Annotated in this window: 47 protein-coding genes (2 of these 47 running past the window's edge); 18 read left to right on the top strand and 29 right to left on the bottom strand. The window is 66.8% G+C overall.

All coding sequences use genetic code 11. The annotated features are described in order from the left end of the window. Positions 1-705, top strand: the 3' portion of a protein-coding gene (locus H7F35_RS17710) for a Bug family tripartite tricarboxylate transporter substrate binding protein (protein ID WP_187107924.1). Its footprint begins 300 nt before the window's first position; 705 of the gene's 1,005 nt are visible here — the last part of the coding sequence; its start codon lies beyond the left edge, outside the window; its stop codon occupies positions 703-705. A gap of 149 nt (positions 706-854) precedes the next feature. Here H7F35_RS17710 and phnX read toward each other — a convergent pair whose 3' ends face one another. From phnX to H7F35_RS17685, 5 genes are all read right to left on the bottom strand, one after another. Beyond that, on the bottom strand, positions 855-1,682 hold the full coding sequence (phnX, locus tag H7F35_RS17705; RefSeq protein ID WP_187107923.1) for a phosphonoacetaldehyde hydrolase: 828 nt from the start codon (positions 1,680-1,682) through the stop codon (positions 855-857). 49 nt (positions 1,683-1,731) lie between these two features. Next, the gene (locus tag H7F35_RS17700) at positions 1,732-2,862 is read right to left on the bottom strand and encodes a TIGR03364 family FAD-dependent oxidoreductase (protein ID WP_187107922.1); all 1,131 of its coding nucleotides are present in this window, start codon (positions 2,860-2,862) and stop codon (positions 1,732-1,734) included. Next, positions 2,862-4,577 (bottom strand): putative 2-aminoethylphosphonate ABC transporter permease subunit, encoded by a 1,716-nt coding sequence (locus tag H7F35_RS17695; protein ID WP_187107921.1) that lies wholly within the window; start codon positions 4,575-4,577, stop codon positions 2,862-2,864. Before H7F35_RS17695 ends, H7F35_RS17700 begins: the two co-directional genes overlap by 1 nt. Before the next feature lie 354 nt (positions 4,578-4,931). After that, positions 4,932-6,014 (bottom strand): ABC transporter ATP-binding protein, encoded by a 1,083-nt coding sequence (locus tag H7F35_RS17690; protein WP_187107920.1) that lies wholly within the window; start codon positions 6,012-6,014, stop codon positions 4,932-4,934. Positions 6,015-6,039: 25 nt separating this feature from the next. Beyond that, positions 6,040-7,074: a putative 2-aminoethylphosphonate ABC transporter substrate-binding protein gene (locus tag H7F35_RS17685; RefSeq protein ID WP_187107919.1), complete on the bottom strand. Its 1,035-nt coding sequence runs from the start codon at positions 7,072-7,074 to the stop codon at positions 6,040-6,042. 288 nt (positions 7,075-7,362) lie between these two features. Between H7F35_RS17685 and H7F35_RS17680 the strand changes: the two genes are divergently transcribed. Beyond that, the gene (locus tag H7F35_RS17680) at positions 7,363-7,923 is read left to right on the top strand and encodes a phosphonate degradation HD-domain oxygenase (protein ID WP_187107918.1); all 561 of its coding nucleotides are present in this window, start codon (positions 7,363-7,365) and stop codon (positions 7,921-7,923) included. A 108-nt stretch (positions 7,924-8,031) separates the two neighbouring features. Beyond that, on the top strand, positions 8,032-9,834 hold the full coding sequence (locus tag H7F35_RS17675; RefSeq protein WP_187107917.1) for an ABC transporter ATP-binding protein/permease: 1,803 nt from the start codon (positions 8,032-8,034) through the stop codon (positions 9,832-9,834). Here the strand turns inward: H7F35_RS17675 and queC are convergent. Beyond that, a complete protein-coding gene (gene queC, locus H7F35_RS17670; protein WP_187107916.1) occupies positions 9,816-10,520 on the bottom strand; it encodes a 7-cyano-7-deazaguanine synthase QueC in 705 nt (234 codons plus the stop codon). The genes H7F35_RS17675 and queC overlap by 19 nt on opposite strands. Positions 10,521-10,600: 80 nt before the next feature. Between queC and H7F35_RS17665 the strand changes: the two genes are divergently transcribed. The 5 genes from H7F35_RS17665 (at position 10,601) to H7F35_RS17645 (ending at position 16,239) form a co-directional block, all read left to right on the top strand. Then, a complete protein-coding gene (locus H7F35_RS17665) occupies positions 10,601-11,011 on the top strand; it encodes a DUF2177 family protein (protein WP_187107915.1) in 411 nt (136 codons plus the stop codon). A 115-nt stretch (positions 11,012-11,126) separates the two neighbouring features. Continuing rightward, entirely contained in the window at positions 11,127-12,260 is a 1,134-nt protein-coding gene (locus tag H7F35_RS17660) for an acyltransferase family protein (RefSeq protein ID WP_187107914.1), read from the top strand. A 171-nt stretch (positions 12,261-12,431) separates the two neighbouring features. Continuing rightward, positions 12,432-13,901 carry an alkaline phosphatase gene (locus H7F35_RS17655; protein ID WP_187107913.1) on the top strand — a complete coding sequence of 490 codons (1,470 nt, stop codon included), beginning with the start codon at positions 12,432-12,434 and terminating at the stop codon, positions 13,899-13,901. A gap of 32 nt (positions 13,902-13,933) precedes the next feature. Beyond that, a complete protein-coding gene (locus H7F35_RS17650) occupies positions 13,934-15,532 on the top strand; it encodes an alkaline phosphatase (protein ID WP_187107912.1) in 1,599 nt (532 codons plus the stop codon). Next, complete coding sequence (locus H7F35_RS17645) at positions 15,529-16,239, top strand: hypothetical protein (RefSeq protein WP_261803261.1); 711 nt, start codon at positions 15,529-15,531, stop codon at positions 16,237-16,239. The genes H7F35_RS17650 and H7F35_RS17645 overlap by 4 nt, the downstream gene beginning before the upstream one ends. A 19-nt stretch (positions 16,240-16,258) precedes the next feature. On the opposite strand, the gene H7F35_RS17640 is transcribed toward H7F35_RS17645, so the two are convergent. Next, positions 16,259-16,744, bottom strand: a complete 486-nt coding sequence (locus H7F35_RS17640; RefSeq protein WP_187107911.1) for a DUF1854 domain-containing protein — start codon at positions 16,742-16,744, stop codon at positions 16,259-16,261. Continuing rightward, positions 16,741-19,032 carry an ABC transporter ATP-binding protein gene (locus H7F35_RS17635; RefSeq protein ID WP_187107910.1) on the bottom strand — a complete coding sequence of 764 codons (2,292 nt, stop codon included), beginning with the start codon at positions 19,030-19,032 and terminating at the stop codon, positions 16,741-16,743. The genes H7F35_RS17640 and H7F35_RS17635 overlap by 4 nt, the downstream gene beginning before the upstream one ends. A 139-nt stretch (positions 19,033-19,171) precedes the next feature. Between H7F35_RS17635 and cphA (H7F35_RS17630) the strand changes: the two genes are divergently transcribed. The 5 genes from cphA (H7F35_RS17630) to H7F35_RS17610 all read left to right on the top strand — a co-directional run bounded on the left by cphA (H7F35_RS17630) (position 19,172) and on the right by H7F35_RS17610 (position 25,576). Further along, entirely contained in the window at positions 19,172-21,424 is a 2,253-nt protein-coding gene (gene cphA, locus H7F35_RS17630) for a cyanophycin synthetase (RefSeq protein ID WP_261803260.1), read from the top strand. 68 nt (positions 21,425-21,492) lie between these two features. Then, positions 21,493-24,060 carry a cyanophycin synthetase gene (cphA, locus tag H7F35_RS17625; RefSeq protein WP_187107908.1) on the top strand — a complete coding sequence of 856 codons (2,568 nt, stop codon included), beginning with the start codon at positions 21,493-21,495 and terminating at the stop codon, positions 24,058-24,060. Positions 24,061-24,215: 155 nt separating this feature from the next. Beyond that, positions 24,216-24,629 (top strand): hypothetical protein, encoded by a 414-nt coding sequence (locus H7F35_RS17620; RefSeq protein ID WP_187107907.1) that lies wholly within the window; start codon positions 24,216-24,218, stop codon positions 24,627-24,629. Positions 24,630-24,697: 68 nt separating this feature from the next. Next, entirely contained in the window at positions 24,698-25,129 is a 432-nt protein-coding gene (locus tag H7F35_RS17615) for a hypothetical protein (protein ID WP_187107906.1), read from the top strand. Positions 25,130-25,303: 174 nt separating this feature from the next. Beyond that, positions 25,304-25,576 carry a hypothetical protein gene (locus H7F35_RS17610; RefSeq protein ID WP_187107905.1) on the top strand — a complete coding sequence of 91 codons (273 nt, stop codon included), beginning with the start codon at positions 25,304-25,306 and terminating at the stop codon, positions 25,574-25,576. A gap of 21 nt (positions 25,577-25,597) precedes the next feature. Here H7F35_RS17610 and H7F35_RS17605 read toward each other — a convergent pair whose 3' ends face one another. The 10 genes from H7F35_RS17605 to H7F35_RS17560 all read right to left on the bottom strand — a co-directional run bounded on the left by H7F35_RS17605 (position 25,598) and on the right by H7F35_RS17560 (position 38,641). Continuing rightward, complete coding sequence (locus tag H7F35_RS17605; RefSeq protein ID WP_187107904.1) at positions 25,598-26,515, bottom strand: dihydrodipicolinate synthase family protein; 918 nt, start codon at positions 26,513-26,515, stop codon at positions 25,598-25,600. Positions 26,516-26,527: 12 nt separating this feature from the next. Next, positions 26,528-28,276, bottom strand: a complete 1,749-nt coding sequence (locus H7F35_RS17600; protein WP_187107903.1) for an IlvD/Edd family dehydratase — start codon at positions 28,274-28,276, stop codon at positions 26,528-26,530. A 30-nt stretch (positions 28,277-28,306) separates the two neighbouring features. Further along, on the bottom strand, positions 28,307-29,335 hold the full coding sequence (gene yjfF / locus H7F35_RS17595; RefSeq protein ID WP_187107902.1) for a galactofuranose ABC transporter, permease protein YjfF: 1,029 nt from the start codon (positions 29,333-29,335) through the stop codon (positions 28,307-28,309). Further along, a complete protein-coding gene (locus H7F35_RS17590) occupies positions 29,332-30,360 on the bottom strand; it encodes an ABC transporter permease (RefSeq protein ID WP_410010720.1) in 1,029 nt (342 codons plus the stop codon). The genes yjfF and H7F35_RS17590 overlap by 4 nt, the downstream gene beginning before the upstream one ends. Before the next feature lie 409 nt (positions 30,361-30,769). Further along, entirely contained in the window at positions 30,770-32,299 is a 1,530-nt protein-coding gene (locus H7F35_RS17585; RefSeq protein ID WP_187107900.1) for a sugar ABC transporter ATP-binding protein, read from the bottom strand. 12 nt (positions 32,300-32,311) lie between these two features. Beyond that, entirely contained in the window at positions 32,312-33,523 is a 1,212-nt protein-coding gene (gene mmsB / locus H7F35_RS17580) for a multiple monosaccharide ABC transporter permease (protein WP_187107899.1), read from the bottom strand. After that, positions 33,510-35,036, bottom strand: a complete 1,527-nt coding sequence (mmsA, locus tag H7F35_RS17575; protein ID WP_187114318.1) for a multiple monosaccharide ABC transporter ATP-binding protein — start codon at positions 35,034-35,036, stop codon at positions 33,510-33,512. Before mmsA ends, mmsB begins: the two co-directional genes overlap by 14 nt. A gap of 29 nt (positions 35,037-35,065) precedes the next feature. Beyond that, positions 35,066-36,136, bottom strand: coding sequence for a multiple monosaccharide ABC transporter substrate-binding protein (gene chvE / locus H7F35_RS17570; protein WP_187107898.1), 1,071 nt, complete (start codon positions 36,134-36,136; stop codon positions 35,066-35,068). 12 nt (positions 36,137-36,148) lie between these two features. Then, a complete protein-coding gene (locus H7F35_RS17565) occupies positions 36,149-37,114 on the bottom strand; it encodes an ABC transporter substrate-binding protein (RefSeq protein WP_261803259.1) in 966 nt (321 codons plus the stop codon). 72 nt (positions 37,115-37,186) lie between these two features. Beyond that, a complete protein-coding gene (locus H7F35_RS17560; RefSeq protein ID WP_187107897.1) occupies positions 37,187-38,641 on the bottom strand; it encodes an aldehyde dehydrogenase family protein in 1,455 nt (484 codons plus the stop codon). A gap of 145 nt (positions 38,642-38,786) precedes the next feature. On the opposite strand from H7F35_RS17560, the gene H7F35_RS17555 reads away from it, so the two are divergent. Then, positions 38,787-39,746 carry a LysR family transcriptional regulator gene (locus H7F35_RS17555; protein ID WP_187107896.1) on the top strand — a complete coding sequence of 320 codons (960 nt, stop codon included), beginning with the start codon at positions 38,787-38,789 and terminating at the stop codon, positions 39,744-39,746. Positions 39,747-39,765: 19 nt separating this feature from the next. On the opposite strand, the gene H7F35_RS17550 is transcribed toward H7F35_RS17555, so the two are convergent. Next, complete coding sequence (locus tag H7F35_RS17550; protein ID WP_187107895.1) at positions 39,766-40,575, bottom strand: SDR family NAD(P)-dependent oxidoreductase; 810 nt, start codon at positions 40,573-40,575, stop codon at positions 39,766-39,768. 100 nt (positions 40,576-40,675) lie between these two features. Here H7F35_RS17550 and H7F35_RS17545 point away from each other — a divergent pair, with 100 nt between their 5' ends. Next, positions 40,676-41,620 carry an SMP-30/gluconolactonase/LRE family protein gene (locus H7F35_RS17545; RefSeq protein WP_187107894.1) on the top strand — a complete coding sequence of 315 codons (945 nt, stop codon included), beginning with the start codon at positions 40,676-40,678 and terminating at the stop codon, positions 41,618-41,620. 21 nt (positions 41,621-41,641) lie between these two features. Here the strand turns inward: H7F35_RS17545 and H7F35_RS17540 are convergent, their stop codons facing one another. The 6 genes from H7F35_RS17540 to H7F35_RS17515 all read right to left on the bottom strand — a co-directional run bounded on the left by H7F35_RS17540 (position 41,642) and on the right by H7F35_RS17515 (position 51,804). After that, positions 41,642-42,718: an aldose epimerase family protein gene (locus H7F35_RS17540; protein ID WP_187107893.1), complete on the bottom strand. Its 1,077-nt coding sequence runs from the start codon at positions 42,716-42,718 to the stop codon at positions 41,642-41,644. Further along, complete coding sequence (locus H7F35_RS17535; RefSeq protein WP_187114071.1) at positions 42,715-43,671, bottom strand: alpha/beta hydrolase family protein; 957 nt, start codon at positions 43,669-43,671, stop codon at positions 42,715-42,717. The genes H7F35_RS17540 and H7F35_RS17535 overlap by 4 nt, the downstream gene beginning before the upstream one ends. Beyond that, the gene (locus H7F35_RS17530) at positions 43,668-48,449 is read right to left on the bottom strand and encodes a CapA family protein (RefSeq protein WP_187114070.1); all 4,782 of its coding nucleotides are present in this window, start codon (positions 48,447-48,449) and stop codon (positions 43,668-43,670) included. Before H7F35_RS17530 ends, H7F35_RS17535 begins: the two co-directional genes overlap by 4 nt. Positions 48,450-48,515: 66 nt before the next feature. Beyond that, the gene (locus H7F35_RS17525) at positions 48,516-49,556 is read right to left on the bottom strand and encodes an OmpA family protein (protein WP_187114069.1); all 1,041 of its coding nucleotides are present in this window, start codon (positions 49,554-49,556) and stop codon (positions 48,516-48,518) included. 165 nt (positions 49,557-49,721) lie between these two features. Further along, a complete protein-coding gene (locus H7F35_RS17520) occupies positions 49,722-50,546 on the bottom strand; it encodes a nickel permease (RefSeq protein ID WP_187114068.1) in 825 nt (274 codons plus the stop codon). Between the two features lie 379 nt (positions 50,547-50,925). After that, on the bottom strand, positions 50,926-51,804 hold the full coding sequence (locus H7F35_RS17515; protein ID WP_187114067.1) for a LysR family transcriptional regulator: 879 nt from the start codon (positions 51,802-51,804) through the stop codon (positions 50,926-50,928). 133 nt (positions 51,805-51,937) lie between these two features. On the opposite strand from H7F35_RS17515, the gene H7F35_RS17510 reads away from it, so the two are divergent. Beyond that, complete coding sequence (locus tag H7F35_RS17510) at positions 51,938-52,918, top strand: DMT family transporter (RefSeq protein WP_187114066.1); 981 nt, start codon at positions 51,938-51,940, stop codon at positions 52,916-52,918. Further along, positions 52,915-54,039 (top strand): NADH:flavin oxidoreductase/NADH oxidase, encoded by a 1,125-nt coding sequence (locus tag H7F35_RS17505; RefSeq protein ID WP_187114065.1) that lies wholly within the window; start codon positions 52,915-52,917, stop codon positions 54,037-54,039. Before H7F35_RS17510 ends, H7F35_RS17505 begins: the two co-directional genes overlap by 4 nt. A gap of 51 nt (positions 54,040-54,090) precedes the next feature. Here H7F35_RS17505 and H7F35_RS17500 read toward each other — a convergent pair whose 3' ends face one another. The 4 genes from H7F35_RS17500 to H7F35_RS17485 form a co-directional block, all read right to left on the bottom strand. Further along, on the bottom strand, positions 54,091-54,573 hold the full coding sequence (locus tag H7F35_RS17500; protein ID WP_187114064.1) for a DUF2147 domain-containing protein: 483 nt from the start codon (positions 54,571-54,573) through the stop codon (positions 54,091-54,093). Between the two features lie 204 nt (positions 54,574-54,777). Further along, positions 54,778-55,332, bottom strand: coding sequence for a GNAT family N-acetyltransferase (locus tag H7F35_RS17495; RefSeq protein WP_187114063.1), 555 nt, complete (start codon positions 55,330-55,332; stop codon positions 54,778-54,780). Between the two features lie 2 nt (positions 55,333-55,334). Further along, on the bottom strand, positions 55,335-55,934 hold the full coding sequence (locus H7F35_RS17490; RefSeq protein ID WP_187114062.1) for a helix-turn-helix domain-containing protein: 600 nt from the start codon (positions 55,932-55,934) through the stop codon (positions 55,335-55,337). 60 nt (positions 55,935-55,994) lie between these two features. After that, a complete protein-coding gene (locus tag H7F35_RS17485) occupies positions 55,995-57,095 on the bottom strand; it encodes a hypothetical protein (protein WP_187114061.1) in 1,101 nt (366 codons plus the stop codon). 180 nt (positions 57,096-57,275) lie between these two features. Between H7F35_RS17485 and putA the strand changes: the two genes are divergently transcribed. Next, a protein-coding gene (gene putA / locus H7F35_RS17480) for a trifunctional transcriptional regulator/proline dehydrogenase/L-glutamate gamma-semialdehyde dehydrogenase (RefSeq protein ID WP_187114060.1) crosses the window boundary here: on the top strand, positions 57,276-57,671 show its beginning. 3,345 nt of this gene lie beyond the right edge of the window; 396 of the gene's 3,741 nt are visible here — the first part of the coding sequence; it begins with the start codon at positions 57,276-57,278; its stop codon lies beyond the right edge, outside the window.

Raw genomic sequence — 57,671 nt, 5'->3', positions numbered from 1 at the left:
ACCTGGCTGTCGGCCGGCAACGGCGCCATCGCCAACGCGCTGCTGCGCCCGAAGATGCCTTATGCAGAAACCGACCTGGTGCCCGTAGTGGGCACGAGCAGCGCGCCCTCGGTGCTGGTCACCAATGCGGGCGTGCCCGCCAGGAACCTGAAGGAGCTGCAGGCCTGGGCTCGCACCAAGGGCCGCCTGAACTTCGGCACCGCGGGCAGCGGCAGCACGGGGCACTTCGTGGCCGAGATGGTCGAGGCCGCCCTGGGCGTGCCCGTGACGCTGGTGCACTACAAGAGCGGTTCGCAGACGGTGAACGCCATCGTCGGCGGCGAAGTGGACCTGGCCTCGGAGGCGCCCATCGGCGTCTCGGCGTTCGTGCAGTCGGGCAAGCTGCACGCGCTGGCGCTCACGGCGCGCGAACGCACGGGGCCGATGAAGCAGGTGCCGACCACAGTGGAACAGGGCTTTCCCACGATCCTGATGCAGCACTGGGGCGGCATCTTCGCGCCCAAGGGTACGCCGGCCGCGATCCTGGACCGCATCGCCGAGGTGACGATCAATGCCTACAAGGAAGACGCTGACCTGATCGCGCAGACCGAGCGCGGCGGCGCGCAGCCGATGCTGCTGGGACGCGCGGCATTCGAGAAATTCCTGGGGGACGAACGCACGCGCATGGCGCAGATCGTCACCGCGTCGCACATGACGCTGGAGTGAGCCTGGACCGACCGCGCGGTGTCAACGCACCGGCGCGGCGGCGAACAGGAGAGCGAAGGCTGTGCTTCTCATGAAACGGATGCCAGGCGCGCTGCCCCGTGCGTCAAGTCGGACGCGGTGCCGAGCCGCTATCGGAGGTATCTGCGGTATCAGGCGATGGCCGGGCGCTCGCCGCGCTGCAGCCGGCGCTCGATGTCTTCGAGCACCTGCGGCAGTTCGGCCACGCTGTCGATCACGTAGTGGGCGCCGGCGGCCTCGAGCTGCGCGGTCGCGGTCTCGCGGTACGACTGCTGCTGGACCTCGTCGAGCGCCGTCCATTCGGCCAGCGTGAGGCCCACCGAATTGCCGCTGATCGCCAGGCCCACGGCCCAGGTGCCGGCGTTCAGGCCTTCCTGCAGCCCCACACCGGTGTCGTCGACCTTGACCACCGTGTAGGGCGGCCACACGCCGAGATCGGCGAAGCAGCGGTACATCATGAGCGGCGATGGGCGACCCTCGGCGAGATCGCCGCCGCACACGAGGTTGTCGGGCGCATAGCCGCCGGCTGCGGCGATGGGCACGACCACGTCCATGATCGGGCGGTTGTAGCCGGTGGTCGAGCCGATCTTCAGGCCGCGCTGGCGTGCCGCGTTCACCGCGTCGACCGCGCCGGGAATGAAGTCGGCATGGTCGCGCGCGCTGGCCGCGTTCATCGGCGTGAACACTTCGTAGAGCGTGTCGACGTCGGCATCGTTGAACGCGTGGCCATGCCTGGCTTCCCACTGCGCGGCGATGCGCGGCAGCGAGCCCAGCGCCTTGATGTGGTCCCACTTGGCCATGCCCATCGGGCCGCGCGCTTCGGCGATGGTGATGTCCACCCCGAACTGCTCGAACAGCTTCACGAAGGCACCCATGGGTGCGCAGGAACCGAAGTCGAGGATGGTGCCGGCCCAGTCGAAGACGACGGCCTGGAGCTGCGAATGGTTGTGGGCGTTCATGGCTGAAAGGATGGAAAGGATCGGTCGGAAAGCAAGCGCGATGCGCGCATCACCAGGCGTTGAAGACGTCGTGCGCAATGCCGAAGCCGGTGCTCGCCCCGCTGCCACTGGTGACCAGCACCACGCGCGTGGCGTCGTCGGGCGCGTCGATCACGCAGGGCGTGGTCTTGGACGACGGATAGATGCCGGTCCAGCGTTCGGTGATCAGCGCGGTCTCGAGGTTGAGCGTGCTGCGCAGGTGCCGCAGGATGAGCTGGTCGACCTCTTCCATCGCAAAGGGTTCGGGCGCATCGCCGTAGTGGTGCGAATCGCCCACCACCAGCGAGCCGTCGGCGCTCTGCACCGCGATCAGGTGAATGCCGTGTGCGAGCGATGCGGCCTCCTCCTGCTGCAGGCGCTCGCGCAGTGCGGCGGCCTCGGGCAGCGTGCTGTAGCCCTCGTAGCGCACGAGGCTCAGATCCATCATCACGGAGCCCGGCAGACGGAAACCCGCTTCGGGCTTCACGCGCAGCATCTGCAGGCGACACAGCGTGAGCTTGTGCGCGGCGATGTGATCGGCAAACAGGCCATGCAAGTCGGTGTTGGTACAGACCACCACGCGCTCGCCGCGAAGAACGCCGCGCGAGGTACGCACGCGCGGCGTTTCCACCTCGTGCACGGTCTCGCCGAAACGGAACACCACGCCATGCACCTCGGCCAGCCACCTGGCGAGCAGGCCGATGGCGGTGCGCGATTCCACGCGCAGCTCGTGCGGGCTGAACAGCACCGAGCGCGCATCGGCCAGGCTCAATGCCGGCGCCTTGGCCTGCGCGTCGGTGGCTTCGAGCAGCTCGCAGGCCTCGCCCATCGGCGTGCGCATGAAGGCTTCGAGCACCGCATGCGCCTCCGGACGGTAGGCCGCAAGCCAGAGATTGCGGTGCACGATGTCGATGCCGGCCTGCGGTGCCACGGCCTGCCACACATCGCGCGAATGCATCGCCCGGCGCCATGTGTCGCCGGGCGCCTGGCCGGTGATGGTGATGAAGCCGAAGTTGCGGATCGACGCACCGATACAGGCTGCATCGCGCTCGACCACACAGACCTTGAGGCCGCGCTGCGCAGCGGTGTAGGCATGGGCCAGGCCGACGATGCCGGCGCCGACCACGATCAGGTCGAAGTGGTCTTGATGGCTGCCGGCCATCAGCGGTTTCTCCAGGCCTGGGTGCGCTTGAGCGTCCAGTGGCCGGCCAGTGCGAACACGCCGCGGCCGATGGCGGCCGTGAGCATGATCAGCGAGGCCATGGCCGCAGCAGGCGCCACGTCGCCGGCATCGTCCATGTTGAGCACGGCGATGGCCGCCAGCGAGGTCTGTGGCGAATAGAGGAACACGACGGCCGACACGGTCGTCATCGCGTTGACGAAGAAATAGCCGCCCACGTTGAGCACGGTCGGCAGCGCCACCGGCAGGTGCACGCGCCACAGCGTGCGCCAGAAGGGCACGCCCATCGACTCCGACACCAGCTCGTACTCGCGGTCGAGCTGGCGCAGCGCGGTGAGCGATGTCAGGTGTGCCACCGAGAAGAAGTGCGCGACGGTGCAGACCACGAGGATGGTCATGCTGCCGTAGATGGCGCGCAGCGGGTTCGACGGCGAGATGAAGAAGAAGATGTAGCCCACGCCCAGCACCAGCCCCGGCACCGCGAGCGGCAGGTTGGCCAGCAGGTTGAGCAGTTCGCGCAGCAGGCCGAAGTGGCGCGGCTTCTCGACAAGGTAGGCCGAGACGAAGGTGATGAGCGCGCCCGCCACGGCAGCGCACACGGCCAGCCGCAGCGAGTTGAAGTAACTGCCCCAGCCACCGCCGTCCATGTTGCTGAAGTCGTAGTTCTTGAACGACGGCGCGAGCTGGTAGGGCCAGTAGGTGGCGAGCGATGCGAACACGGCCATGCCGATCATCACGAGGATGGCAAAAGCCGTGAGCGCGCAGAACACGAGCAGCGCGCGGTCGCGCACCTTCACCGGTTCGGGCCGGTACGGCGTGGCGCGTGCCGACAGCGCCGCTGCCTGCTTGTTGCGCACGCGACGCTCGATCAGGAAGGACAGCACCGCCGGAATCAGCAGCACGAGGCCGACCACCGCACCCATCTGAAAGTTCTGCTGTCCGACCACCTGCTTGTAGATGTCGGTCGCCAGCACGCCGGTCTGGCCGCCTACCACCTTCGGCACGCCGAAGTCGGTGATGACCAGCACGAACACCACCATCGCAGCCACGATCAGGCCGTAGCGCGAGGACGGCAGCGTGACGGTGCGTAAGATGCGCCAACGCGAGGCGCCGAGCGTTTGCGCGGCTTCGTAGAGGCGGCCGTCGGAAGTGGCCATGGCGGTGGTGAGGATCAGCAGCGCATGCGGCAGCGTCCAGAACACCGAACCGAGCACGATGCCCAGCGGGCCGTAGATCGACACATCACCCAGCAGCCCCTTGAACAGGCCCTGGTTGCCGAAGAGATAGACAAGGCTGATGGCCGGCAGCAGCGAAGGCGCCAACAGCGGCACCAACGCCACCGCACGCAGCAGGCCCTTGGCCGGCATGCACGAGAGCGTGAGCCCGTAGGCATACACATAGGCGATGGCCGTGCAGATGGCGGCACTGATTGCCGCGAGCCCCAGGCTGTTGAAGGCCGACTGCACCAGCGCGGGGCTGTCGAGGTAGCGCGAGAAATTCGCAAGGCCGACGAAGGCGCCGGCGCGATCGAAGAAGCTCTGGCCGACCAGTGCACCGACGGGCAGCGCGACGATCACGACCAGCAGCAGCACGACCAGCAACACGGCGGCGCCGGTCAGCCAGCGCTCGCGGTCGAAGGCGCTGCTGCGTGCCATCGTCACTGGCACGATGGCGATGGCGTCGGGGGAACTGCTCATATTTGTTTTTTCAACGCGCTATTGCGTGGCTTGCGCGATGCATGAAGCGGGGGTGGAGACATTCGGGGCGCGTGCGAATGACACCGGGTACTCCCCTGTGCGAATGTCCCCGCTTCGCTCCTCCTTTATTTCGTTTGCGGGGAGCACCCGGTGTCATTCGCACCTGGACACGCTGCTGGTGATCCTGCGATCAACAACCGCTCGGTCCAACGCTCACGTCGATACGGTGCTCTTTTTCGCGAAATAAAGGAGGAGCGAAGCGGGGGACATTCGCGAAAAAGAGCACCGTGTCGGCGTGAGCGACGCGCTGAACAACAGCGCACGACACGACAAACAGAAAACCAAGCACCCATCTCAATGCGCCAACACAGACAGCGCATTCAACGGCAACTGGATATGAACCATGCTGCTGGGCACCAAAGGCTCGCCGCCACCGCCACGTGCATCGGCAGGCAGCTCAGCCTCGATCTCGATGCCCAACGGCTCGCAGGCGAGCCGCGCCGAGGTGCGGTTGCCGAAGAACTCCGTGTCGAGCAAACGAGCCGCAAAACTGTTGGCGCCAAGCTCGGAGCCGAAACGCTTCACCACCACATGCTCCGGCCGGATGCCCACAGTGGCCTGCGAACCGACGCTCAGGTTTCCCGGCGAGCAGAACAGCTCGGTGTCACGCACACGCACCTTGCCATCGGCCAGCACTGTCGCGGGCAGCATGTTCATGCGCCCGACAAAGCCAGCCACGAAACGCGTGCGCGGCTGGCGGTACAGCTCGTCGGGCGTGCCGGCCTGCTCGATGCGGCCGTTGTGCATCAACACCACGCGGTCGGCCATCGAGAGCGCTTCTTCCTGGTCGTGCGTGACCATGATGGTGACGATGCCCAGGCGCTTTTGCAGTGCGCGGATTTCGCTGCGCAAACTGGCGCGCACCTGTGCGTCGAGGGCCGAAAGCGGCTCGTCGAGCAGCAACATGCGCGGATTGGGCGCGAGCGCGCGCGCCAACGCGATGCGCTGTTGCTGTCCGCCCGACAACTGCACGGGGTACTTGTCGGCATGCGCGGCAAGGCCGACCAGGTCGAGCATCTCGCGCGAACGCTTGGCCATTTCGCGGGCCAGTGCGCCCGTGGGGTGCAGGCCGTAGGCGATGTTCTGCGCCGCCGTCAGGTTGGGAAACAGCGCATACGACTGGAACACCACGCCGAAGCCACGCGCCGCGGGCGGCAGGCCCGCGATGTCCTGGCCGCCGAGCAGGATCTGGCCGCTGTCGGCACGCTCGATGCCGCAGACGATGCGCAGCAGCGTGGTCTTGCCGCAGCCCGAAGGGCCGAGCAGGCACACGAACTCGCCGGGCTCGATGTCGAGGTCGATGCCGTCGAGCACGCGCGTGGCGCCAAAGGACTTGCCGATGCCGCGAAGGGAAAGAAAGCTGCTGCTGCTCGTCATGACCGGATATCGCTTTGCCTGGAGATCAGAGGGGCTTCTTTTCCGACTTCGATTCGTAGCGCTTGGACCACTCCGTCAGGATGCGGTCGCGGTTGGCGGCAGCCCAGGTGAAGTCGTTCTTGGCGAGCAGCTTTTCGACATCGCCCGGCACGAACTCGAGCTTTTCCTGGATGCCCGGCAGCGCGAGCACGGCGAAGTTCTTCGCGTACAGCTCGTTGGCCTGCTTGGTGACGGCCCAGTCGGCAAGCGCCTTGGCGGCTTCCTGCTTCTTGCTGGTCTTGATGATGCCGGTGGCTTCCATGTCCCAGCCCAGGCCTTCCTTGGGCAGCACGATGTCGATGGGCGCGCCGTCACGCTTGGTCTTGTTGGCGCGGTATTCAAAAGACATGCCGAGCGCGAACTCGCCGGCGCCCGCCTGGCGGCAGGGCTTGCTGCCCGACTGGCTGTAGATGCCGATGTTCTGGTGCAGCGCGTCCATGTACTTCCACGCCTTGTCTTCACCCATCATCTGGATCCAGCCCGACACCATCAGGTAGCCGGTGCCCGAGGCCGCAGGGTTGGGCATCGTGATCTGGCCTTTGTAGACCGGGTTGGTCAGGTCGGCCCAGCTCGTGGGCTTGGGCAGGCTCTTCTTCGTAGCTTCGGTGGTGTTGAAGCAGATGGCCGACGACCACACGTCCATACCGACCCACTTGGGCGGGTTGGCCGGATCACGCATGGTGGGCTTGATGGCGTCCAGGCCCTTGGGCGCGTAAGGCTGGAGCATGCCTTCCTTGTCGAGCAGCATCAGCGAGGTGGCGGCCAGGCCCCACACCACGTCGGCCTGCGGGTTGGCCTTCTCGGCCAGCAGCTTGGCGGTGACGATGCCGGTCGAGTCACGCACGAACTTCAGCTCGATGCTGGGGTTTTCCTTTTCGAACGCGGCCTTGTAGGCCTGCACCTGGTCGGCTTCGAGCGCGGTGTAGACCAGCAGCTCGGTGCGGCCCTGGGCCGATGCGGCAAAGGCCAGCGAGAACAGGACGGCCGGCACGAAGGCGCGGCGGAGTTGACGATGCAGCATGGTGGAGGTTCCCCGGGTGGAAAGAAGAAAGCGCGCAATGCGGGACACACGGGCAGGCAAGCGAAAGTACGCAAGCCCTGCGTGATGACGAATGCGGCGATGCTGGCAGCGGCATGTGACAGGGATTTGTCAGACGCCTCAAAAAACCCCAAACACCCAAAATTACGCCTGAGGCTGGCGATTTCGCGGTGGTTCCGTGGCGGATTTGTCATCCGCTTGTCACCGCCTCCCGGCAGACTCCGCGCGCTGTCACCCGTGCTTTCGCCTCGCTCGCTCCGTTTCACTCTCATGACACTCGACCTCGCCGAGATCGCCCGCCTGTTCGCGGAACGGGGCGGGGTTGCATACGCGGGCGAGCCGGTGTCGCAAACGGAGCACGCGCTGCAATGCGCCTGGCTCGCCGAGCAGGCCGGCGCCAGCGACGCGCTGGTCACGGCGGCGTTGCTGCACGACCTTGGGCACCTGCTGATCGCCGAGCACCAGACGCTGTCGCACTCGCCGACCGAGCTGGGCATCGACGACCGCCACCAGTACATCGCCCTGCCCTTGCTGCGCGGTGCGTTCGACGTCGAGGTGCGCGAGCCGATCCGCCTGCATGTGGACGCCAAGCGCTACCTGTGCGCGACACGGCCGGACTATTTCTCGAAGCTCTCGCCTGATTCCGTGCGCAGCCTCGCGCTGCAGGGCGGCGTGATGGACGAGGAAGCCGCGGCGCGCTTTGCCGGCCACCGCTGGGCCGGCGATGCAGTGCGGCTGCGGCTGTGGGACGAGGAAGCAAAGATCGAAGGACTCAAGACGCCGCCGCTGGCGCATTTCTTGGCCACCGCAGCGCGGGTCCTGCTGCGCTGACCAGGCGTTCTGGCGCGCCGGGCGGAATTTCAGTTCCGTTTAAGAAACCTCCGTCTACGATGGGTTCCTCACGATGACCGGCGCACCCGCGCCTGCGAGGAAACCCGAATGTCCTTATCCGTCACAGCGCGCGCCAGCTCGTTCATGCAGGTCCTGCGCCGCGTCTTCACGCTCGCAGCGCCTTACTTCCGGTCCGAAGACAAATGGCGGGCGCGCGCCATGCTGCTGGGCATCGTGGCGCTCAACCTGCTGTATGTGTATGTGGCGGTGCTGGGCAACCAGTGGTACGGGCGCTTCTACGACGCACTGCAGAACAAGGATTCGGTGGTCTTCTGGCGCGAGGTCGGTGTCTTCGGATGGATCGCCTTCGCCAACATCGCGGTCCAGGTGCTCAAGTTCTATGTGACCCAGCTCTTGCAACTGCGCTGGCGCGCGTGGATGACGCGCAGCTACCTGTCGCGCTGGATGGCCGACCGCACCTTCTATCACCTGGAACTCGCGCGCTACGCGAACAAGGACGACAAGGAGGGCCACACGCCGGACAACCCGGACCAGCGCATCCAGGAAGACATGCAGATCTTCACCAGCGCCACGATGTCGCTGTCGATGGGCCTGCTGAATGCCGTGGTCACGCTCATGAGCTTCATCGGCCTGCTCTGGGCGCTGTCGGGCAATTTCTCATTCACGGCCGGCGGCACCACTTATCAGATCGTCGGCGCGATGGTCTGGCTGGCACTGGGGTACTCGATCGCGGGCACCGTGGTCACCCACTTCATCGGCCGTCCGCTGATTGGCCTGAACTTCCGCCAGCAACGCTACGAAGCCGACTTCCGGCATCACCTGGTGCGCGTGCGCGAGTACAGCGAAGCCATCGCCCTCGACCATGGCGAAAAGGTCGAGCACGGCCAGCTCGACCTGCGCTTCGGCTCGGTGCTGCGCAACTACCTGCAATTGATCAAGCAGCAGAAGAACCTGGTGACCTTCACCTCCTTCTTCGGGCAGGCGGCGGTGATCTTTCCGTTCATCGTCGGGGCACAGCAGTTCTTTGGCGGCGCCATCCAGCTCGGCCACCTGATGCAGATCGTCTCGGCCTTCGGCAAGGTGCAGGAATCGCTCAGCTGGTTCGTCGACAACTACGACAGCGTGGCCGTGTGGCGCGCCACCACCGACCGCCTGACCAGCTTCGACGACGCCATGAAGGCCCACGCCACGCGGGACAACGCCCTGCAGCGCGACCCGGCAGCCATGCTGCACACCGACGACCTTGCGGTCGCCCTGCCCAACGGCACGCCGCTGCTCGCCGGCGCCGCCCTGTCCGTGGTGCCCGGCGACAGCGTGCTGCTGCAGGGGCCTTCGGGCAGCGGCAAGTCGACGCTGTTCCGCTCCTTCGCGGGCATCTGGCCGTTCTCGCGCGGGCATGTGAAGGTGCCCGGCGACGCGATGTTCATGCCGCAGCGGCCCTATGTGCCCGACGGCAAGCTGCGCGATGCGCTGACGTATCCCAATGCGGCCTCGAACTACAGCGACGACCAGTTGCGCCAGGCGCTGACCGACGCCCTGCTGCCGGACCTTTCCAGCCGCCTCGATGACAGCGATGCGTGGAGCCAGAAGCTCTCGGGCGGTGAACAACAGCGTCTGGCGATTGCGCGCGTGCTGCTGCGAAAGCCGGCATGGCTGTTCGCCGACGAAATCACGAGCGCGCTCGATGCCGAGGCCGAAGGCGTTCTGTACAAGCGCCTCGCGGCGACGGTGCAGGCTGCCGGCGGTGCGATGGTGTCGATCGCGCACCGCGCGGCCGTGGGCGACTTTCACAACCAGCGATGGGCGCTGGTGCCGCAGGCCGCAGGCACGGCCGGCGACGGCAGTGCGCGCTACCGGCTGAACACGGCCGTTCAGCCTGCGGCGGCGTAGCGCTCCCAGCCCTTCTTGCGCAGGTCGCAGGCGGGGCACTCGCCGCAGCCATAGCCCCAGGCGTGGCGATGCTCGCGGTCGCCGAGGTAGCAGGTGTGGGTTTCTTCCACGATCAGTTCGACCAGCGGCTCGCCGCCCAGGCGATGGGCCATCTGCCAGGTCTCGGCCTTGTCGATCCACATGAGCGGCGTCTCGATCACGAGGCGGCGCTCCAGCCCGAGCGAGAGCGCGAGCTGCATCGCCTTCATGGTGTCGTCGCGGCAGTCGGGATAGCCCGAGAAGTCGGTCTCGCAGACGCCGGTGACGATCACCTGCAGCCCGCGCCGGTAGGCCAGCGCGCCGGCCAGCGTCAAAAACAGCAGGTTGCGCCCGGGCACGAAGGTGTTGGGCAGGCCGTCGGCCTGCATCGCGAAGGCGACCTCTTCGGTCAGCGAGGAGCCGCCGAGCTGGGCCAGCGCCGCGAGCGTGAGCACATGGTCTTCGCCCAGGCGCGGTGCCCAATCGGGAAAGCGCTCGCGCATCTGCGCAAGGATGGTGCCGCGCACGTCGAGCTCGACGCGGTGGCGCTGCCCGTAGTCGAAGCCCAGGGTTTCGACACGCTGGTACTTCGAGAGCGCATCGGCGAGGCAGGTGGTCGAATCCTGGCCGCCGGAGAACAGGACGAGGGCGGTGGTGTGCAGGGGCATGTGCGTCAACGGCCGGGCCGTTGTAGTCCAAATGCGCGATTTTCGCAGGCCGCGTTGCGGGCACGGATACGATCCCGCGAATGAGCACTAAACACTTGGTTGCATGGGCCGTCACCTTCGTGGTGCTGCTGGTGATCGACATGATCTGGCTGGGCCTCGTCGCCAAGGGCATGTACCAGCAGGGCATGGGCGAGCTGATGTCGCCGCAACCCCGATTGGCCTTCGCGGCTGTGTTCTACCTGCTGTACCCGGTCGGGCTGGTGATCTTCGCGATCCAGCCGGGCATCGAGGCGCAGAGCGTGATGCGGGCGGCGGTGCTGGGCGGCCTCTTCGGCATGTTCTGCTATGGCACCTACGACCTGACGAACCTGGCGGTGATCCGCAACTGGCCGCTGGGGCTGTCGTTCATCGACATCGCCTGGGGCGCGCTGGTGAGCGGCGTGGCCGCTGCAGCGGGCGCGGTGGCGTGGCGCTGGTTCGCGTCGCGCTGAGACGCTGCCCGGGTGATTTCGGGCCACCGGCCCCTTGAAACTGCCATTCCGGCCTCTGTCATGAATTTGACTTGAGGCAAAATCCCGCGCAAACAATGCAGGGGGAGTACACGGGATGAGTGCGCGCGGCACAGCGATCAGCTTTGAAGATTTTCAATCCATACGCAACTTCGCCGCACTGGACGGTTTGCGGGCAGTTGCCGTTTTTCTCGTGTTCGCGGCCCACATGGGCGGCATCGCCGCGAGCAAGTTCTCGGGCTGGCTGGGCGTTCATGCCTTCTTCGTGCTGTCGGGCTTCCTGATCACCACCTTGCTGTTGCGCGAGCGCGATGGCACCGGCCGCGTGTCGCTGAAGGCGTTCTACATCCGGCGCACCACGCGGCTCGTGCCGCTCTACCTCCTCATCTACCTCGTGGTGCTGGCCCAGAGCTATCTTGCCCAGGACGCGAGCTGGGAGCAGATGAAGGTCGCCACGCCCTACTACCTGACCCTGTGCAACGAGCTGGCACCGTACGCGCCGCTGGTCGTCACCTGGACGCTGAGCGTGGAGTGGAAGTACTACCTGGTCTGGCCCACGCTGATCACGGTATTCGGCCTGACGACGCGCTCGCGCCTCGCGACCGTCGGGCTCTGCATGGCGGCGCTGGCAGCCCTGGGCCTGAGCGGTGCGCAACCCGACTGGCTCAGTCCACAGAACTACATCGGCATGATGATCGGCTCGGCGCTGGCCATCCTCATGCACACACCGACAACCTTCGGGTGGGTGCGCGGACTCATGACGTACCGCGCGCCGCTGGTGATTCTTCCGCTCCTGTTCATCGTGCACAGGCGTTTTCCGCTGGTGACGAGCTACATCGGGGACCTGGGCGCGATCACACTGTACGGCCTGCTGGTCGGCCTGCTGCTCCCGTCCCTCATCGCCAGCCGCACGTTCATGGGCAAGGCGCTGGGGGCGAAGTGGCTGGTCTTCATCGGACACCGGTCGTATGCGATGTACCTGATCCAGTACATCGCAGCCCATGCAGTACTCGATGTGCTGAGCGTGATCGGTGTGGTGATCGTCAATGGCCCCGCGCTGCTGCTTCTTTCGTTCATCGTGTCGCTGGCGATCTCGGACCTGCTCTATCGCTGGTTCGAGAAACCGATCACCGACTGGGGCCACCGCTGGGCCAAGTCGACCAAGCAGGCAGCCTTGTCGCGGACTGCCGCAACGGGCGTCGGCAACCCGGCCGCACGCAGCCTTCTTTAAGCGCTGTGCATGACGAGCCGAAGACGGCTCGCGTATTTATTTCAAGAAAACTGCAGAACTTTCATTCTGCTTTCGTCTCGTCACGGCCGGGTCATTCGACGTCTTTAGATTGCATTTCCAGAAATGGTGCGCAGCACGCGCACCTCTCGAATAACCATCCGAGGGATTTGCATGACCCAACGCTTCATTGCCCCAGCGCTGCTGGGCTTTTCACTGCTGCTGACCGCTTGCGGCGGCAGCCACCACGGCACGTCGCTGCTGCCGATCATTCCGCCGGCCACGCCGCCAGCGGCGCAGGCACCACAGAAGAACATCATCTTCTTCCTGGGCGACGGCATGGGCATCACCACGATGACCGCCGCGCGCATCTACAAGGTCGGCGAAGACGGCGACCTGACGATGGACACGCTGCCCGAGACGGCCTTCGTCCATACCTACTCGAACGACGCCCAGGTGACGGACAGCGCGCCCTCGATGTCGGCCTACATGACCGGCGTCAAGATGAACAACGAAGTCATCTCGATGAGCGCGGAGACCAAGGCCACGGATGCCTCGGGCAAGGCCTACCACGTCAACTTCGACAGCACCTGCCCTTCGGGCAACGGCCAGGCCGTGGAAACGCTGCTGGAGCAAAGCAAGGCCAAGGGCTATGCGACCGGCGTGGTGACCACCACGCGCATCACGCACGCCACGCCTGCTGCCACCTATTCGCATGTGTGCCACCGCGATGCGGAGAACACCATCGCCGCGGCGCTGGTGCCGGGCGGCGCTGGCTACAACGCGAAGCTGGGTGACGGCATCGATGTGTTCTTCGGCGGCGGCACGGACTACTTCCTACCCAAGGACAAGAGCGGCAAGCGCAACGACGCACGCGACCTGACCGCCGAACTGAAGGCGGCCAAGTACAGCTACGCCACCAGCAAGAGTGAGTTCGACAAGCTGCCCATCGACGGCAGCACCAAGATCGCCGGCCTCTTCACCAAGAGCCACATGGCCTACGACCTCGACCGCGACGCCACCCTGGAGCCGAGCTTGGCCGAGATGGCCGGCAAGGCCATCGACGCGCTGGCCGCGCGCAAGAAGGGCTTTTTCCTGATGGTGGAAGGTGGCCGCATCGACCATGCGCTGCACGCCACCAACGCGCGCCGCGCCCTGCAGGACACGGGCGCCTTCGACGACGCCATCAAGCTCGCGCTCGACAAGATGCAGGCCATCGACCCGGGCCTGAAGAACACGCTGGTGGTGGTCACGGCCGACCACGACCACACGCTGCAGCTCAACGGCTATGCCGCGCGCACCGGCAAGACCGAGGCCGGCAAGCCGGGCGTGCTCGGCCTGGTGAAGGACTACGTCGACAACAGCAAGACCAGCAAGGACGTGAACGGCATGCCGTACACCATCATCGGCTTCGGCAATGGTCCGAGCCGCAAAGCGCGCGACGTCGCCATCATCGAGTCGGACCTGGAAAAGCCCGGCTATCAGCAGGAAGCCGTGGTTCCGATGGATGCGAACAGCGACTCCGAAACCCACGGCGGTGCCGACGTGTTCCTCGGCGCGCAAGGCCTGGGCGCCGACAACTTCTCCGGCGTCATCACCAACACCGACGTGTTCGGCCTGATCAAGAAGGCCGTCGGCCTGTGAGCAGCCACCAGCGCCCATCGACGAACACAACCATGAACACGACCATGAACCGCACCACCTGCAAGACCCGTCTGGCCGCCGCCCTCGTTTGCGCCGCCGCCGGCACGCTGGCCACGTTGGCCGGCAGTGCGCACGCCGCCGGCGAAGCCAAGAACGTCATCTTCTTCCTCGGCGACGGCATGGGGCCCGTCACCGTGACCGCTGCGCGCATCTACAAGGGCGAAAAGCAACTGGCCGCCAAGCCCGGCTCGCTGGTGAGCCCGGAGCGCGCCAACCTCGTCATGCAGACACTGCCCTATGCAGCGCGCGTGAAAACCTATTCACTCGACGGCCAGACCACCGACAGCGCACCCTCGATGGCCGCCTACATGACCGGCGTGAAGATGCGCAACGAAGTGATCTCGATGTCGAGCGACACCGTCGCGGTCGACAGCACCGGCAAGCAATACATCAACGGCGAAGACACCACCTGCGCGCCCACCAACGGCAAGGCTGCCGACACGCTGCTCGAACTCGCCAAGGCCAAGGGCCGCGCGGTGGGCGCGGTGTCAACCACGCGCGTGGGCCATGCCACGCCGGCCACCACCTACGCGCACATCTGCAACCGCAACGGCTACAACACCATTGCCGAGCAGAGCGTGCCGGGCCATGCGAACTACAACCCCAAGCTGCTCGACGGCGTCGATGTGCTGCTTGGCGGCGGTCAGCGCAACTACCTGCCGAAGCCTGCCAATCCGGGCAGCAAGCGCACGGACGGTGTGGACCTCGTGGCCGCGATGCAGGCCAAGGGCTACGCCTATGTCGACACCGGCACCAAGCTCAAGGCCATCGACCCGGCCGCGACGGGCAAGCTGCTGGGCCTGTTCTCGCAAAGCGAGATGGCTTACGAACTGGACCGCGTCAAGCAGAACCTCGACCAGCCCAGTCTGTCGGACATGACGGAAAAGGCCCTCGGCGTGCTGAGCAAGAACGACAAGGGCTTCTTCCTGATGGTGGAAGGCGGCCGCATCGACCACGCGCTGCACGGCACCAATGCCAAGCGCGCGCTGGAAGACACGCTGGCGTTCGACGCGGCCATCCAGACCGCGCTCGACTTCATGAACAAGAAGGACCCGGGCCTGAAGAACACGCTGGTGGTGGTCACCGCCGACCACGACCACGCGATCGCCTTCAACGGCTACCCGAAGATCGGCAACCCGATCCTCGGCCTCGTCAACGGCTATGCGGACGGCAAGCCCACCAAGGCGGCCGACGGCAAGCCGTACACCACGCTGGTGTTCGGAAACGGCGGACGGCCCGGCTCGATTTCCTTCTCCGACGCCAACGACCCCAACGCAACGCCGGCCGACATTGCCAAAAAGATTGCCGACAGCAATGTGAACGCGGAAGACGGCAAAAAGCCGTGGATCGCGCCCGCACGCGGCCCCGTGCGCGACGACCAGACCACGATGGACACCACGGATGACAACTTCCTGCAGGAAGTCGGCATCAACCTGGGCTCGCCCGGCGCGGAAACCCACGGCGGCGGCGACGTGATGCTGTTCGCCGGCGGCGCGGGCTCGAAGATCTTCAAGGGCACCATGGAGAACATCAAGGTGTTCAACAAGGTCAAAGAGGCTGCAGGGCTGTGAACGCACCCGCAATGCTCAAGGCACTGCTGGCAGCTACGGCCCTGGCGGGCCTTCCCCTGGCAGCCAGTGCCGCGGGCGACGCCGCGGCGCCCGACCAGAACCTGCGCATCCAGCACCACGTGATGTCGATCGGCAAGGACGGCGTGCAGCGCGAGAGCCGCTACGCCGACCTGATGTTCCGTCGTGCCGGCTCGGTGTGGGTCGAGCGCGAGTTGCCGCCCGCGCTGCGCGACGACCACGACCAGGAAGCCCGCGAGGGCAAGGTGCACATCGGCCACGCGCATGCGGACAACACGGCGGCCCCGCTGTGGGTGCGCCGCGATGCCGCCGGCAAGGTGCAGGTGGGCATGGTGCTGCGCCAGCAACGCAAGCTGATCGAGGTCGACGCGGCCAACTACGGCAACGTCGGCTACAACGGCTCGTGGGCCAACGCCTACTGGCTGGTCGATCCGGCCAGCCTGGCGCGCATGAAGGCCGTGGGCACGGCCGGCAAGGGCGTGCAGCGCTACGAACTGCCGCAGGGTGAGAACACCTTGCGCATCGACTGGGACGTGGCGGGCCGCTACGCGCGCAAGATCGAGCAGCGCAACGCGCACGGCACCTCGCTCAACGTGATGACCGCCTCGGCCATCGCGGCGCCGAAGACGCTGCCGTGGCAGAAGATCGACGCCTACGAACGCGGCGAGTACTCCGACCTGCTGGACTGAGCGACCGGCCTGCCGGCTGCTAGAGGAAGCGCTCGAGCAGCTTGCGCGAGGCGCGGTCGAGCGTCTTCACATCGGGAATGCGGAACTGCACGCCGTGCGCGCTGGCAATCAGCAGCGCGCCGCCTTCGAGCCGGCGGATGTCTTCCTCGGCCTTGAGCACGAAGCTGGTGTCGCCACGGTCGGTTTTCACGGTCCAGGTGCTGGGCACGCCGAAGCTGGACACGCTGTGCAGTTGAAGCAGCGTGGGCGCGAAGTCGCGCACGGCCAGTTCCTGTTCGAGCAGCGTGCGGGTTTGCGCCGGCAGCAGCTCGACGCGGTCGATCCAGACCAGCTCGCGGCCCTCGCTGCCGACCAGCGAGACGCCATCGGCGGGCGCGCTGAGCGGAAAGGCCCGCACGGGCGTCACGCCCACATGGCGCTCGCCTTGCGCATCGGTCAGCACGAGGCGGCCGAACGAGTCACGCTCGAGTTCAAAAGCCTGGGTGATGTTGTTGTCGTCGCTCATGCGTCCCCCGCTGGATGGGCTGCGTGGCTGATCGCCAGCGGCGCTTGTGCGCCCGCCCGCTCGTCGGCCGCGCCTTCGCTCGCGTCGTCGTCGCCCTGGCGCAATTGCGCCTGATAAAGCCGCCAGTACGCGCCCTGCTTGGCCATCAAGGTGTCGTGCGGCCCGACCTCGACCACTTCGCCGCGGTCCATGACCACGAGCCGGTCGGCCTTGCGCAGCGTCGACAGGCGGTGGGCAATGGCGATGGTGGTGCGGCCCTGCACGAGGTTGTCGAGCGCCTTCTGGATTTCCTTTTCGGTCTCGGTGTCCACGGCCGAGGTGGCCTCGTCGAGGATCAGGATGCGCGGATCGATCAGCAGCGCGCGCGCAATGCTGATGCGCTGGCGCTCGCCGCCCGACAGGCCCTGCCCGCGCTCGCCCACCAGCGAGTCGTAGCCGTGCTGCAGCCGCAGGATGAAGTCGTGCGCATGCGCGGCGCGCGCGGCGGCCACGACTTCTTCGCGCGTGGCGTCGGGCTTGCCGTAGGCGATGTTCTGCGCGATGGTGCCGAAGAACAGGAAGGGCTCCTGCAGCACCAGCCCCACGTGGCGCCGGTAATCGGCCACGGCGAAGCGGCGGATGTCGGTGCCGTCGACCTTGATGGCGCCGTCGGTCACGTCGTAGAAGCGGCAGATCAGGTTGACCAGCGTGCTCTTGCCCGAGCCGCTGTGGCCCACGAGGCCGATCATCTCGCCGGGCTCGATCACCAGGTCGAGGTTGTGGATCACGGCGCGCGAGCCATAGCGAAAGCCCAGCCCGCTCATCTCGATGCGGCCCTGCACGCGCTCGACCTTCACCGGATTGGCCGGCTCAGGCACGTTGCTCACGTGGTCGAGGATGTCGAAGATGCGCTTGGCGCCGGCCGCCGCCTTCTGCGTGACCGACACGATGCGGCTCATGGAGTCGAGCCGCGTATAGAAGCGGCCGATGTACGCAATGAATGCGGTGAGCACACCCACCGTGATGCTGCCGCGCGCCACCTGCCAGATGCCGAAGGCCCAGACCACGAGCAGGCCGATTTCGGTCAGCAGCGACACGGTCGGCGTGAACAGCGACCAGGTGCGGTTGAGCTTGTCGTTGACCTGCAGGTTGTAGGCGTTGGCGATGCGAAAGCGCTCGGCTTCGCGGCGTTCCTGCGCGAAGGCCTTGACCACGCGGATGCCGGGGATGGTGTCGGCCAGCACATTGGTCACCTCGGACCAGACGCGGTCGATCTTCTCGAAGCCGGTGCGCAGGCGGTCGCGCACCACGTGGATCATCCAGGCGATGAACGGCAGCGGCACCAGCGTGACCATCGCCAGCAGCGGGTTGATGGAGAACAGAATGACCGCGGTCATCACGATCATCAGCACGTCGTTGGCGAAATCGAGCGCATGCAGCGACAGGAACACGTTGATGCGGTCGGTTTCCGAGCCGATGCGCGACATCAGGTCGCCGGTGCGCTTGCCGCCGAAATAGTCCAGTGGCAGGGTCAGCAGATGCTCATACGTGGTGGTGCGCAGGTCGGCGCCGATGCGTTCGGACACCAGCGCCAGCAGATAGGTGCGGGCCCAGCCCAGGCCCCAGCCCAGCAGCGCGGCGCCAAGCAGGCCACCGAGGTAGAGGCCCACGCGCCCGGAGTCGATCTTCTGCCCGTTCTGGAACGGAATCAGGATGTCGTCCATCAGCGGGATGGTCAGGTACGGCGGCACCAGCGTGGCGGCGGTCGAGATCAGGGTCAGTAGAAACCCTGCAATCAGTTGCTTGCGGTACGGCTTGGCGAAACGGCCGAGTCGTAACAAAACCCAGGTCGAGGGCGGGGACTGGCGTTCGGTGTCGGCGGTGGCCAAGTCGTCGCCGTCCGCGGCCTCGATTATTTCTGGTGTCGCCTTGGCGACACCCGCCATGCGCTGGCCGAAAAGCTTGAGCAGCCGCAGTGCCTCGACCTGGCTGGCCAGGGTGTAGCGCCAACGGCCCAATCGGCCCGCAGGCCCCGTCAAATCAAGGGTTCCGACGCCGGAATGGTCGGAAAGTCGCAGTTCGAGGGCCGCATCCGTGAGCGGCCACTCACGCCATTCGCCGCCCGGCTCCCGTGCGATCAGCCGCTGGTCAGTCAGGGCAACTAGGCCCGAAGCGAAGCGAAGTTGGTCGTCAAGGTCAACCGACAGTATTACCAGAACGTTTTCCGCGACTGCGAGCCGGTTTTTCAGAAGCTCTGAAGCCGACTCTGTTTCGCCCTCCCGGGTGCCGACTGGATCGTGATGTTGCATTGTGTTTCTCTGACTCTTGCCCGTCGCGGGCCGCATGGACCGCGTCATGGCGTCCTTTGTCGGGCGCCGATTCTGACCGATCGCCATGGGCGCGCTTGAAGGCGCCATGGTGCTCGGCCAAAGCACATCGAACGTTTGCATGACCCGTTTCGACGACATCCGCCTGCTGCGCATCAATTATTTGCGCGGTCCCAACCTCTGGACCTACCGTCCGGTGCTCGAAGTCTGGCTCGATCTGGGCCAACTGGAAGACTTCCCCTCCAACAAGATCGACGGTTTCACCGACCGCCTGACCGGCCTGCTGCCGGCGCTCATCGAGCACCACTGCGGCGTGGGCGAGCGCGGCGGCTTCATCCAGCGCCTGACCGAGGGCACCTGGTCGGGCCACGTGCTCGAACACGTGGTCATCGAGCTTTTGAACCTCGCCGGCATGCCGACCGGCTTCGGGCAAACCCGCAGCACCTCGGAACACGGCGTCTACCGCATGGTGTTCCGCGCGCGCGACGAGCAGGTGGCCCGGGTGGCGCTGGCCGAAGGTCATCGCCTGCTGATGGCTGCCATCAACAGCGACCCCTTCAGTGCCGACGACGTGCAAAAAGCGGTCGACGCGGTCAAGGCCAAGGTCGAAGACTGCTACCTCGGCCCGAGTACCGCCGCCATCGTGAGCGCCGCCACCGACCGCGGCATTCCGCACATGCGGCTGAACAGCGGCAACCTGGTGCAACTGGGCTACGGCGCCAACCAGCAACGCATCTGGACCGCCGAGACCGACTACACCAGCGCCATCGGCGAATCGATCGCCAGCGACAAGGAACTGACCAAGTCGCTGCTGGCCAGCTGCGGCGTGCCCGTGCCTGAGGGCCAGGTGGTCGCCAATGCCGAAGAAGCCTGGGAAGCCGCCGAAGACATCGGCCTGCCCGTGGTCGTCAAGCCGTCGGACGCCAACCATGGCCGCGGCGTGTCGCTCGAGCTGACCACCCGCGAAGAAGTCATCGCCGCCTTCGCGGTCGCCGAGCCCGAAGGCAGCGACGTGATGGTCGAGCGCTTCATCCGTGGCCACGAGCACCGCCTGCTGGTGGTGGGTGGCGAAGTGGTGGCAGCCGCGCGCGGCGAGATCATCACCGTCACCGGCGACGGCAAGAGCACCGTGGCCGAGCTGATCGAAAAGCAGCTCAACAGCGACCCGCGCCGCGGTGCCGAAGAAGAATTCCCGCTCGACCTGATCGTGCTGGCCACCGACGCCAAGCTGCAGCTCGAACTCAAGCGCCAGGAACTCGACGGCGCGGCCGTGCCTGCTGCCGGCCGCGTGGTCACGATCCAGCGCAACGGCAACATGGCCAACGACTGCACCGACCAGGTCCACCCCGAAGTCGCGCACGCCGCCGTGCTGGCCGCCCGCGTCGTGGGCCTGGACATCGCCGGCATCGACATGGTGGCGCTGGACATCAGCAAGCCGCTGGGTCCGCAGGGCGGCGCGATCGTCGAAGTCAACGCCGGCCCCGGCCTGCTGATGCACCTGAAGCCGGCCGTCGGTTCGCCGCGCCCCGTGGGCCGCGCCATTTGCGACCACCTGTTCCCCAACGACGCGCCCGGCCGCATTCCGGTGGTCGGCGTGGCCGGCTCGCGCGACACCGCCGTGCTGGCACGCCTGATCGCCTGGCTGATCAACCTGGGCGGCCGCCACACCGGCCTGGCCTGCCGCGACGGCCTGTTCCTGGAACGCCGCCGCGTCGATGCACGCGACAGCGCCAACTGGGACGCCGGCCATCGGCTGCTGGTCAACCGTGCCGTGCAGGCCGTGGTGATCGAGAACGGCGCCGAAACCATCCTGCGCGACGGCCTTTCCTACGACCGCTGCGAAGTCGGCGTCGTGACCGACCTCGAAGGCTCGGAAGCACTGGCCGACTACGACATCACCGAGAGCGACCAGATGGTCAAGGTGCTGCGCACGCAGGTCGACGTGGTGCTCAGCGAAGGCACCGCCGTGCTGAACGCGGACGACGCGCGCGTGGCCGGCCTCGCGCCGCTGTGCGACGGCGCGGTCATCCTGTATGCCGCCGATTCGCAAGCCCCGGCGCTCACCGCGCACCAGAGTGCCGGCGGCAAGGCCGTGCTGGTGCGACAAGACCGCGTGGTGCTGGCCACCGGAAGCAGCGAATCTTTCCTGCCAGGCCTGGGTCGCCTGACGATCTGGCGCGCCACCCATGCCGGCGTGAGCCTCGAAAGCCTGCTGGCTGCCGTGGCGGCCGCCTGGGCCATGGGCATTCCGCTGAACCTGATCGGCGCCGGTGTCGAGGCCTTCGAGGCCGACCTGCAGGCCGCGCTGGCGTCGCTGCAGTTGTCGCAGACACAGCCCCTGTCGTCGCAGCACCCCCAACATCAACTTGCCTGACGCGCGCGGCCGCCTCGGCAGAGGCGGCCCCATCGTCCAACAGAATCCGCGAACCGAGCCGTAGCCCCATGAAAGTCACCCGCATCCGCGCCCTTCGCGGGCCCAATCTCTGGAGCCGCCACACCGCCGTCGAAGCGGTCGTCGCCTGCGAAGGCGATGAAAACGCCATCAGCAAGCTGGCCGGTTTCGAGGCCCGCCTGCGCGCCCGCTTCCCCACCATTGGCGAGCTGCACCCGATGGTGCTGGGCCAGCCGCTGGCGCTGGCCCACGTGCTCGAAAACGCCGCCGTGGCACTGCAGGCCCAGGCCGGCTGCGCCGTCAACTACGGCCATACCGCGCCCACGACGGAAGAAGGCGTCTACCAGGTCACCGTCCAGTACAGCGAAGAGGCCGTGGGCCGCCGCGCACTGGCGCTGGCCGAAGAACTGATCGCCGCCGCACTGGCCGACACCGCCTTCGACGCCGACGCGGCCATCGTCGAGCTGCGCGACCTCGATGAATCCGAACGCCTGGGCCCGAGCACCGGCTCCATCGTCGATGCAGCCGTGGCACGCGGCATTCCCTACCGCCGCCTCACCAGCGGCAGCCTCGTGCAGTTCGGCTGGGGCGCCAAGCAGCGCCGCATCCAGGCCGCCGAAATCGACAGCACCAGCGGCGTGGCCGAATCGATCGCACAGGACAAGGAACTGACCAAGCAGTTGCTCAACGCCGCCGGCGTGCCGGTGCCGCTGGGCCGCCCCGTCAGCAGCGCCGAAGACGGCTGGGCCGCCGCCCATGAAATCGGCCTGCCGGTCGTGGTCAAGCCGCAGGACGGCAACCAGGGCAAGGGCGTCACGGTCAACATCACCACGCGCGAAGAACTGTTCGCGGCATACGACTCGGCCGCCGTGTACGGCGAGGTGATGGTCGAGAAATTCCTGCCCGGCTTCGACTTCCGCCTGCTGGTGGTCGGCGACCGCCTCGTGGCCGCTGCACGGCGCGATCCGCCCCAGGTGATCGGCGACGGCAGCGCCACCGTGCGCCAGCTCGTGGACACCGTGAACCTCGATCCGCGCCGCGGCGAGGGCCACGCCACCTCGCTCACCAAGATCCGCCTGGACGACATCGCCATCGGCCGGCTCGAAGCCCAGGGCCTCACGCCCGACAGCGTGCCCGCGCGCGGCCAGCGCGTGGTGCTGCGCAACAACGCGAACCTCTCCACCGGCGGCACCGCCACCGACGTGACCGACACCGTGCACCCCGAAGTGGCCGCGCGCGCGGTCGATGCGGCGCAGATGGTCGGCCTGCACATCTGCGGCGTCGACATGGTCTGCGAGAACGTGCTGCGCCCGCTCGAAGAGCAGCATGGCGGCGTGGTCGAAGTCAACGCCGCGCCCGGCTTGCGCATGCACATCTCGCCTTCGTTCGGCCGCGGCCGCGCCGTCGGCGAAGCGGTGATGGACACGCTGTTCGCCCATGGCGACGACGGTCGCATCCCGGTCGTGGCCGTCACCGGCACCAACGGCAAGACCACCACCGCGCGCCTCATCAACCACCTGCTCGCTTCCAGCGGCCTGCGCACCGGCATGACCAACACCGACGGCGTGTACGTCGACGGACGCCAGACCGACAGCGGCGACTGCAGCGGCCCCAAGAGCGCGCGCAATGTGCTGATGCACCCCGACGTGGACGCGGCCGTATTCGAAGTGGCCCGTGGCGGCGTGCTGCGCGAAGGCCTGGGCTTCGACCGCTGCCAGGTGGCCGTGGTCACCAACATCGGCAGCGGCGACCACCTGGGCCTGAACTACATCACCACCGTCGAAGACCTCGCGGTGCTCAAGCGCGTCATCGTGCGCAACGTGGCCTCCGACGGTTTTGCGGTGCTCAATGCCGCCGACCCGAATGTCGCCGCCATGGCGGCCGGCTGCCCCGGCCACGTGATCTTCTTCACCGCCGACCGCCAGCATCCGGTGATGGCCACGCACCGCGCACAAGGCAAGCGCACCGTGTACGTCGACCAGGACACGCTGGTGGCGGCCGAAGGCTCGTGGCGCGAGCGCATCGCACTGCGCGACGTGCCGATCACGCGCAACGGCACCATCGGTTTCCAGGTCGACAACGTGATGGCCTCGGTGGCCGCAGCCTGGGCCGTGGGCCTGGACTGGGACACCATCCGCAGCGGCCTGGCCAGTTTCATGAACGACGCGGCCGGCGTGCCGGGCCGTTTCAACGTCATGGACTACCGCGGCGCCACCGTGATTGCCGACTACGGCCACAACACCGACGCCATGCGCGCGCTGGTCTCGGCCGTCGACACCATGCCGGCCAACAAGCGCTCGGTGGTCATCAGCGGCGCGGGCGACCGCCGCGACTCCGACATCCGCGACCAGACCGCCATCCTCGGCCAGGCCTTCGACGACGTGATCCTCTATCAGGACGCGGCGCAGCGTGGCCGGGCCGATGGCGAGGTGATGGCGCTGCTGCGCCAGGGCCTGCAGGGCGCGGCACGCACCCGCCAGATCGACGAGATCCGTGGTGAGTTCGTTGCCATCGATGCGGCACTGGCCCGCCTGCAGCCGGGCGACCTCTCGCTGATCCTGGTCGATCAGGTCGAGGAAGCGCTCGCTCACCTCGCACAGCGCATCGCAGCGGGCTAGGGCCTGCGTGCCGGACACGTCCCACACGAAGGGGCGCGTCCGGCACGGTCGGTACAGTGCGCTGTCCCACAGGCCGCACACGCCTGCTGAGCCGACACTGCTCCTCCGGTCGCACCCTTCGGAGTCTGTGGGGTGCCTCCCAACCAGGAGCACCCATGACAAGAACAATTCGTTCCGTCCTTTCCGCCACAGCCCTCTTTGCGGCCGGCGGCTTTTTCGTCCTCGGCGCACCCGTTGCCAGCGCCCAGGCGCCGGGCGCCAACCCCCGGCTGCAGAACGAACACGCCACCTGCGACGGCGTACAGCAAGACCGTGCCGCCTGCCTGCGCGAAGCCCGCGCGGCGCGCCAAGAAGCGGGCCGCAACGGCCTCACCTCCCCCAGCCTCGGCCGCGAAGACACCAATGCGCTCGCGCGCTGCCGTGAGCAGCCCGCCGGCGATCAGGCCGGTTGCGAGGCGCGCGTCAGAGGCGGCGCGCACACCACCATCGACGGCAGCGTGATGGGCGGCGGCATCATCCGCGAAACCGTCACGCCCCTGCCGGCCCAGCCCGTGCAACCGCCACGTTGAATGAACCCGGCCGAATCCGGCCTGTCCAACACACCCAGGTTTTTACCGGTCACTTCAAGGAGCCTTCCATGACAAGCAATGCGCGCTCGATGATCTTCGCCCTGCTGGCCATCAGCGGGCTGGCGGCCAGCACCATCGCCTCGGCGGCCACGCCACGGCGAGGGGAATCCGACAGCACCTACCAGCGGGAAATCGCGGTCTGCGGCCACAACCAGCAGGACCGTGCAGCCTGCATCCGCGAAGCCGGCGCCGCGCGCCAGGCCGCAGCCCGTGGCGGCCTGACCAGCGCCCCCGACTACCGTGCCAATGCCCTGTCCCGCTGCAGCCTGCAGCCGCCGTCGGACCGCTCTGCCTGCGAGGCACGCGTGCTCGGCAGCATGGGCAACACCGACAGCCGGGTCGAGGGCAGCGTGATGGGCGGCGGCGTGATCCGCGAGTCGGTCACCACGACCGTGATGCCAGCCCCCGAAGAACGACGGATGCCTGCACCCATGCGCTGATCCCGCCCGGCTGCGAGCCGAATGAGCCGCTGAAAAAGCCGCTGCGCCGGGGGACCGGGCAGCGGCCAAGGGAAAACCCGGAGCGATGGCCCCGTTTGTCACGCGACTGTCATAAAACCCGAGACGGTGCTAGCTATAGTTCTCGGTCCCCTGCCAACCGAGGAACTCTTCCCCATGAATGCCATCAAGGTCGCTCGCCGATTCATAGAAACGGACCCGGCCAACGAATCGGCCAAAATCCTGGCCCAGCTCGTGTTGGCGCTCGAGTCCGAACGCAGCTTCGAGCTGATCACGCTCTACAACCTCGACTACAAGAGCTTCCAGCTCGCGATGGACATCCTGAAGGAATGGCGGCTCGACCGCTATTACGCCAGCAAGTCCAAGCTGTTCGACCTGTCGTTGCAGGTCACTGAACTCGAAAAAAGCGTCAGCACCCCGCAAGCCTGAACAGGCTTTCTTTCTCTTCCCTCACTTCCCCCAGCGCAGCACCATCGGATCGAGCCGCTTCGCGGTTTCGATCAGGCCGGCGCGCGTGTCGGGGTGCAACGCCGGCAGCGGGTGGCGCGGCGCCTCGCAAGCGATCACACCGCCCTCCTTCATCAGAGCCTTGCAAGCCAGCAGACCCGCTTGCCGGTTCTCATAGTTGATGAGCGGCAACCACTGCTGGTAGAGCGCGAAGGCCTTGTCGCGGTCGCCCGCGCGGTGCGCCTCGATGATCGGGCGGATGCCGTCCGGGTAGCCACCGCCGGTCATTGAGCCGGTCGCACCGGCGTCGAGGTCGGGCATCAGCGTGATCGCCTCTTCGCCGTCCCACGGACCTTCGATGGCATCGCCGCCCAGACGGATCAGTTCGCGCAGCTTTGCAGCCGCACCGGCCGTTTCGATCTTGAAGTACGCGACGTGTTCGATCTCCTTCGCCATGCGCGCGAGGAACGGTGCCGACAACACCGTGCCGCTGGCCGGCGCGTCCTGAATCATGACGGGAATGCCCACCGCATCCGACAGCCGCGCATAGAACTCGAAGATCTGCGGCTCCGGCACGCGGAAGGTCGCGCCGTGGTACGGCGGCATCACCATCAACATCGCCGCGCCCATGCCCTGCGCGCGGCGGCTGCGCTCGGCACAGACCTGCGTGCTGTAGTGCGTGGTCGTCACAATCACCGGCACACGGCCCTTCACGTGTTCGAGCACCGTGCGCGTCAGCACTTCCCGCTCTTCGTCGGACAACACGAACTGCTCGGAGAAATTCGCGAGGATGCACAGGCCATCGGAGCCCGCGTCGATCATGAAATCGACGCAGCGCTTCTGGCTCTCGATGTCGAGCGCGCCCTGTTCGGTGAAAGTGGTGGGCACCACCGGGAAGATGCCTCTGTATCTGGGTGTCATGGCTTCAGTGAATCAGTGTGAGTGACGGGGAACGCCGGCGCCGCGGCAGCCGACGAGAAAGTCGAAGTCGCAGCCTTCGTCGGCTTGCAGCACATGGTTGACGTACAGTTTCTGATAGCCGCCACCGCGCGTGCTCATCGGCTGTGCATCGGTGCTGGACAACGCGGCCAGTCGCGCCGCCAGCTCTTCATCGCTGATGTCCAGGTGCAGCCGCCCCGCATCGCAATCGAGCTCGATCCAGTCGCCATCGCGCACCGCCGCCAGCGGCCCGCCATCGGCCGCCTCCGGCGCGACGTGCAGCACCACCGTGCCATAGGCCGTGCCGCTCATGCGCGCATCCGAGATGCGCACCATGTCCTTCACGCCCTGGCGCAGCAGCTTCGGCGGCAGCCCCATGTTGCCCACCTCGGCCATGCCGGGGTAGCCCTTGGGGCCGCAGTTCTTCAGCACCATCACCGAGCTGGCATCGATGTCGAGGTCTTCGTCGACGATGCGTTCCTTGTAGTGTTCGAGGTTCTCGAACACCACCGCACGGCCACGGTGCTTGAGCAGCTCGGGCGATGCAGCCGAAGGCTTGAGCACCGCGCCGCGCGGCGAGAGATTGCCGCGCAGGATGCGGATGCCGCCATCTGCTATCAGCGGGTTGTTCAGCGGACGGATCACTTCGTCGTTCAGGCTCGGCGCCTCGCGCACGTTGTCCCAGATCGAGTGGCCGTTGACGGTGAGCGCGCCAGGGTGCGGCAGCAGGCCGTTCTCGCCCAGGCGGCGCAGCACGGCAGGCAATCCACCGGCGTAATAGAACTCCTCCATCAGGAAACGGCCCGAGGGCATCAGGTCCACGATGGTCGGCGTGTGGCTGCCGATGCGCGTCCAGTCTTCCAGCTCCAGCTCGACGCCGATGCGCCCGGCAATCGCCTTCAGATGGATCACCGCATTGGTCGATCCGCCGATGGCCGCATTCACGCGGATGGCGTTCTCGAAAGCCTCGCGCGTGAGGATCTTCGACAGCGTGAGCCCTTCTTTCGCCATCGCCACCGCGCGCATGCCCGACATCTGCGCGAGCACATAGCGACGCGCATCGACCGCCGGAATGGCCGCGTTGTGCGGCAGCGAAGTACCCAGCGCCTCGGCCATGCAGGCCATGGTCGAAGCCGTGCCCATCGTGTTGCAGGTGCCTGCCGAACGCGACATGCCGCCCTCGGCCGAAAGGAACTGGTGCAGGTTGATCTCGCCCGCCTTCAGCGATTCGTGCAGTTGCCACACGGCCGTGCCCGAGCCGATGTCCTTGCCGTCGAGCTTGCCGTTGAGCATCGGCCCACCCGTTACCACGATGGCCGGGATGTCGCAGCTCGCCGCGCCCATCAGCAGCGCAGGCGTGGTCTTGTCGCAGCCCGTGAGCAGCACCACCGCATCGACCGGGTTGCCGCGAATCGCTTCTTCCACGTCCATGCTCGCGAGGTTGCGCGTGAGCATCGCGGTCGGCCGCAGGTTCGACTCGCCGTTCGAGAACACCGGAAATTCGACCGGAAATCCGCCCGCCTCCGAGATGCCGCGCTTCACGTGCTCGGCGATCTTGCGAAAGTGCGCGTTGCACGGCGTCAGCTCCGACCAAGTGTTGCAGATGCCGATGATCGGCCGGCCGTCGAACTCGTGATCCGGAATGCCCTGGTTCTTCATCCAGCTTCGGTACATGAAGCCGTTCTTGTCGGCCGAGCCGAACCATTCGGTCGAGCGCAGTTTCTTCGGAGGGGTGTCCGGCATGCGAGGTGTCCTGGGAAAGAAAAAAGAAAGTCAGCGCCGGGGTGCGCGCGAAGTGAAGAAGCGCTGCAGCAGGCAGAACACGAAAAGCAGCGCGCCGACCACGATGCGCGTCCACCACGAACTGAGCGTGCCGTCGAATGAAATCAGCGTCTGGATGATCCCGAGCATCAGCACGCCGAACAGCGTGCCCGCCACGTAGCCCACACCACCTGTGAGCAGCGTGCCGCCGATCACCACCGCAGCGATGGCGTCCAGCTCCAGCCCCACCGCATGCAGGCCGTAGCCCGAGAGCATGTAGAAGGTGAAGATCACGCCCGCCAGCGCCGAGCAGAAGCCCGAGAGCGTGTACACGCCGATCAGCGTGCGACGCACCGGCAGGCCCATCAGCATCGCCGAATGCTCGCTGCCACCGATGGCGTACACCGCGCGGCCGAAGGGCGTGCAGTGCGCGATGAACACCGCCGCGAGCAGCACCACGATGGCGATCACCGCGCTGATCGACACCGAAGCCTCGCCCCAGATCGGAATGCGGATCTGCGAGACCTCCGAATAAAACTCGTTGGTGATGCTGATCGAGTCGATGCTGATGAGGTAGCACAGCCCGCGTGCCAGGAACATGCCCGCCAGCGTGACGATGAAGGGCTGCAACCGGAAGCGCTCGATGAGCAGCCCCATGAACGCACCGAAGGCCGTGCCCATGAGCAGCACCAGCGGAATCACGATGGCCGGGCTCCAGCCGTGCTTCTCGACCAGCGAGGCCGACACCATGGTGGTCAATGCGATCACCGAGCCCACCGACAGGTCGATGCCGCCCGAGAGGATCACGAAGGTCATGCCCACGGCCACGACAATCAGGAAGGCGTTGTCGATCAGCAGATTGAGGAACACCTGCGCGGAGAAGAAGCCTTCGTAGAAGATCGAGCCGAGCGTGGCGACGAGCACGAACAGCGAGATCGTCGCCACCAACGGCAGGTACTTCGGGTTCAGCCCCTTCTTGCCTCTTCTTCCGTGCACGGAAGCAGGCTGGGACGAGGGCGCCGTATCCAACACCGCGCTCATGCCCGTCCCCCTTCATGCGCGGGCCGCTGCACCAGCGACCGAAGCTCGGCCCGAAACTCCGGCGACTGCAACAGCATCACCGCAAACACCACGCCCGCCTTCACCACGAGGTTGATCTCCGGCGGCACACCCAGCGAATAGATCGCATAGGTCAGCGTCTGGATGATCAGCGCCCCGATCACACTGCCCACGAGGCTGAAGCGCCCACCGGTCAGCGCGGTACCGCCCAGCGTGACCGCGAGGATCGCATCGAGCTCGATCAGTTGCCCCGCGTTGTTGCCGTCCGCACTCTTCACGTTGGAGCTGATCAGCAGACCGGCAACACCCGCGCAAGCACCGCAGAACGCATAGGCCCCCACCACCAGCCGCCGCGCCTGAACCCCGGCCACGCGCGCCGCCGTCGGATTGATGCCCACCGCCTGGATGAACAACCCGAGCGCAGTGCGCGTGATGGCCAGGTACAGCAGCACGAACACCGCCGCCACGATGAACAGCGAGAACGGCAGGCCCAGCAGATAGCCGCTGCCGAGGAAGAAGAAGGGCTTGTAGTAGATCGTGATGATCTGCCCATCCGCGATGAGCTGCGCGATGCCGCGCCCCGCCACCATGAGGATCAGCGTCGCGATGATCGGCTGCATGCCGACCTTGGCGACCAGCAGCCCGTTCCACAGGCCGCACAGCAGCGCGAGGGCAATGGCCGCCACGATGGCCAGCCACATCGGGAACCTGCTCACGTCGCTTGCGACCGAGCCGCCGATCATCCATGCAGCCAACGCTGCGGCAATCGCCACCACAGCGCCCACCGAGATGTCGATGCCGCGCGTCGCGATCACCAGCGTCATGCCCAGCGACACCAGCACCAGCGGTGCCGCGCGGTTCAGGATGTCGATGAGGCTGCCGTAGAGATGGCCGTCGCGCCATTCGAGGTGCAGGAAGCTGGCGTTGAACGCTGTGTTCACTGCGAGTAGCAACAGGAGCGTGACGATGGGCCATAGCAGGCGGTGTTGTCGCATTGCGGCTGCCATGTTTGTTGTTTTGGAGGCGGTCATTTCATTTGCTCCGGCGTGCATCGCGCAACGTGCGAATGAAGCCGGGCGCGCCCCTGTGCGAATGTCCCCCGCTTCGCTCCTCCTTTATTTCGCTGCGGGGAGCACCCGGTGTCATTCGCATCTGGACACGCTGCTGGTGATCGCCGATCAACCAGTGCTCTGATAACGCTCACGTCGATACGGGGCTCTTTTTCGCGAAATAAAGGAGGAGCGAAGCGGGGGACATTCGCGAAAAAGAGCACCGTGTCGGCGTGAGCACGCCCTGAACTGAACCCGTACCCGTACCCGTATCCGTACCCACGTTCAAGGCTGCGCGAAGGTGAAAGCCGCTGTGCCCCCACCCCTGCCCTCCCCCGGGAGGGGAGGGAGAAATACAGGGAGCGGGTCATGCCGTTGCCGCGATCATTTCGCAGACCTCGTCTTCGGTCGAACCGCCTGGCAACTCGCCCACTTTCTGGCGGTCGCGCAGTACCACGATGCGATGGGCCACGCGTACCACCTCGCTCATTTCCGACGAAATGAAGATCACCGCCATACCGGCCCGCGCGAGCCGCAGGATCTCTTCCATGATCTCCTGCTTCGCCGCCACGTCGATGCCGCGTGTGGGTTCGTCCAGGATCAGCAAGCGCGGCTCGGTCGCGAGCCAGCGCGCGATCATGGCCTTCTGCTGGTTGCCGCCCGAGAGAAGGCCGATGGGTGTTTCGACGCTCGCGGTCTTGATGCCGAGCGAAGTGACAAAGCGTTCGGCCAGCGCGGTCTGCTCGGCGCGTGACAGGAAATGCCGGGTCCCTAGCCGGGCCTGCAGCGCCAGCGCAATGTTTTCGCGCACAGACAACTCGGCCACGATGCCATCGGTCTTGCGCTCCTCGGGACACAGCGCCAGGCCTTCGCGGATCGCATCGGCCGGGTTCGAGAAACTCACGCTCTGCCCGTCAATCTTCAGCACGCCCCGGTCGGGCGTTTCGAGTCCGAACAGCAGGCGCGCCAGCTCGGTACGGCCCGCGCCCAACAGGCCTGCGATACCGACGACCTCGCCGGCACGCACACGCAGGTCGGTCGCCTGCAACTGCCCCGCCTGTCCCAAGCCCTCGGCTTGAAGCAAGGCCGGCGCGGCTTCATCAAAAGCAGGCAATGCGGCGGGGCGTGCCGATTGCGCCGCGAGTTCGCGCCCCAGCATCGCCGCGATCAGCGCCTGCGGCCCGAGGTCCGCCGCGCGCCACTCCCCGACCCAGTTGCCATTGCGCAGCACCGTGATGCGATCCGACACCGCGTACATCTGGTTGAGAAAGTGCGTCACGAAGACGATGGCCAGCCCTTCGCCGCGCAAACGCCGCAGCACCTCGAACAGCTTTTCCACCTCGTCATCGTCCAGGCTCGACGTCGGCTCATCGAGGATCAGCACCTTGGCCGACACACCGAGCGCGCGCGCAATCGCCACCATCTGCTGCACCGCCACCGAATAGCTCGACAGCAGACGCGTCACGTCGATGTCGAGCCCGATGCGTGCCAGCAGTTCGGCGGCGCGGCGGTTCACCGCCGCCCAGTCGATGCGAAAGCCCTGCGCCATGCCGCAGCGCGGATAGCGCCCGGCGAACACGTTCTCGGCCACCGAGAGGTTCGGGCACAGGTTCACCTCCTGGTAGACCGTGCTGATGCCCAGCTTCTGCGCCTCCAGCGGCGAGGCGGGGCGAATCGCCTTGCCGTCGAGGTACATCTCGCCACCGCTGGACGCCAGCACACCCGTGAGCACTTTGATGAGCGTGGACTTGCCCGCGCCGTTCTGCCCCATCAGCGCGTGGATCTCGCCGGGGTACAGCTTCAGTTGCACGTCGTTCAGCACCGAGATGCCGCTGAACTGCTTGTGGATGCCACGCAGTTCGAGCACGGGCGCAGGTGCGGTGCGGTCGTCGGTCATGCGCGTGCTTGCCTACTTATTCTTGTTGTAGACGTCGATGAACACCGCCGCCAGCAGCACCAGCCCCTTGATGACCTGCTGGTAGTCGATGCCGATGCCCAGGATCGACATGCCGTTGTTCATCACGCCCATGATGAAGGCACCGATCACCGCGCCCATCACGCGGCCCACGCCGCCCGAGGCCGAGGCACCGCCGATGAAGCAGGCCGCGATCACGTCGAGCTCGAAGCCCAGGCCCGCCTTGGGTGTCGCGGTGTTGAGCCGGGCCGCGAACACGAGGCCCGCCAATGCGGCCAGCGCGCCCATGTTCACGAAGGTCAGGAAGGCCAGCCGCTGCGTCTTCACGCCCGACAGCCGGGCCGCCTTCTCGTTGCCACCCAGCGCATAGATGCGCCGGCCGATGGTGGTGCGGTTGGTGACGAAGTCGTACACCACGATCAGCACCGCCATCACGATCAGCACATTGGGCAGGCCCTTGTAGGTCGACAGCAGGTAGCTGAAGAACAGGATGATCGCCGCGAAGAACAGGTTCTTCACGAGGAAGAAGGCGTAGGGCTCCGTCTCCATGCCATGCGCCGCGAGCTTGGCGCGGCCGCGCAGCTTGAAGAACACCAGCGCCGCAGCGGCCAGCACGCCGACGACCAGCGAAGTGGTGCGCAATGCTTCGCCACCCAGCGGATCGGGAATGAAGCCCGAACTCAGGCGCTGGAACTCGACCGGGAACGGCCCCACCGACTGCCCCGCCAGCAACGCCAACGTGAGCCCCTTGAATACCAGCATGCCCGCGAGCGTGACGATGAACGACGGGATCTTGCGGAACGCCACGAACCAGCCCTGCGCGGCGCCGATGAGGGCACCTGCCGCGATGCTCACGATGGCGGTCGGGATGAAGTGCCATTCGTACTCGACCATCAGCACCGCCGCCAGCGCGCCGATGAAGCCGCAGACCGAGCCCACGGAAAGATCGATATGCCCCGCCACGATCACCAGCAGCATGCCCAGCGCCATGATGACCACGTAGCTGTTCTGCAGCAGCAGGTTGGTGAGGTTCAGCGGCCGCAGCAGCGTGCCGTCGGTGAGCACCTGGAACAGCACCATGATCGCGACCAGCGAGATCAGCATGCCGTATTCGCGCAGGTTGTTCTTGAGGAACCCCGCGTGCAACCTGGGCCCCTCCGCCACGGGCACGGCGGCTTTCACCGCATTGACTTCAGGCTGCGACATGGACCGTACTCCCTGCGCTCACGATGGCGTGCATGATGCGTTCCTGCGAGGCCTCGGCAGCCGTGAATTCGGCCACGAAGCGGCCCTCGTTCATCACGTAGATGCGGTCGCACATGCCGAGCAGTTCCGGCAGTTCCGAAGAGATCATGAGAATGCCTTTGCCCTCGCTCGCGAGCCGGTCGATGATGGTGTAGATCTCGTACTTGGCGCCCACGTCGATGCCGCGCGTGGGTTCGTCCAATATCAGCAGTTCTGGCCTGGTGAAGAGCCACTTGCTCAGCACCACCTTCTGCTGGTTGCCGCCCGACAGGTTGACCACCAGTTGCTCGACGCCCGAGCAGCGGATGTTCAGCGCCTTGCGGTACTCGTTGGCCACCTTGAATTCGCGGCCGCTGTCGATCACCGACGATTGCGACACCGCATCCAGGTTGGCCAGGCTGATGTTCTTGCGGATGTCTTCCTCCAGCACCAGCCCCAGGCCCTTGCGGTCTTCCGTCACGTAGGCAATGCCGTGGTCGATGGCCTTGCGCACCGTGCCCACATCCACCGGCTTGCCGTGCATCAGCACCGTGCCGCTGATGCGCTGGCCGTAGGACTTGCCGAACACGCTCATCGCCAGTTCGGTGCGGCCCGCGCCCATGAGGCCGGCGATGCCGACGATCTCGCCCTGGCGCACGTTCAGGCTCACGCCCTTGATCTGTTCGCGGTCGGCATGCAGCGCGTGGTGCACGTGCCAGTCGCGCACCTCGAACACCGTCTGGCCGATCTTCGGTGTGCGCTGCGGGTAGCGGTGCTCCATGTCGCGCCCGACCATGCCGCGGATGATGCGGTCCTCGCTGATCGGCTGTGTGCGGCAGTCGATGGTCTCGACCGTGGCGCCGTCGCGCAGCACGGTGACCGAGTCGGCCACCTTGGCGATCTCGTTGAGCTTGTGCGAAATGAGGATCGACGCAATGCCCTGGCGCTTGAGTTCGAGCAGCAGCATCAGCAGCGCGTCGCTGTCGTTCTCGTTGAGGCTGGCGGTCGGCTCATCGAGGATCAGCAGCTTGACCTCTTTGGCGAGCGCCTTGGCAATTTCCACCAGTTGCTGCTTGCCGACGCCCAGGTCGGTCACGAGCGTGGTGGGCAATTCCTTCAGGCCCACCTTGGCCAGCAGCTCGCGCGTCTTCGCATAGGCGGCGAACCAGTCGATCACGCCACCGTTGGCGATCTCGTTGCCGAGAAACAGGTTCTCGGCGATCGACAGCAGCGGCACCAGCGCCAGCTCCTGGTGGATGATGATGATGCCGAGCTTCTCGCTGTCGGCGATGCCCTTGAAGCGCCGCACCTCGCCCTCGAAATGAATCTCGCCGGTGTACGAGTCGCACGGGTACACGCCGCTCAGCACCTTCATGAGCGTCGACTTGCCCGCGCCGTTCTCGCCGACCACCGCATGGATCTCCCCGGCGCGCACGCCGAGGTTGACGTTGCTCAGCGCCTTCACGCCAGGAAAGGTCTTGGTGATCCCCCGCATTTCGAGGATGGTGCGTTCGCCTTCTGCGCTCACTTGACCTGGCTTTCCTTGTAGTAGCCGCTGTCGATCAGCACCACTTTCCAGTTCGAGGCATCCACGCTCACCGGCTTGAGCAGGTAGGACGGCACGACCTTGATGCCGTTGTTGTAGGTCTTGGTGTCGTTCACCTCGGGCGTCTTGCCCGAGAGCATGGCGTCGGCCATGGCCACCGTCACCTTGGCCAGCTCGCGCGTGTCCTTGAAGACGGTGGAGGTCTGCTCCTTGCGCAGGATCGACTTGACCGATGGCACCTCGGCATCCTGCCCCGACACGATGGGCATCGGCTGCGAACCCGAGCCATAGCCCACGCCCTTGAGCGACGACAGGATGCCGATGGAAAGGCCGTCGTACGGCGACAGCACCGCATCGACGCGGTCCTTGGTGTAGTAGGCCGACAGCAGGTTGTCCATGCGGGCCTGCGCCACTGCGCCGTCCCAGCGCAGCGTGCCGACCTTGTCCATGCCCATCTGCTTGCTGCGCACCACCAGCTTGCCGCTCTTGATGTACGGATCGAGTACCGACATCGCGCCGTTGTAGAAGAAGAAGGCGTTGTTGTCGTCGGGCGAGCCGCCGAACAGCTCGACGTTGAACGGGCCCTTGCCGCTCTTGAGGCCCAGCGCCGCCTCGATCGACTGCGCCTGCAGCACACCCACCTGGAAGTTGTCGAAGGTGGCGTAGTAGTCGACGTTCTTCGAGCCCTTGATGAGCCGGTCGTACGCGATGACCTTCACGCCCTTGTCGGCAGCCTTCTGCAGCACGTCGGACAACGTGGTGCCGTCGATGGCCGCGATGACGAGAACCTTGGAACCCTTCGTCACCATGTTCTCGATCTGCGCGAGCTGGTTCGGAATGTCGTCGTCGGCGTACTGCAGGTCGGTCTTGTAGCCCTTTTCCTTGAAGTACTTGACCATGTTGGCGCCGTCGGCGATCCAGCGCGCCGACGACTTGGTGGGCATCGAGATGGCGATCAGGCCCTTGTCCTGCGCGTGGGCCAGCGGTGCAATGCCGACCAGCACAACGGCCAGGCCGGCCAGCGAGGCCTTGAGAAAATTGCGTTTCATGTGCGGGGCTCCTCAGTACTTGCGATTGGGAAATTCTTTGGCGGCGACTTCCATCGGGAAGATGCTCTCGACAGTCACGATGCGCTTGGGCAGCGTCTTGCCGTCCTTGATGTCCTTCACCGCCTGCATGAGCTGCGGCCCCAGCAGCGGGCTGCATTCCACCGACACGTTGAGCTTGCCGGCGATCATGGCTTCAAAGGCGCCCTTCACCCCGTCGATCGAGATGATGGTGATGTCCTTCGCCGGCTTCAGGCCCGCCTCTTCAATGGCCTGGATCGCGCCGATGGCCATGTCGTCGTTGTGCGCGAACAGCACGTTGATCTTCTTGCCGTCGGCCTTGAGGAAGGCTTCCATCACTTCCTTGCCCTTGGCGCGCGTGAAGTCGCCGGTCTGCGAGCGAATGATCTTGAACTTCGGGTCGGCCTTGATGATTTCCTCGAAGCCCTTCTTGCGGTCGATGGCCGGGGCCGAGCCCACGGTGCCTTGCAGCTCGACGATGTTCACGTCGCCCTTCTGATCCTTCATCTTCTCGGTGAGCCAGCGGCCGGCCTTGCGGCCTTCCTCGATGAAGTCCGAGCCCATGAAGGTCACGTAGAGCGAATCGTCCTTGGTGCTGACGGAGCGGTCGGTCAGCACCACCGGGATCTTGGCGGCCTTGGCTTCGCGCAGCACGGTTTCCCAGCCCGACTCGACCACAGGCGAGAAAGCGATCACGTCGACCTTCTGCGCAATGTAGGAGCGGATGGCCTTGATCTGGTTTTCCTGCTTCTGCTGCGCATCGGAGAACTTCAGCTCGATGCCGGCGTCCTTGGCGGACGACTTGATCGATTCGGTGTTGGCGGTGCGCCATTCGCTCTCGGCGCCCACTTGCGCGAAGCCGAGCACGAGTTTTTTCTGCGCGAAAACGGACACGGGCAGCATGCTGCCCAGGGCTGCGGCGGCGAGCGCGGTGTGGAGGGTGCGGCGATTCATGGTCATGGGATGTCTCCTTCTTGATGTCTCGAGGACTTGCTGTTGACTGTTGGTGTGGTGAAACGAAACCCCGTCCGGTCAGGCCAGCATGTAGCCGGTCTTCACCGTCGTGTAGAACTCCGCGGCGTGGCGCCCTTGTTCGCGCGGCCCGTAGCCCGACCCCTTGCGGCCGCCGAAGGGCACGTGGAAGTCCACCCCCGCGGTCGGCAGATTGACCATCGTCATGCCGACCACGGCATGGCGTCTGAAATGCATCGCATGCTTGAGCGAGTTGGTGCACAGGCCCGCACACAGGCCGAAGGGCGTGTCGTTGCACAGCGCCAGCGCCTCGTCGTAGTCGTCGGCGCGCAGCACACAGGCCAGCGGGCCGAAGATTTCCTCGCGCGCAATGCGGTGCTCGGGCTTCGCCAGAAAGAGCGCGGGGCTCATGTAGTGGCCGGCGGTGGCGCGTGCCAGCGCTTCGCCGCCCCACACATGCTCGGCGCCCTCTTCGCGCGCGATGTCGACCCAGGCGAGGTTCTGCGCCAGGCGTTCTTCGTCGACCACCGGACCGATGTCGACGCCGCGCTCCAGCGCGTGGCCGATCTTCAGTGTCTTCAGGCGCTGGCGCAGCTTCGCCACGAAGGCATCGTGCACCGCAGCTTCGACGATGAGCCGGCTCGACGCGGTGCAGCGCTGGCCGTTGGAAAAGTAGGCGCCCTGCACCGCGCAATCGACGGCGCGGTCGAGGTCGGCGTCGGCCAGCACCACCAGCGCGTTCTTGCCGCCCATCTCCAGTTGCACCTTGGCGCGGCGCGTGGCGGCAGCCTGCAGGATGCGCTCGCCATTGGCGGCGGAGCCGGTGAAGCTCAGCGCATCGACCAGCGCGCTGTCGACCAGCGCCTGCCCGGCTTCGCGCCCGCTGCCCATCACGAGGTTGAACACGCCGGCGGGCAAGGCCGCGCGGCTGATGATGTCCGTGAGCGCCCAGCCGCAGGCCGGCACCAGTTCGGCCGGCTTGAAGACCACGCTGTTGCCATGCGCGAGCGCCGCCGCGATCTTGGACGCCGGCACCGCGAAGGGCGTGTTCCACGGCGTGATGAGGCCCACCACGCCGACCGGCTCGCGCGTCACGTCGACCTGCACGCCGGCGCGCACCGAGGCCACGTTCTCGCCACCGCCGCCACGCAGCGCCTCGCCGGCGAAGAACTTGAAGATCTGGCCCGCGCGCGCGGCCTCGGCCACCGCTTCGGGCAGCGTCTTGCCCACCTCGCGCGCCAGCAGCAGGCCCAGCTCGTCCTTGCGGGCGAGCAGTTCGGCGCCGATGCGGTCGAGCACGTCGGCGCGCCGCTGCGGCGTGCTGTGGCTCCAGTGCGGAAAGGCTTCGGTGGCGGCGCGGATCGCGGTCTCCACCTGGCGGCGGTCGGCGCGTGCGTACTCGGCGACGACCTCGGTGGTGTCCGATGGATTGGTGCTCACACCGGTGGTTGCGCTGGTTTCCCAGCGGCCGTTGATGTACTGCCGCACGTTCTGATGGATCTCGCCATGAATCACCGGGCGCCGACCTTGTCTCTTGGATGTGGGGTGCGGGCAGTCTAGGAACAGAATCGATATCGATCCAATCGTTTTTTAGACAAAATGCATATCGATCGCCGGATTCTGGAAAACCCGATCAGCCCTTAGTTTCCAAACAAGAGCCATGACCAACTACAACCACTGGTTCATTCGCGCCCGCCTCAAGACCCGGCAACTGCTGCTGATCGTGGCGCTGGCCGAGGAAGGCAACATCCACCGCGCGGCGCAGGTGCTCAACATGACGCAGCCCGCCGCCTCCAAGCTGCTGAAGGACCTGGAAGACGTGCTGGAGGTGCCGCTGTTCGACCGCCTGCCGCGCGGCATGCGCCCGACCTGGTACGGCGAGACCATGATCCGCCACGCCCGCGTGGCGCTCGCCAGCCTGAACCAGGCGCACGACGAACTCACCGCGCTCAAGGCGGGCCGCTTCGGCCATGTGAGCGTGGGCGCCATCACCGCGCCCGGCCTCACGCTGATGCCGCCGGCGGTGGCCATGGTCAAGCGCGAGCAGCCCGACCTGCGGGTGTCGCTGGAGATCGAGACCAGCCCGGTGCTGATCGAGCGGCTCGAACAGGGCAAGCTCGACATCCTGGTGGCCCGGCTGTTCGCCGAGCACGACAAGTCGCAGTTGCGCTACGAAGCGCTGACCGAAGAGCCGGTGTGCGCGCTGGTGCGCCCCGGCCATCCGCTGCTCGGCGTGAGCGGGCTCACGCTGCGCGACGTGGTGAGCGCCGGCTGGATCGTGCCGCCCGCCGGCAGCGTGCTGCGCCACCGCTTCGAGCTGATGTTCCAGGAAGAAGGGCTCGCGCCGCCGACCAACACCATCGAAAGCTCGGCCCTTCTCTTCATCACGCGCATGCTGCAGCAGAGCGACATGGTGGCGGTGCTGGCGACCGACGTGGCGCGCTACTACGCGGCGCACGGCATCGTGTCGCTGTTGCCGCTGGACATGCCCTGCCACATGGACGCCTTCGGCATCATCACGCGCACCGACCGGCTGCTGTCGCCGGCGGCGAAGGTGATGATGAAAGCGCTGAAGACGGCGAGCATGAGCGTGTATGGGCGCAAGCTCGAGATGGACTGACGCCCGCGTCGGCGCACCTTCAGGTCCAACCAGCGTCCACCGTGAACTCCTGCGCCGTGCACATCTTCGCGTCGTCCGACGCAAGAAACAGCACCATGCGCGCGATGTCCTCCGGCATCAATTTGTCGGGCAGGCACTGGTTGCGCTTGAGCGCCTGCTCGCCTTCGTCGTCCAGCCACAGCTTCACCTGCCGCTCGGTCATCACCCAGCCTGGCGACACGGTGTTGATGCGGATGCGGTCCTTGCCCAGGTCCACCGCGAGCCCGCGCGTGAGTCCGTTGACCGACGACTTGGCAATCGCGTAGCAGGGGTAGCCCGAGCCCTTGGTCTGCCAGCCGGTAGAGCCCAGGTTGACCACCGAGCCGAAGCCCAGCCGCCGCATGCCGGGCACCACCGACTGGATCGCGAACAGCGCAGGCCGTTCGTTGATGGCCATGCGGTCGTCGTAGTAAGCCGGCGTGACGGTGTCGAGCGAGTGGCGGTCGTCGCTTGCCACGTTGTTGACCAGCACCGCGAAGTCGCCAAGTTCGGCAGCCGCATCGGCGATGGCTGTCTGCAGTGCGGCGATGTCGCGCACGTCACAGGCGCGCCACCACGGCGCCGCATGGCCGGCCTCGACGATCTGCTGCGCGAGCGCCGCGCTGGCGCCCTCGGCAATGTCGACAAAGGCCACGCGCGCGCCCTGCGCTGCAAATGCAGCGACGATGGCCGCGCCGATGCCGCTGCCACCGCCGGTGACGAACACCGTGCGACCCTGCAGGCTGGGATGAATCGAGAGCTTCGGGGGATTCACAGAACGTCTCCAGAAAAGAAGGCTGGCATGTGACATTGCAATATGCATATCAATCGATGCCATATTGTTTGATTTCCATTATCAATATGCCTTGATACGATCCGCCGCGTCAAGAAGACATGACAAGGAAAGAACAATGAACAGACAAGAGACAAGCCCCCTTCCCCCGCTTCCAGTGCCGGTTGTCGAGGGCGCGCCCGAATGCATCTGGGCGGCAGGCGCCAACCTCGGCGAGGGCACGCTCTGGTCGCAGCGCGAGCAGGCGCTCTACTGGATCGACATCCTCACGCCGCGCCTGTTCTGGTTCCGGCCTGCCGATGGCGCACGGCGCGCCTGGCAGTTCGATGAGGAGATCACCGCGATCTCCGAGCGCGCGACGGCGCCGGGCCTCGTCCTCACGCTGCGCCGCGGCTTCGCGCTCTTCGACACCACACAGCTGCCGGGTGCCGGCGCCAAGCCGCGCTACCTGCACCAGCCCGAATCCGAGCGCACCGGCAACCGCTTCAACGACGGCAAGTGCGACAGCCACGGCCGCTTCTGGGGCGGCAGCATGGACTTCGATTGCAAGGCGCCCACGGGCGCGCTCTACCGCTACGACGCCGATGGCCGCTGCACGCGGCACGACGACGGCTTCGAGGTGACCAACGGGCCGACGTGGTCAGCGGACGGCCGCACCATGTACTTCAACAACACGGTGCTCAACAACCTGTACGCCTACGACTTCGATGCGGAAACAGGCACCGTCTCGAACAGGCGCGTGTGGCATCGCTTTCCCAAGGGCGACGGACTGCCCGATGGCATGACCACCGATGCGGCCGGCCGCCTGTGGATCGCGCATTGGGGCGGTTCGTGCGTGACCTGCCACGACCCGGTGAGCGCCGCCGAGCTGTACCGCATCGTCCTGCCGGCAAGCCATGTCACCAACTGCGCTTTCGGTGGCGCCGACATGCGCACGCTGTACATCACCACCGCGCGCAATGGCCTCACGGCCGAACAGCAAGAGGCCGAGCCGCTGGCGGGTGGGCTCTTTGCGGTGCGTATCGGCAGCCCCGGCGTGCCGGCTGCACTGTTCGCCGGCTAGATCGAAGGCACGGGCCGAGCCTCAGCAGATGCTGAAGCGATGTTCGGTCGTGCTGTTGAACACTTCACCCGGCCGCAGCACGGTCGAAGGAAAGCCCGGCTGGTTCGGCGAATCGGGAAAGTGCTGCGTCTCCAGGCACAGCCCATCGCCCTGCCGCAAGCTCGCACCGGCTGTGCCCATGAGGCTGCCGTCGAGGAAGTTGCCCGAATAGAACTGCACGCCGGGCTCGCTGGTGTGCACTTCCATCGCGCGGCCCGAGACTTCGTGTTCGAGGCGAGCCGCGAGCGCCAGACCGTCGCCGACGCCGTGCCGATCGAGCACCCAGTTGTGGTCGTAGCCGTGCGCGATCAGCAGTTGCTCGTGCCCTTCGCGAATGCGTTCGCCGATGTGCGTAGCCTCGCGAAAGTCGAAGGGCGTCGCAGCTACGTCAGCCAGCCCGAGCGGAATCAGCGTCGCGTCCACCGGGCAGTAGCGGCTCGCGGGAATCGTCAGCCGGTGGTCCATCACCGAGCCGCTGCCCGCAAGGTTGAAGTAGTCGTGATGGCTCAGGTTCAGCACCGTCGGCCGGTTCGTCACGGCGCGGTAGTCGATGCGCCATGTGTTGGCCGTCGCACTCAGCGTGTAACGCACGGTCAGTTGCACCTCGCCGGGATAGCCCTCTTCGCCATCAGCGCTGGTGTAGCGCAGTTCGATGGCGATGTCGCCGCCGGCTTGCGCGGCCGTCAACGGCTCGATCTGCCAGAAGCGCGTGCCGAAGCCTTCCTTGCCACCATGCAGCGAGTTGGGCCCATCGTTGAGACCCACCTGATGCACCGCGCCATCGAGCATGAAGCGCCCCGCGGCGATCCGGTTGGCGTAGCGCCCGACGATGGTGCCCAGATGCGGATGCGGCTTCATGTAATCGGCCAGCGTCGGCAGGGCCAGCACAACGTTCGCGCTGTGCCCGTGCCGGTCGGGCACGCGCAACGCCGTGACGATGCCGCCGCGGTTGATGGCGCTCAGGCTCAGGCCGCGGCCGTTGTCGAGGGTGTATTCGGTCACGGCGCGGCCGTCGGGCATGCGGCCGTATTCGCGCGAAGTGATGCTGCTGTTGCTCATGGGCGGTCCTGTGACGGGAACATGGCTTCGCGCGCACACAGCGAGGCGGTGCGCAGGCCGATGCGGTCCGTCAGGTCGTGGAACTCGGGCGGCTCGGCCGCGTGCGTGCGGATCTCGATGCGGTGGCCGGCCTTGGCCACCGCATCGGCAAAGCGCTGCTGCAGGGCGAAAGGCGTGTTCTGGTCTTCGCGGTTGCCGATCAGCACGATGCGGCGCGAGGCATCGCGCGCGATACCGCCCACGTGGTCGAGCGGGTCATAGAACTGCGTGCTGCCGGTGGTGTCGGTCAGGCCGTCCTTCGAGCGGCCAAGCAGGCGCGCGCGCTCCAGCAGACCGAAGGCACCCGAGGTCAACACCGCGCAGGCAATCCGCGTGCGGCCCATGGTCAGCAGCGCGGCGCCCGCGGTGGCGCCACCGCTGTGGCCGACGATCACGATGCGCTGCAGCTTGTGGCGCGCCATGAGCGCATCGAGTGCCGCGTCGAGCGCATGAAACTCCACCGGCTGGCGCCGCTTGCGGTGGTCGCCCGACGAGCCATAGGTGCCGGGCCGCGCGACAAAGATCCACGGCACGCCCGCGCGGTCGCGACTGCGTTGCGCATCGAGCGTTCGCAGGGCTTCGGTGTTTTCGGGAATGCGTGTGGGCGCCTGGTCCATCACGCTGTCGCGATCGCCGGAGAACTGCACGATGGCGATGCGCGCACCCTCGATGTCGTCGCTGGCGAAGTAGCGGATGCAGGCGGGTCCTTCGACGGGCTGCACCCACAGGTAGCCGGCGCGATCAGGACAGTTGGCGCGCACGGCGGGCTGGTTCCAGTGCAACACGGCATCGCCGGACGCCACGAGGGGCGCGGGCACATCGGGGCCGGTGCGCTGCGCGCAAGCCGTCTGCGCCAGCGCGAGCAGCAGGAGCGCAAAACGCGCGTGCCGCCGAACGTGGCCCGATGCACTCACAGCTTTTCCAGCAGGCGCGGGATATCGCCGAAGTCGGACAACTGGCGGTCGCCCTTCACCAGCACCAGGTCGCCGTCGCGCAGGAAGTCACCGAGGTAACCCGCCACCTGTGCCGCATCGTCGAAGTGCGGCCCGAGCAGTTCGGCCGGCACCTCTTCGCGCAGCCAGCGCATCTCGTGGCCGTGCGTCACCACATGCTGGATGCCTGACGCCATCAGCGGCGCGGCCAGGCTGCGGTGCATCGCTTCCGCATCCTGGTCGAGATTGATGATGCGCCCCAGCACGCCGATCTTGCGCGTGACCGGCCCGCTCTCCGCGCGCTGGTAGGTGCGCACGAATTCCATGGCGTTGCGCATCGACATGACCTCGGCGTTCCAGCTGTCGTCGATCAGCGTGGCCTGCACGCCGGCCTGCGTGCGCAGCGCGCGCACCTGCATCACCGAAGCGGGAAGCCGCACATGCGGCATGCGCGTGCAGGCGGCCTCGGCATCGAAGCCCATGGCCAGCAACGCGGCGAAGGCCAGCGCTGAATTGCGCACAAGGCCCGCGCTCTCGATGGGGAACACGTATTCCAGCGTGCGCCCGGCCACTGCAAGGCGAACCCGGCAGCCGCCACCGGGCTCGGGGCGGGTATCGACCACGCGCACGTCGGCGTCGGGCCCGGTGCCCACCACCCAGATCGCGCCCGCCGTGCGCGCGGCCGCTTTCACCACCTGCGCAAGACAGGGAATGTGGTCGGCCACGATGGCCACGCCGCCGGGCTCCAGGCCCAGGAAGATGCGCGACTTGAACTCGGCCGTGAGTTCAAGCGTCGAGGCCTGGCGGGTCTGCGACAGGCCGATCTCGGTGACGATGGCCACGTGCGGCCGCGCCACCAGCGAGATGGGGCCGCGCTCCATCCAGAGGCTGCTTTGCGCCATCTCGAGAATGCACACATCCGCATCGGCCGCGAGGTTGGCCAGCATGGCCGGCACGCCGACGCGCGAGTTGTAGTTGTCGACGGTGGTGCGCACGCGCGCCTCTTGCGGCAGCAGGTCGCGCAGCATGGCGATGGTGGATGACTTGCCGACCGTGCCGGTCACGCCCACCACGAAGCCTTGGTAGCGCTCGCGCGCGGCGGCGCCGAGCGCGAGCATGGCGCGGATCGGGTCGTCCACCTGCAGCAGCGGAAAGGCGGGGTCGAGCCCCTCCACCGGATGCGCAACCATGGCACCGGCCAACGCGCGCTGCAGCCTGGGCAGTTCGAGGTGCGTGTCCCAGTTGTCCGTGCGCGGCTTGCTGTAGCTCTCGTGCACGGCCAGCGTGCGGAAGTCCGAGGCGACAAAGAGCGCGGGGGCCGGCAGCATCGTCAGGTGACTCGATCCACGCACCACCGAGTTGACGAACCAGCCCGGCGGCGGTTCGACCAGCCAGCGGCCGCCCGTCACCTCCTGCAGTTGTGCGGCTGTCCAGAGCGGCGCCGGGCTCGGGCTCGCACCGGGGCGCAGGGCGGCGAGCACGGGCGCCGGTCGGTCGGGCAACGGCGTGGGAAAGTCCGGCACGCGCAGGCCGCACCACACGGGCAGCAAGCGCGCAGGCGGCAGGCCGGGCAGGTCGCCGCGCACGCGCACTTCGAGCCGCAGCACGTCGCTTTCGAGCAGGCCGGGGCGCGGCGCGCGCAGGCCGTAGCGGTCCCGGTAGATGCGGCCAGGCTCCCACCGGCTGGTGGGCCACATCCAGTCGCAGGGGTCGTGGTCCATGCCTTCGCCCCAGGGCGGCATGGTGGTGCTGCGCATCGGCACGGCACGGAACTGCACGCGCAGATCGGCCGCCACGGGTGCATCGACGCTCCAGAAGGATTCGACCCACAGCATGCGGCGCCCGACGATCTGCCGGGGCGCGCAACGCATGCCCAGCAGTCGCAGCGGGCCGATCTGCAGCGGTGGCATCTGCGCATCGATCGGCACAGCGTCGACCAGCCACTCGGGGCGCGGCGCACGCACCGGGCCGACGATGGCGGGCAGGCGCGCCGCAGGCGTCGCCACCGGTTCCGCCTTGAAGACCGGACGCGCGGGCGGCGACAGGCGTACGGCGCAACGGCCGCCGGGCGCGGGTGTCATCTCGGTGCCGAGGGCGCGGCATTGTTCGGCGAAACGCTCGCTCGCGGCCTGCGCCTGCTCGCCGCCGAGCTGCTTCGAGAAGCCGAACCCGACGCCGACCGGCGTGAACATCACCTCCTCGACGCCGTGCAAACCCAGCGTCAGCGAGAACACGCCGGAGGGGGCAAAGTCGTTGCGGATGGAGTCGAACAACAGGTCGCCCGCGTCATGCAGGATCGGCCGGCCGCGATGAATCTCGATGCCCTGCAGCACATGCGCCGAAGTGCCGAGCACCGCATCGGCACCTGCATCAACGATGGCATGGCCGACCGCGATCTCTGCGGCGGAAGGCTCGGCTTCGAGGTTGTCGCCCCAGTGCACCGCCACCAGCACCACGTCGGCCTCGCGGCGTGCGGCCTCGATGCGCGGCGCGAGCGTGGCAGTCCATGCGGCGGGGTCGTCGAGGGACAGCCAGGCGGCGCCGGGCTGCTCCTCGCCGGCCGCGAAGCGTGGCTGCGTCGCATCGAGCGAGAACAGCGCCACGCGCACACCGCCCGCGCGACGGAAGGCCGGTCGCAGCGCGGCCTCGAGCGTGCTGCCCGTGCCCGCATGGGCAATGCCTGCGGCGTTCAACAAACCTTGCTGTTCCAGCAGCGCCTCGGGGCCGTAGTCGCCGCTGTGGTTGTTGGCGGTGGCGACCATGTCGATGCCCGCCTCGGTCAGCACCGCCAGCATTTCAGGCCGGGCCCGGTAGTAGTACGGGCCGGCCTCGCCCTTCTCCACGCCCTGCTCGCCGGTGGTGGCGACCACGCATTCGAGGTTGACGATGCGCAGGTCGGCTTCGCGCAGCGCAGCGATGTCGCCGAGCATCTTGTGCGCCCCGCCCAGTTCGCGCGTGCGGTAGTGCTGGCGGCGCCCGAGGTTCACGTCGCCGCCCCATGCGACCACGCCCGACGACGCTGTCGTCGCCGCCTTCGCCTGCGATGCCGCCGGCAGGCTCGCCAGCTCGGACAGCCGCGCTTCACGCGCTTTCAGAATCCGGTGGTAGGCGACGTAGCCCGAGAGGTAGTGCTCCACGTCGTCGATGCGCACGCGAAAGCTGTGGTGCTTGATGAAGAACGAACCGGCGATGCGATCGGGGTTGCGGAAGAACATCGCCAGCTCGGGCCAGAAGTGGCCGTTGGCGAGGTAGCGCGCGCGGTACTCCAGCGCGCGGTCGAACTTGTCGCGGTCGAGTTCGGCCAGCAGCGGACGCAGCGCCGGGTCGGCCTCCATGCGCAGCACCATGTCGCGCGCAGCCATCATCAATTCGAGCAGCGTCGGAAAGGTGGTGATGCGCTCCAGCACGAAGTCCAGGTAGCCGGACACGTTCTGCAGGCCGAACTGGTAGTAGCGCGTCTCGGGCCGATAGCGTGTGAGTTCGTTGACGCAATAGCTCAGCCAGTGGTCGTGCGCGCGCCAGTGCTCGGCGGCAATGAAATGCTCGAAGGCCTTCTCGACCACCGCGAGCCAGCGCGCGTCGCGCGTGAGGCCGTACAAACGCATCAGGCCGAAGGCGGCCTCGCCGTCGTAGTAGATGACGCGGAACTTGTCCTTGACGTCGAGCGCCGGTGCATTGAGCACGTGCACAAAGCTGCCGGTCTGCGGGTCCTGCATGTGGCGGATGCCCAGTGCCAGTTGCTCCATCAGCGGCTGGTAGTGTGCGTCGCCGGTCAGCTCGGTGTACTTGACGAAGGCGAGCAGGCAGACGGCGTTGCCGCCCAGCTTGATCTCGCTGCCGATGTCCAGCAGGTAGGCCGCGCGCGTGCCGTCCGGCAGGTTGGCCGGCCGTATCAGGTTGCTCGCCAGGAAGGCCAGCGAGCGGTCGATGGCCGCCTTCTGCGTCGCATTGCGCGTCATCTCCCAGGCTTCCAGCATCGCGTAGGTGGAGCTGGCATGCCGCAGCGTGTTGTAGGTGGGAATGGCGCGGTCGAAGCAGGGAAACCAGCCGTAGTCGAATTCGCCCGTGGGCTTGACCTGCCCGGCAAGGTAGACGCTGGCGTCGTCGATCAGCGCGCGGATCTGCGTGGTGTTCCAGTCGGGCAGCGTGCGCAGGCCGGCCGACTGCCCTTGCGCGGTGATCGGCCAAGCGCCCTTGGCGTCCACGTACACGGCGCGGGTGGTGAAGCACCAGACGGGCGCGGCGTCGTCCGCCGGAAAATCGATCTCGCGGCCGAAGCGGCGCTTGGTGTGCAGGTGCAGGTTGCCGGTGTTGGGCTCGGAATGCTCCACATCGCCGTTGTAGAGGATCGCGCTGCCGTGCATCTCTTGCGCGAGCAGCGCGACATCGAACTGCGCGTCGAAGGCGATGCCCAGGTTGAAATAGTTGCGCTTGGTCTGCGCCATCTGCGCCTTGAGCGCGCCCCAGCTCAAGGCCCAGACCTGGTCGACCACTTCCGCGCGCAGGCGCTGCGTCGGATGTTCGGTGCGCTTTGCAAGGGCCGTCACCGCGCTGGCCGCCTGGCGCCATGCCGCCTCGATGTCCGCCCCCCGGCCCGAAGCCACACGGGCCCGGCTGCCGCCTTCGCCGATGGCGAAGAACACCACGCATCCGGCCTCGCCGGTGGCCGGCGGCGCAGCGGCAAGAACGCCTTGCGGGTCCGCCAGTGCTTGCCTGGCGCGGTTCAACAGATCGGTGAGGGTGTGCGGATCTTGGTTCATGCAGCCGCGAATGATGACAGGCCGCCGCGTGGCCTGTCACCCCGGCAATCCATGAGTGCGTGCGCCTTAGAGGCGCAGCAATTCCACCCGGCGATTCTTCGCGCGGCCGTCCTCGCTGGTGTTGGGCGCGACCGGCTCCTTCGAGCCCGCCCCACGGGATGTGAAGCGGCGCGCATCGAGCCCCGACTTGGCCAGCGCCGCAATGACCGACACGCTGCGGCGGCGCGACAGGTCGGCGTTGTGCGGCTCCTCGCCCTGCGCGTCGGTGTGGCCCACCACCTGCACGCGCAATTGCGGGTTGCTGCGCATCAGCTTGGCGATCTCGTCGAGCGTGGGCTGCGAGTCGGGCTTGATGCTGTCCTTGTCGAGGTCGAAGTGAATGCCGTAGAGGCTGATGCGGCCGGTTTCCTGCAGGCTCTTCTGCATGGCCGGGGCATCGACGAAGACGATCTTGTCGGTCTCCATCGCCTTGGTCTCGACGATGCGCACCAGCGCGAAGCTGCCGCGAAAGCTGCCTTCGGCGAACGCGATGCTGGCGTAGACCTTGCCGCCGGGCGTGTCGTTCTGGGCCAGCAGGTAGCGGCCATCGCTTTCGAAATAGGTGCTCACGTAGGTGCGCCCGTAGCCGATCAGCGGCCATTCGGGCGTGTCGATGACGGTGGCCAGTTCCGAGACGTCGGTGTTCGGCTCGCTCCTTTCCGGGTCCTTCCTGTAGCAGCTTGCGTCCTTGGTGCCGCACGAGAACATGATCTGGAAGCCCTTGGCCTTCAGGCCCGCCTCGTAGTTGCGCTGCACTTCGAGCAGCGAGCGGCCCTCGGGCAGGTGGTAGTAATAGAGCGAGACCTTGCCCGCCACCCGCAGCAGGTTGGGCTTGGGCTTCGGGTCGCCCCAGGGCTGGATCGGCTCGCGCAGCAGTCCGACCTCGTCGTAGTTCTTGACCTGGAAGGCGTCCATGGTCGAGCCCTCATAGCGCCCGACCAGCGGGTGGTCTTTGGCGGGCTCGGCCGCCGACGAGAAGGTGGCCGCCGCGAGCAGTGCCGCGCATGCCAGAAGTTGTTGCCAGCCCCGGCCGTGGAACGACCGGAACGCGGAGATTGAATGAGCCATGTGGTTGTCCGTTTTCCATGCGAATCGCGCCTCGGATGAGGCGCGATTCAAAGGTATCGGTGGCTCGCGGCGGGGGCAATAAGCCGTTCGGCCAGCCCATTAAGAAGAAGCGTTTAAGAACGGCGCGGGCGGATGCCAACAGCCGCAATTGCCCGGCGCTTTTCGCTATTTCGGGGCGGCGTTGGCGGCGGCCGAGCGGGAGCGCGCGCGAGCGATCCAGCTCCACAGGGCAAGCATCACGGCGACCAGCGCGAAGCCGGTCCACGAGAACGCAAGGTCGCTGAGTTCGACCTGCGGGAACCAGGCCTTGGCCAGGTTGTACGCGGCGACCGCGTAGGAGATGAAGACGATCAGCCAGCCCAGGATGCGCCGCGCCTTGCGCCCGGCTTCAGGGCCTTCGGCGCTGCGGCTGATGCGGCAGACCAGCCGGCCGTCGAGCGTGTCGGTGATGACCATGCCGGCGGTGAAGGTCAGGCCGGCGGTGAGTGCGGCCCAGGCACCGCCGTCGCGGTTGCTGGCCACATAGCCCCAGGCAGCGGCCTGCGTGGCGGTGTCGAACACGGTGGCAAACAGCACGCCGATGACGATGATGGCCCACGCGCTGGACTGTGCCTGCAGGCGCTTGGGAATCAGGCTCATCTTCCAGCCCATCGGTGCATAGGCTTCATTGCGGCCCAGCAGCAGCCGCAGGTTCAGGGTGCCGACCAGCAGGAGCAGCGCCGTCGGAATCCACTCGAAAACCTGGATGACGACGGCCGGTGGATCGATGTGCAGCGTGAGCCGGCTCACCACCACCGCGATGGCAGTGACGAGCAGGCCGTGGCCGACGGCGAACAGTGTGCCGACCCAGCCGGCATGGCGGTGTTTGTGCGACAGCGCCCGCCAGGTCAGGCCGTCGATGCAGGCGATGTGGTCGGGGTCCAGGCCATGACGCAACCCGAGCACGAACATCAACAAGAGGCCAGGCAGGGGAGCGATTTCAGCGGTCATGAGGGCGGTACGTTGTGGCGGCGGGCATCGTACTCTGCGGCGACGTTTGGTGCTGCGTCTGTTCGGGTCGGATTTTTTGTTCGAGAGCGGCGTGTTCGGGGTACGTGCGAATGACACCGGGTGCTCCCCTCCGCGAATGTCCCCCGCTTCGCTCCTCCTTTATTTCGCTGCGGGGAGCACCCGGTGCCATTCGCACAGGACACGCTGCTGGTGTGCAGCCGATCAACGACCGCTCTGTCCAACGCTCACGTCGATACGGGGCTCTTTTTCGCGAAATAAAGGAGGAGCGAAGCAGGGGACATTCGCGAAAAAGAGCACCGTGTCGGCGTGAGCGACGCCCTGAACAGCGACGCCCAAAAATCAAACACAGTCCTTCATCTCAGGCCCAAGCCTCCAACACCGCGCTACGTACCGCATCAACCGCCACGGCGCGCTTGCCGCCAGCCGGCGCGACCCAGCACAGCCACGTGTGCGAACGCCAGCCCTGCCAGATCGCCAGCTCGCCATTGCGCTCGCCCTGCTCCGCCTGATCGAGCCGCAGCAGCCCCGCGCCCATGCCGCTCGCGACCATGCTGCGGATCGCGCTTTCACCATCGGCCGTGCGGCCCTGGCGGTACTCGCGGCCCGCATCCGCGAACAGCTTTTCAAGATGCACGCGCAAGATGCACGAAAGCGGCGTGCCCACCCACGGCAGGTTCGTGAGCTGATCGAGCGACAGGTCGGGATGCGCCTGCGCGACCGGCAATGGCAGCGCCACGACCAGGTCGACCGCGCCCAGCCGATGCAGCTCCAGTCCCTCGCTCTGCTCGCCGTCGCTCAGCACATAGGCGCAGTCGAGTTCGCCGCGCTGCACGGCGGACAGCGTTTCGTACGACAGCCCCTGCTTCAGTTGCAGCGTGACCTGTGGATGGCGCTCCGCCAGCTTCACCAGCACGTCGCCCAGCCGCAACGCCACCGGATCGACCACCGTGCCGAAGCGCACCACACCCTGCGCCGCGCCCCGCAACTGGTCGGCCGCCGAACGCATGCGCGACGCAGAAGCCAGCGTGCGCTCGGCCTCTTCCAGCAGGCTGAGGCCGGCCTCGGTGGGTGACATGCCCTTCGGCGTGCGCTCGAACAGCTTCACGCCCAATTCGTCTTCCAGCGCCTTGAGTTGCGCGCTGACCGCCGGCGCGCTGGTGAACACGCGTTCGGCGGCGCGGGTCAGGCTGCCTTCCTTGGCGATGGCAACGAAAGTCTTCAGTTGATAAAGCTCCATGGGGCAAATTGTGAGCGCTTCGGCCACATCCGACCCTTCGCATTTTTGGAGACCCCCGTCCAAAGAAGCGAATGGCAATCGGCGCGGTGAAACCCGATCCTTGGAGCCATCGATCCATTGCCAAAGGTTCCCCATGTCCCCTCGTCAACGCCTGCTAGGCATCGCCGCGCTGCTGCTCGCCACCTCCGGTTGGGGCGGCATGTTCCTGGTCAGCAAGGGCGTGCTCCACCACGTCGAGCCTGTGTGGTTCACGCTGATCCGCTACAGCATGTCGGCGCTGCTGTTCGTGCTGCTCATTCTTCCGCGCGGCGCCGCGCCCTGGCGCAAGCTGCGGCTGAACGCGGGTGCACTGGCGCTGCGCGGGTACGCGGGCTTCGGCATCTTCAGCGTGATGCTGCTGGTCGGGCTCTCGCATTCGGTGCCCTCGCACGGCGCAGTGATCATGGCGACCACGCCGATGACCACGCAGTTGCTGCGCTGGGCGCTCGACGGTGTGCGGCCCGCGCGCGCCACGCTGCTGACCACTGCGCTCGCGCTGCTGGGCGTGGCCATCGTGTCGGGGCTGCTGTTCAGCGCGGGGCCGGCCGCCGAGTCCACGCTCTTCGGCGATGCGGTGGCCTTCATCGGCACGCTGGGCTGGGTCTGGTACACGCGCGGCGCGGCGCGCTTTCCGGAACTCGACGTGATCGAGTACACGGCGCTCACGGTGCTGGCCTCATGGCCGCTGCTGCTGGCCACCGCCGTCGTCGCCGCCTTGTTCGGCTGGTCGCATGTGCCGAGCATGGAAGGCCTGCGCCTGTCGTGGCAGGCGCTGTTGTATGTGGGGCTGGTGTCTTCGGCCATTGCGGTGCTGGCTTTCAACTACGGCGTGCGCACGCTCGGTGCGGTCACGGGCACGGCCTTCCTGAACTTCGTGCCGGTGTCGGCGCTGCTGATGGGCGTGGCGCTGGGCAAGCCGCCCACGGTGAACGAGATCGTCGGCATGGCGATGGTGGTCGGTGCGCTGCTGATCCATACCGCCACGAGCCGCAAGGCTTCTGCGGCGCCCGTGCCCCGGATCGCGGACACGCCCCAGAATTACCGCTCCTGTGGAGCCGCATCACCATCATCATGAGCAGTCGTAGCCAACTCTTCGAGCCCTTGCGGCTCGGCAAGCTTCAAATAGACAACCGCATCGTCATCGCGCCGATGTGCCAGTACTCCGCCGCGGAGGGCACGCCGGGCGACTGGCATCTGATTCACCTCGGCCACCTCGCGCTTTCCGGCGCGGGGCTGCTGATCATCGAGGCGACGGCGGTGGAGGCCGAAGGGCGCATCTCGCCCGGCGACCTCGGGCTGTATTCCGACGCGAACGAAGAAGGCCTGGCGCGGGTGCTGAAGGCCACGCGGGCCAATTCGCCCATCGCGATCGCCATGCAGTTGGGGCACGCGGGGCGCAAGGCATCAAGCCGTGCACCGTGGGAAGGCGGCAAGCAGATCCGCCCCGAAGAGCCGGGCGGATGGAAGGCATATGCGCCCTCGGCCGTGCCGCATTCGCCCACGGAAGACGCGCCCATCGCGCTCGACGCGGCCGGCCTTGCCCGCGTGCGCGATGCCTTCGCGGCGGCAGCACGGCGCGCGGCGCGGCTGGGCATCGATGGCATCGAGATCCATGCGGCGCACGGCTATCTGCTGCACCAGTTCCTGTCGCCCATCGCCAACCACCGCGACGACGAATACGGCGGCAGCCTGGAGAACCGCATGCGCTTTCCGCTCGAAGTGTTCGACGCGGTGCGTGCGGTCTTCCCGGCCGAGCGCCCGGTATGGGTGCGCGTCTCGGCCAGCGACTGGGTGCCCGGCGGCTGGGACCTCGACGGCACGGTCGCGTTTTCGCAGGCGCTCAAGGCACGTGGCTGCGCGGCCATCCATGTGTCAAGCGGCGGTGTCTCGCCGCAGCAGGCCATCACGCTCGGCGCCGGCTACCAGGTGCCGTTCGCGCAGCGCATCAAGGCCGAGGTCGGCCTGCCGACCATCGCCGTCGGGCTCATCACCGAGCCCCGGCATGCCGAGGCCATCATTGCCGACGGGCAGGCCGATGCGGTGTCGCTGGCCCGCGCGATCCTGTACGACCCGCGCTGGCCCTGGCATGCGGCGACCGAACTGGGCGCGCAGGTGAAGGCGCCGCACCAGTACTGGCGCTCGCAGCCGCGCGAGTTCAAGGACCTGTTCGAGAACGCGGCGTTCGGGGCGCGCTAGCAGAAGAGCCGAAAGGACTGTCGGCATCGGCATCGGCATCGCCCTCCCCGCTCAGTTCTGTGCGACGCGCAGCCAGTGTTGCGTCTTGCCGAAGAGCGGCACACCGACATAGGCATGCAGCAACAGCTCGCCACCCGCATGGGTGGCGGTGCTCACCGACATGTTGCAGCTGTAGGTCTTGCCGTTCTCGCGGTTGTAGATCTGGCCGGCCCATTCGGCAGGCGGACGCAAAGCGTTTTCGGCACCGACCGGCTTGAAGTCCTGCAGCAATGTCATGCCCAATGCCGGTCGGGCGTCGGCGGGCTGCATGTCGCTGCCGCCGGGAGCCATCGAGCGGTTGCCGAGCACCTTGACGACAGTGCCGCACAACGCGGTGCCGCACGGTGCGATCTCGACTTCGAGGTTGCCGTTGGCGGTGAGCCAGCGGCCGCGAGGATCGGTCGCCTCGGAAGACTGCGCGTGCGCGGCGAAGGCCGTGGCCAGCAACAGCACGGCGGCCAAGGTGCGGCCTGGGCGATGGAATGAGAAGGGCATGGGCATGGTGGGCTTCGTATCGAGTGGATGGGGTGCCCATTGAACCGCCGCCCGAACCTTCCCGTGTGTCACGACACCCGGAGAATCGTCGCGTTGTATGTCTGGCCGCACCCCAGACAAAGAGCGATACAAATCTGTCTGTCGCGGTCGCGGCAACCCGGAGGCTGACAAGCCCAACAACGTGCGGCAGTCAGTCCAATTCGGTCATTGCTCGGCGGTGGCACCCAGTTCGCGATAGAAAAAAGTCGTGCTGCACGGCTCGCCTTCGGGCAGCAGCGCATAGCCGGGGATCACGCCCACCCGCTGCCAGCCGACGCGGGCATAGAGCCGCGCGGCTTCGGCGCCCGATGTGTCAAGCACCAGCAGCGTCTTGCCATGCGCGCGCGCCTCTTGCTCGGCCGCCTGCATCAGCAGCGCGCCAAGGCCCTGGCGGCGTGCCCGGCGATGCACGAGCATCTTCGCCACCTCGCCGCGGTGCGGCTGGTTCTCGGGCTGCGCGAGCACGAGTTGCACAGTGCCGACGATGCCCTCGGCGTCTTCGGCGACGAACAACACGCGTTCGCCCCGTTCCACGCCATCGGCCACGCCTTGCCAGAAGGCGCACGCACGCTCGAAGGACAGCGGCTGCATGAAGCTCACCGAGGCGCCGCCTGCGACGCAGTCGATGAGCACGTTGGCCAGTGCATGCAACTGCGCGTCGGTCACGGTGGGAAGGGCGCGAATGCGCGGGGTATGGGTAGGCGTTGTGTCGGTGGTCATATTCATCTCCATGAGGAAGCGGTCGAAGTAGTGATCACGACCGCGTAGCGCGCGGTCTTGCGGGTGGGGTTGTGGTAACTCATGGGGCGGTCGAGCGTGAGCGCGAGGCAGTCGCCGGCATCGAGCAGATGGCGGTCGTCGCCCACCGTGACTTCGATGCGGCCTTCGAGCACCCACACCTGCTGGTGCACCTTCGGCTCCCGCGCGCCGGTCTCGTAGGCCACGCGCGCCTTCGGTGGAAACTGCACTTCGACGATCTGGATCGGCGAGGCCGCACTGCCCGGCGACACGTTTCTGCGCACGTAGCCCGAGTGCGGATCGCGCCACAGCAACTGGTCGGCCAGCCGCGACACGGGGCCGGGCTCGGCAACGGGCTCTTCGAACAACGAGGCAAGGGGAACACCCAGGCCGGTTGCGAGTTTTTCGAGCACCACGGCTGTCGGGCTGCTCTCACCGCGCTCGATCAGCGAGATCATCGAACGGCTGACGCCGCAGTGCGTGGCCAGCGCATCGAGCGACAGCTCGCGCGCCGCGCGAAGGTCGCGCACACGCTGGGCGATGCGGTCGTTCAGGCTGGCGGGTTCTTTGAGGTCTTCTTTCATATTGGATGAAATATCCAATATTCAGGAAACGCTGTCAATCGCCGAATGGCGTACGCGGCGTCAGCGCGAAGGCCCGAGCAACGCGGCACGGGCAGCCGCCGAGGGAAAGACGCACGCCACGTCGTGCGCGCAGCCCGGCACCACGAGGACCTCGCGGCGCTTGACGGGTGCGAGCAGCGCCCTGTCGTACTGCGCATAGGCCAGGCCGCGCTGCATCCGGTACGGGCCCTGCGCGGCGGCCGCGCAGGACTTGTCGAGGATGCCGTAGTAGGTGCCCTTCGCATCGCTGCTGTCCAGCGCACCTTCCAGATAGCTGACGTCGGCGCTTGCGTATCGCTGGCGCACCTGCGCGGCGCTGCGGCCAAGGCTGCCGGGCAAGGCGTCGGTTCCGTACTTCCAGCGGTTCAGTGCAGGGCAGGCGTCATCGGCCACCGCCGGAAAGCTCAACGTGCAATTGCGCAAGGTGTCCGCCCCGCTGCCGCAGGCCGTCCACGCGACGGCCACGCCATCGCGCATCGGCTGCGGGCGCACCGGATCGAAGTAGAGCCAGGTGCCCGGGTCGGCAACCACATAGCGCACGGCCACCGACTCGGAGTCCGGTTCCTGCGCGAAGCCGATGTAGTGCTGCACCATCTGCGCGCCGGCCGAGAAGCCCGCGATGGTGACCGTGCGCAGGCTGGGCCAACGCTGTGTGAGTTCGGTCACCAGCGCGTCCATGGCGGCGAATGACGTGATGCCGTTGCCGTTGCTTGCACCGCCGCCTTCGAGCCATGAGCCGCATGTCCACAGCAGGTCGCCAGCTTCGGCCACCGGCACGCCCGGCGTGCCGCACTTGCCGGCCTTGCCCTGCGCCACCTGGAAGAGCGGTGCCACGACCAGCGTGTCGGCCAGTGCGCTGGCGCCGCGCACAGCCTGCAAGGCCGCGTCGAAGGTCTTGTTGGCATCGCGGGGGTGGCCATGCATCGCGACGAGCACCTTGGTAGGTGCAGCGCCATCGGGCGACAGCGACGCGTAGTAGTGCAACGCCCCGCCGGAGCCCGGTGGCTGGAACGAGCGATAGCAAGCCGAAGACGCCGCTGCGGTGCAGTCGGCGCCCTGTGCCTGAACCTGCAGGCTTGCGAGCGCCAGACACCCGCCCGCGAGGTAAGACCATCCGTGCATACAAGGACTCCCTGAAGTGCTCGCCCTGAGCGGGATGTGGATTCTCGCCCCGGCCTTCACAGGCCCGCACTGGAAAGCGCCTGATCGCCTAGTGATTTGCTCGGCAAGCACGGCATTCTTCGAACAGACATTCACCCTGTGTAGAGAGATCATTCAACTTATCACCAGCATGGACACCCTATGCCCGACCCCAGCCCTGCCGCCCCTCCCTCTTCCTTCACCGCATTTGCCGATGGCCTCGCAGAGCAGCCCTCCGCGCTGCGCGAGCAGATCACCGCGGCCTGCCGGCGCCCAGAACCGGAAGCCCTGCCGCCCTTGCTGGCAAAGGCACGCCTGCCGGCCGGCCTTGCGCAAGAGGCCCACGCGCTCGCCCACCGGATCGCCCTGCAACTGCGCGCCCGCAAGAACGCCAGCGGCCGCGCCGGGCTCGTGCAGGGCCTGCTGCAGGAATACGCGCTGTCATCGCAGGAAGGCGTCGCGCTGATGTGCCTGGCCGAAGCGCTGCTGCGCATTCCCGATGCCGAGACGCGCAACGCGCTGATCCGCGACAAGATCGCGCACGGCCAGTGGCAATCG

This window comes from Variovorax sp. PAMC26660 (assembly GCF_014302995.1).
Classification (GTDB): Bacteria; Pseudomonadota; Gammaproteobacteria; order Burkholderiales; family Burkholderiaceae_C; genus Variovorax.
This window is presented reverse-complemented; position numbering and strand designations above follow the sequence as displayed.

Coding starts and splice junctions, on each gene's coding strand:
- H7F35_RS17510 (WP_187114066.1), top strand. CDS start 51,938: ATGTCCCCTCGTCAACGCCTGCTAGGCATCGCCGCGCTGCTGCTCGCC.
- H7F35_RS17505 (WP_187114065.1), top strand. CDS start 52,915: ATGAGCAGTCGTAGCCAACTCTTCGAGCCCTTGCGGCTCGGCAAGCTT.
- H7F35_RS17695 (WP_187107921.1), bottom strand. CDS start 4,577: ATGAGCAGTTCCCCCGACGCCATCGCCATCGTGCCAGTGACGATGGCA.
- H7F35_RS17520 (WP_187114068.1), bottom strand. CDS start 50,546: ATGACCGCTGAAATCGCTCCCCTGCCTGGCCTCTTGTTGATGTTCGTG.
- H7F35_RS17565 (WP_261803259.1), bottom strand. CDS start 37,114: ATGACCATGAATCGCCGCACCCTCCACACCGCGCTCGCCGCCGCAGCC.
- H7F35_RS17555 (WP_187107896.1), top strand. CDS start 38,787: ATGACCAACTACAACCACTGGTTCATTCGCGCCCGCCTCAAGACCCGG.
- H7F35_RS17640 (WP_187107911.1), bottom strand. CDS start 16,744: ATGAGCGACGACAACAACATCACCCAGGCTTTTGAACTCGAGCGTGAC.
- H7F35_RS17675 (WP_187107917.1), top strand. CDS start 8,032: ATGTCCTTATCCGTCACAGCGCGCGCCAGCTCGTTCATGCAGGTCCTG.
- phnX (WP_187107923.1), bottom strand. CDS start 1,682: ATGAACGCCCACAACCATTCGCAGCTCCAGGCCGTCGTCTTCGACTGG.
- H7F35_RS17525 (WP_187114069.1), bottom strand. CDS start 49,556: ATGGCTCATTCAATCTCCGCGTTCCGGTCGTTCCACGGCCGGGGCTGG.
- H7F35_RS17500 (WP_187114064.1), bottom strand. CDS start 54,573: ATGCCCTTCTCATTCCATCGCCCAGGCCGCACCTTGGCCGCCGTGCTG.
- H7F35_RS17605 (WP_187107904.1), bottom strand. CDS start 26,515: ATGACACCCAGATACAGAGGCATCTTCCCGGTGGTGCCCACCACTTTC.
- H7F35_RS17540 (WP_187107893.1), bottom strand. CDS start 42,718: ATGAGCAACAGCAGCATCACTTCGCGCGAATACGGCCGCATGCCCGAC.
- H7F35_RS17665 (WP_187107915.1), top strand. CDS start 10,601: ATGAGCACTAAACACTTGGTTGCATGGGCCGTCACCTTCGTGGTGCTG.
- H7F35_RS17585 (WP_187107900.1), bottom strand. CDS start 32,299: ATGACCGACGACCGCACCGCACCTGCGCCCGTGCTCGAACTGCGTGGC.
- mmsA (WP_187114318.1), bottom strand. CDS start 35,036: ATGCGGGGGATCACCAAGACCTTTCCTGGCGTGAAGGCGCTGAGCAAC.
- H7F35_RS17680 (WP_187107918.1), top strand. CDS start 7,363: ATGACACTCGACCTCGCCGAGATCGCCCGCCTGTTCGCGGAACGGGGC.
- H7F35_RS17615 (WP_187107906.1), top strand. CDS start 24,698: ATGACAAGCAATGCGCGCTCGATGATCTTCGCCCTGCTGGCCATCAGC.
- H7F35_RS17690 (WP_187107920.1), bottom strand. CDS start 6,014: ATGACGAGCAGCAGCAGCTTTCTTTCCCTTCGCGGCATCGGCAAGTCC.
- H7F35_RS17530 (WP_187114070.1), bottom strand. CDS start 48,449: ATGAACCAAGATCCGCACACCCTCACCGATCTGTTGAACCGCGCCAGG.
- H7F35_RS17650 (WP_187107912.1), top strand. CDS start 13,934: ATGAACACGACCATGAACCGCACCACCTGCAAGACCCGTCTGGCCGCC.
- H7F35_RS17550 (WP_187107895.1), bottom strand. CDS start 40,575: ATGTCACATGCCAGCCTTCTTTTCTGGAGACGTTCTGTGAATCCCCCG.
- H7F35_RS17545 (WP_187107894.1), top strand. CDS start 40,676: ATGAACAGACAAGAGACAAGCCCCCTTCCCCCGCTTCCAGTGCCGGTT.
- H7F35_RS17620 (WP_187107907.1), top strand. CDS start 24,216: ATGACAAGAACAATTCGTTCCGTCCTTTCCGCCACAGCCCTCTTTGCG.
- H7F35_RS17655 (WP_187107913.1), top strand. CDS start 12,432: ATGACCCAACGCTTCATTGCCCCAGCGCTGCTGGGCTTTTCACTGCTG.
- H7F35_RS17635 (WP_187107910.1), bottom strand. CDS start 19,032: ATGCAACATCACGATCCAGTCGGCACCCGGGAGGGCGAAACAGAGTCG.
- queC (WP_187107916.1), bottom strand. CDS start 10,520: ATGCCCCTGCACACCACCGCCCTCGTCCTGTTCTCCGGCGGCCAGGAT.
- H7F35_RS17485 (WP_187114061.1), bottom strand. CDS start 57,095: ATGCACGGATGGTCTTACCTCGCGGGCGGGTGTCTGGCGCTCGCAAGC.
- H7F35_RS17590 (WP_410010720.1), bottom strand. CDS start 30,360: ATGGCAGCCGCAATGCGACAACACCGCCTGCTATGGCCCATCGTCACG.
- H7F35_RS17660 (WP_187107914.1), top strand. CDS start 11,127: ATGAGTGCGCGCGGCACAGCGATCAGCTTTGAAGATTTTCAATCCATA.
- H7F35_RS17600 (WP_187107903.1), bottom strand. CDS start 28,276: ATGCCGGACACCCCTCCGAAGAAACTGCGCTCGACCGAATGGTTCGGC.
- H7F35_RS17685 (WP_187107919.1), bottom strand. CDS start 7,074: ATGCTGCATCGTCAACTCCGCCGCGCCTTCGTGCCGGCCGTCCTGTTC.
- H7F35_RS17495 (WP_187114063.1), bottom strand. CDS start 55,332: ATGACCACCGACACAACGCCTACCCATACCCCGCGCATTCGCGCCCTT.
- cphA (WP_261803260.1), top strand. CDS start 19,172: ATGACCCGTTTCGACGACATCCGCCTGCTGCGCATCAATTATTTGCGC.
- H7F35_RS17610 (WP_187107905.1), top strand. CDS start 25,304: ATGAATGCCATCAAGGTCGCTCGCCGATTCATAGAAACGGACCCGGCC.
- H7F35_RS17700 (WP_187107922.1), bottom strand. CDS start 2,862: ATGGCCGGCAGCCATCAAGACCACTTCGACCTGATCGTGGTCGGCGCC.
- mmsB (WP_187107899.1), bottom strand. CDS start 33,523: ATGTCGCAGCCTGAAGTCAATGCGGTGAAAGCCGCCGTGCCCGTGGCG.
- yjfF (WP_187107902.1), bottom strand. CDS start 29,335: ATGAGCGCGGTGTTGGATACGGCGCCCTCGTCCCAGCCTGCTTCCGTG.
- chvE (WP_187107898.1), bottom strand. CDS start 36,136: ATGAAACGCAATTTTCTCAAGGCCTCGCTGGCCGGCCTGGCCGTTGTG.
- H7F35_RS17490 (WP_187114062.1), bottom strand. CDS start 55,934: ATGAAAGAAGACCTCAAAGAACCCGCCAGCCTGAACGACCGCATCGCC.
- H7F35_RS17515 (WP_187114067.1), bottom strand. CDS start 51,804: ATGGAGCTTTATCAACTGAAGACTTTCGTTGCCATCGCCAAGGAAGGC.
- cphA (WP_187107908.1), top strand. CDS start 21,493: ATGAAAGTCACCCGCATCCGCGCCCTTCGCGGGCCCAATCTCTGGAGC.